Source organism: Streptomyces buecherae (assembly GCF_014295035.1).
GTDB lineage: Bacteria > Actinomycetota > Actinomycetes > Streptomycetales > Streptomycetaceae > Streptomyces > Streptomyces youssoufiensis.
The window spans coordinates 171510-229180 of record NZ_CP060404.1; the positions used below are offsets into that span (position 1 = coordinate 171510).

Sequence of the window (57671 nt, forward strand, 5' to 3'; positions counted from 1 at the left end):
CGCGGTTCGCGGCTGCGGCACTGGCTGTCGGCGTTGGACCTGCCGCCGGTCGAGGAGGACGTCGTGGACGCGGGCATCGCCTACTCCACCCGGATCTACCAGGCGCCGCCCGGGGCGACCGAGGGCTTTCCCGCCATCAACGTGGCCGCCGACCACCGGGTGCGCGAGCCGGGCCGCTTCGGGGTGGTCTACCCGCAGGAGGACGGCACGTGGATGGTGACGCTGTCCTGCACGCGGGGCGCGGGGCTGCCGACGACCGAGGAGGAGTTCCTGCCGTACGCCAGGACCCTGCGGCACCCGCTGGTCGCGGACCTGATCAGCGGGGCCGAGCCGTTGACGCCGGTGGCCGTGTCCCGGGTGGGCGCCAACCGCAGGCTCTACCCGGAGCGGCTTGAGCGGTGGCCGGAGGGGCTGGTCGTGGTCGGCGACGCGCTGGCCGCGTTCAACCCGATCTACGGGCACGGCATGAGCGCCGCGGCCCGCGCCGCGACCGCGCTGGACGAGCAGTTGGCGCTGGGCGTGGAGGAGGCCGGGTCGGCGCGCCGCGTCCAGCGGGCGATCAGCGCGTCCGTCGACGATCCGTGGATCATGGCGGCGTCCAAGGACGTGGAGTACGTGGGGTGCCGGATGAACGCCAAGGACCCGCGCCTGACGGGCGGGGCCACGGCGCGCCAGCGTTTCTCCGATCTGATCGCCGACCGGGCGATCAGGTCATCGGCGGTGTGTGACGTGGTGACCGACGTCATCAGCCTGACGGCGCCGCAGTCGGAGCTGGCCTCCAACCGCTTCCTGTCGCTCATGCACCAGGACCGGATGTTGCCGGAGTTGACGGCGCCCCCCTTGACCCCGGACGAGCTGTCCCTGGTGAAGCTGAGCCCGAGCAGCCTGGCCGGCGTCAAGGGCATCCCCCGCTAGTCGGCGCCGCATCCGGCCCGGCCCACCACGACGGCTCAGGCACGACGGCTCAGGCGAGAAAGGCCCGCTCTTTTCATGACGAACGAAGAAAAGCTCGTCGACTACCTCAAGTGGACTACGGCCGAGCTTCACCAGACGCGGCAGCAGTTGCAGGACCTCAAGGAGCAGCGGCCCGAGCCCATCGCCATCGTGGGGATGGGGTGCCGCTTCCCCGGGGGCGTGCGGACGCCGGAGCAGTTGTGGGACGTGGTCGCCGACGAGCGCGACGTCATCTCGGGCTTCCCCACCGACCGCGGCTGGGACCTGGAGAGCCTGTACCACCCCGATCCGGACCACCACGGCACCTCGTACGTGCGCTCGGGTGGGTTCGTCCACGACGCGGCGGACTTCGACGCGGCGTTCTTCGACATCAGCGACCGCGAGGCGCCGGCGATGGAGCCGCAGCAGCGGCTGCTGCTCGAAGTGGCCTGGGAGGCGGTGGAGAGCGCGGGCATCGCGCCGCACACCCTGCGCGGTTCGGACACCAGCGTGTACGCGGGTGTGATGTACCACGACTACGCCTCGCGGCTGGACCGGATTCCCGAGGGCCTGCTGGGTTACGTCGGCAACGGCAACGCGGCCAGCCTCGCCCCGGGCCGGGTGGCCTACACCCTGGGCCTGCAGGGCGCGGCCGTCGCCCTGGACACCGCGTGCTCCTCGTCGCTGGTGGCCATGCACCTGGCCGCCCGCGCGCTGCGCCAGGGTGAGTGCTCGCTCGCGCTGGCCGGCGGCGCGGCCATCAACTACACAGCCAGCGCCTTCCAGGTCGCCTCCAGCCAGCGGCAGTTGGCGCCCGACGCGCGTTGCAAGTCGTTCGCCGACGCGGCCGACGGCATGGTGTACGCCGAGGGCGTGGGCCTGGTCCTGTTGGAGCGGCTCTCGGACGCGCGACGGGCCGGGCACCAGGTGCTCGCGGTCATCCGTGGCTCGGCGATCAACCAGGACGGCGCGAGCACCGGAATGGCCGCGCCGAACGGCCCGGCCCAGCAGCAGTTGATCCGCGAAGCGCTGGCGCAGGCCCGCCTCTCGCCGTCCGACGTGGACGCGGTGGAGGCGCACGGTACGGGCACCGCGTTCGGTGACTCCATCGAGTTGCAGGCGCTGCTGTCCACGTACGGCAAGGAGCGGCCGGCGGACGATCCGCTGCTGCTCGGTTGCGTCAAGTCCAACATCGGGCACACCCAGGCGGCGGCCGGGGTCGCCAGTGTCATCAAGATGGTGGCGGCGATGCGCCACCGCAGTCTGCCGCCGTCGCTGCACGTGGACCGGCCAACTCGGCTGGTGAGTTGGCGGTCGGGCGCGGTGCGGCTGGTCACCGAGCGCACCGCGTGGCCGACCCGGGAGCGCCCGCTGCGGGCCGCGGTCTCCTCGTTCAGCGCGAGCGGCACCAACGCGCACCTGATCGTGGAGCAGCCACCGGCGACCACGCGGCCGGCCGGGCCTGAGCGGTCGACGCGGTCGGTGCCGGACGCCGGTTCGTGCACGGCGGGCCCGGTGGTGCCGTGGTTGGTCTCGGCGCGCGGTGAGCGGGCGTTGGCGGGTCAGGCCCGTGCGCTGCTCGACCACCTGGACGGGGCCGGCGAGGGTTCGCCCACCGACGTGGGGTGGTCCCTGGTGACGACCCGGTCGCCCTTCGAGCACCAGGCGGTGGTGGTCGGCGCGGACCACGCGGAGTTGGCGGACGGCCTGGCGGCGCTGGCCACCGGCCGGGCGCATCCGGCCGTGGTGGGGCCGGCCGTGCTGCGGCCCGGGGCCGCCACGGTCGCCGCGCGCACCACGGTGTTCGCGTTCGGCGGCGGCGAGCGGCCTCCGGGCTTCGGCGCGGAGCTGTACGCGCGCTTCCCGGCCTTCACCACGGCCTTCGACGCGGTGGCGGAGGCGTTCGACGGGCGGCTCGACCGTCCGCTGCGGGAGTTGGCGTTCGACGTCGGGGCCGCCTCGCTGGCGGCGCCGGAGGCCGCCGCGGTGCGGTTCGCGGGGCAGGTGGCGCTGGCCGCGCTCGTGCGAGCCCTCGGCGTCAGGGCCGGTGCGGTCATCGGCGCGGGCGGCGGGGAGATCGCCGCCGCGCACGTGGCCGGTGCGTTGCCGCTGCCCGACGCGTGCGCGCTGGTCCTCGCCGACGCCGCCGGCCCGGAGCGGGTACGACAGGTGGCGGGCGGACTCGACCTACGACAGCCCGACCTGCCGGTGCTGAGCGCGCGCACGGGTGAACCCGTGGGCGAGTCGCTGGCCACCGTCGCGTACTGGGCCGAGAGCGGCCGGGGCGGGGCGTCCGGTGGTGTGGCCGGCGCCGCGGCCGGCGCGAGCGCCTGGGTGGAACTCGGGCCCGACGCGCTGCTCGCCGCGCCGTCGGAGCCGGCCGGTCGGGCGCCGCTGGCGGTGTCGGCCGTGGCCCCCGGGGAGCCCGAGGTGCGCGCGCTGACGCACGCCGTGGCGCGGCTGCACCTGGCTGGTGGCCCGGGCGTGGACTGGCCGGCCTTCTTCGCCGGCGGCCCGACGCCGAGCACCGTACGCCTGCCGACGTACGCCTTCCAGCGGCGTCGCTACTGGTTGGAGAACGAGCCGGCGCCCGGCGCGCCGGCCGTCGAGTCGCGGGCCGACACCGAGTTCTGGGCGGCCGTGGAACGCGCGGACCCGGACGCGGTGGCCCGCGCCATCGGGGTCAGCGGTGAGCGCGGCGCGCTGCTCCGCGAGGTGCTGCCGGCCCTGGCGACATGGCGGCGGCAGCGCCGGTGGCGGTACCGGGTGAGTTGGCGGCCCGTCGCTGAGGCGGGCGAGCCCCGGCTGTCCGGGCGCTGGCTGGTGGTGACCGGACCCCCACCGGCTTCCCCGGTGGCGGCGGACGCGAAGCCGGCGGAGGACGGGGCCACGGGCAGCGCGACGGCGGTGGTCGCGGCGCTGCGCGCGCGGGGCGCCGAGATCGTGCCGGTGGACGTGGACGTGGAGCCGGCCGCCGCGTCGGACGTACCGCTGTCCGAGCGGCTGGCGCGGGCGGGCGCGGGTCAGCCGGTGGCCGGCGTGCTGTCGCTGCTGGCACTGCCCGGGCCGCGTCGAGCCAGTGGTGACGACGGCGCGCCGAGCGAGGACGGCGGTTCGGCGCTGGCGCCGACGGTCGCGCTGGCCGACGCCTTGGAGCGGGCCCGGATCGAGGCGCCGTTGTGGGTGGTCACCCAGGGCGCCGTCAGTATCGGCGTCGGCGACTCCGCCCCCCGTCCCGAACAGGCCCAGCTCTGGGGTCTGAGCGGCGCGTTGGCCGCCGAGCGGCAGGAACGCTGGGGTGGCCTGGTCGACCTGCCGGCCCGGTGCGGCGCCCGGACGTGGCGCCGGCTGGCGGCGGCGCTGCTCGCCGATGAGGGCGAGAGCGAGCTGGCCGTAGGCCCCGACGGCGCGTTCGCACGGCGCCTGGTGCGGGAGACGGCGGCCGGCACCGCCGACGGTGGCACCCTGCGTGGCACGGCACTGATCAGCGGCGCGAACACCGGCGCCGGCGCGCACGCGGCGCGCTGGGCGGCCGAGGCCGGCGCCGAGCAGGTGCTGCTGGTGGACGCGGCGGCGCCGGACGAGGCGCTGGTGGCGGAGTTGTCCGCGACCGGCGTGCGCGTGGCGACCGCCGTCGCCGACGTGGCCGAACCGGGCGAGCTGGACCGGGTCGTCGCAAGCGTCGCGCCCGAGCTTCCGCTGACCGCGGTGGTCCATCTCGCCTGCGAACTCGGTTACGAGGCGGGCCCGTTGGACGCCGAGCGGCTGCGCGGCGAGGGGGCGGGCGCGATGGCCGCGGCGCGCCGGGTGTGCGCGCTGGCCCGGCGGCACGACCTGACGGCCCTGGTCTTGTGCTCGTCGGTCGCCGGCGTCTGCCGCGGCCCGGGGCTCGGCAACCAGGCTCCGACGCACGCCTACGTCAGCGCCCTCGCCCAGGAGTGCCGGGCACACGGTGTGCCCGCCGTGTCGGTGGCCCTGGGCCCCGTCGGCGAGCCGGACGCGGTCGTCGGCGCCGCCAAGCAGTTGCGGGGCAACGGGATGGCGGCGCTGCCCGGGCAGGCGGTGGTCCAGGCCCTGCGCGACGCGGTCGCGGCCCAGGCACCGGCCGCGGTGGTCGCGGACATCGACTGGGCCTGGGTGGCCGACCACGCGACGGAGCTGGGCGTACGGCGCCTCTTCGCCGACCTCCCGGAGTTCCGGCCCACCGACCGGGCGGCGCCGCCCGCCGTGCCCGCCGCGCTCGCGACGGGACCGTCGTGACCACGTGCGCCATGCCGGCCCGGGCCCGGTCCGCGCGAGGGGACGCGGACCGCCGCTGCCCGGGTGCGCGCGGCCCACGGCGGCCCGCCGCCGGCCACGAGTTCTCCGGGACGCTCACCGCCGTCGGCGCCGCCGACGGCTGCGTCCCGAAGCCCCAACGAGACGGGAGAAAGTGATGGACACCGAAAACAGCGAGGCCAACCTCGACGGCGCCAAGCTCCGCGAGGACCTCGCCGCCGCGACCCCCGAGGAGCGCGAGGCGCTGTTGCGCGAGACGGTGCGCGCTCAGCTCGCGAGCATCCTGCCCGAGGCCACCATCGAGGACGACAGCAACTTCCTGGAGAGCGGGCTCACCTCGCTCACCGCGCTGGAGCTGACCCGCAACCTGATGACGCTCACCGACGTGGAGATCCCCCTCGTCGCCGTCCTGGAGTACCCGACCCCGGCCACCCTGGGCCACTACCTGGCCGAGGCGTTCGCCGCGGTGGCCGAGGACGACGCGGCTCCCGCCGGCACCGCGGCGGAGTAGCCGGGTGGGCACGCACGCTGCACGGCCCGCGCGCACCGCGACGGGCAGGCGCCGCACAGCCGGCTGACGGTCGCGTCCACGCCGCACCGGGGCCTCGCAACGCCCCGGTGCGGCGCCGTGCCGCGAGCCGGCTGGCTGAGACGCGGTTCGCCCGCTCGGTGGCGAGCGGAGCCGCGGCGAGGGCGAGGCGTGCTGGCGCCCCACCGTCATCGGGACCCACGCCAACTCTTCCGGCCGGCGCTCGGTGCGGACGAGGCGGCCCGTCCGGCGCGCGGTCCGGTCCGCTGCCGCGCGACGGCCGCCAGATGTCGGGCCAGGGCCGCCGCCGCGCACAGCGCCAACAGCGCGCACACCCCCGGCCAACCCGCCGCGCCGAAGGCCCGCGCGCCCAGCCAGGACCCGGCGCTGCCACCCAGGTAGGCGCAGGTCATGTAGGCGGTGGTGAGGCGGCTGCGGGCGTCGGCGCGCAGCGCGTAGACCCGGGTCGTGTTGGCGACCATCCCGCACTGCATCGCCACGTCGAGCAGCAGCGTGCCGACGACGAGCGCCGCCATGCCGGCCGCCCCACCCAGCGCCCCGGCCGCCAGCACCACGGCGGAGGCGAGCGTGCCCAACAGGCAGACCAGGTTGACCAGGTCGGGGCCGCGCCGGTCGGTGAGCCGGCCGGCCAGCGGCGTACACACCATGGTGGCCGCCCCCACCAGGGCGAGCAGGCCCGCGGCCGGGGCACCAAGGCCGTAGGCCGGGCCGGTCAGCAGCAGGACGACGCCCGTCCACACCGCCGAGAACCCGGCGAACACCGTCGCCTGGTAGAAGCTCGAGCGCCGCAGCTCCGGTTCGGTGCGCAGCAGCCGCAGCGGTTCGGCGAGCAGGGCGCGGTACGGTCGGCCGGCCGCCGGGGCGGGCCGCACGGGCAGCGCCGCCCCGAGCACCCAGGCCAGCAGCAGCATCACGGCCGCGGCGACCAGGTAGGGGGTCCGCCAGCCCCACGCCTCGGCGAGCGAGCCGCCGAACGCGCGCGACAGCAGCATCCCGCCGATGGCGCCGCTGGCCAGCATCCCGGACACCTCGCCGCGCCGGCCGGGCGCGACCAACCCGGCCGCGAGCGGGCCCACCACGGACGCGGCGACGCTGGTCAGGCCCACGGCGGCGGAGGCGGTGACGAGCACCGGCAGGCCGGGGGCCAGGCCCGCCGCGAGCAGTCCGAGGCCGGTCAGGCAGAGCAGGACCGTCAGCAGGCGTCGGTGGGGAAACCGGTCGCCCAGCGGTACGAGGAGGTAGTTGCCGGCCGCGTACCCCACCTGGGTTGCGGTGACCGCGAGCGTCGCGGCGCCCGTGGAGACGCCGAGCCCCTCGGCCGCCAGCGGGGTCAGTGCCTGCGCGAAGTAGAGGTTGCCCACCGCCGCCGCGCAGGTGAGCGCGAGCAGGAGAAGAAACCGCCGGCTCAGGACGGGGTCGGGCGGGGGCGTCGACGCTGCTGTCATGTCGGGCATTCCACGGCCCTGTGGGGCCGGGCGGAAACGACGTAGCGTATGCCTTAATGATCAGCTTCGTGATGGGGGTCGAGGACCTCGCCGACACCCGGTTCGCGCTGTCGCCGCTGGCCGAGACGGTGTGCAGCCTGCGCGTGCTGCGCGAGCCCGGGTTGTCCGCGCTGCACCTGCCCTGGCGCCGGGCGGTCATTAGCGGGTTGGGCGCGCTGGACACGGAGTTGCTGCTGTCGCTGGTCGCGCGGCGGCACACCCTGCCGGACTTCCTCACCCCACGACCGGCCACCCACTTCGCGTCCTTCGCCGACGAACTGGCCGTCGTACGGCGCACTCCCCCCGCCCTCGTACGCCGCGACCTGCGCGACACGCACGCTCCCGATCCGCTGCCCGCGCCGCTGCGGGCCGCGGCGACCGGCACCGACGCCGAGGTGATCGCCCTCCGCGAGGCCGTCTGCGACCTGCTCGACGGCTACTGGAGCGCGGCCGTCGAGCCGTGGTGGCCGCGGATCCGCCTCGTGCTGGAGGCCGACATGACCTACCGGGCGCGCCAACTGGCCACCGGTGGGGCGCGGCTGTTGTTCGCCGACCTCCACCCCGACGTGCGCTGGCGGGACGGCGTGCTGGAGATGCGCGGCATGATCGGCGACGGCTTCCGCACCCGGGCCGCCGGGCGGGGGCTGTTGCTGGTCCCCCTGGTGTTCGCGCACAAGCCAGCGCCACCCGTGACGGAGCACGTCGCGCCGGTGCTGGCCTACCCGAGCCGCGGGGTGGCGACGCTGTGGGCCGAGGCCCCGCCCGCCGCGCCGCCGGGGGCCCTCGCGGAGCTGGTCGGGGCGGTGCGGGCGCGGTTGCTCGCGCAGTTGGCCGAGCCGCTGGCCACGGTGGAGCTCGCGCGCCGCTTCCGGGTCACGCCGAGCGCGGTCTCCCAACACCTGCGCGTCCTCTTCGCGACGGGGCTCGTCACCCGGGCCCGCCACGGGCGTCAGGTGTTGTACCGGCGCACGCCGCTCGCGGACCAGTTGCTGGGCGGCGAGGCCGCGCCGGACGCTTAGAGAAGCCGTGCGCCACAGTCCACGGCCATGGGGCAGGATGAACCCATGCTCGTGATCATCTGTGGCCTGCCCGCAACGGGGAAGACGACCCTGTCGCGGACTCTGGCCCGCCAGATCGGTGCCGTTCACGTGCGCGTGGACACCATCGAGCAGGCGATCGTACGTTCCGGGCTGGCCACCCACCCCGTGGGCCCGGCCGGGTATGTCGTCGCCTACGCCCTGGCCGAAGAGCACCTGCGACAGGGGCTCACCGTGGTCGCCGAGTCCGTGAGCCCACTGGCTGTCACTCGCGACGCCTGGCGGAGTGTCGCCGTGCGCACCGCCGCCCCCGCGATCGAGGCCGAGATCGTCTGTTCCGACCCGGCCGAGCATCGTCGTCGAGCCGAACACCGCGCGGTCGACATCCCCGACCTGGCTCTCCCGAGCTGGGACGCCATCGTGCACCGCCCGTACGAACCCTGGCACCGCGAGCGCCTTGTGATCGACACCGCGGGTCGCGACGTCGCCGCCTGCGTCGCCGATCTCCGCCGGGCGCTCACCGAGGCCAGGGTCCCGCCTGCCCCCTGTTGACCGTCACGCACCCGGCGCCGCCGCATGGCGCCGGGCCTGCGCGGTGGCGCCGCCTAGAACACGCACTGCACGTGCTTGATGGCCTCCACGAAGCTGGCGACCAGCCGCCTGGGCTCGCCTTCGCTGCGGATGTGCGGGAGCCGGCCGAAGAGTTCGCGGAAGAAGACGGTGACCTCCATGCGGGCCAGGTGGGCGCCGAGGCAGAAGTGCGGCCCGACGGAGCCGAAGGTCAGGTGGGGGTTGGGGTCCCGGGTGATGTCGAACGTGTACGGGTCCTCGAACACCTTCTCGTCCCTGTTGGCCGAGCAGTAGAAGAGCAGGACCTTGTCGCCCTTGGCGAAGGTGTGCCCGTTCACCTCGCAGTCGCGGGCCGCCGTCCGGCGCATCCAGTTGATGGGGGTCGCCATGCGCAGGATCTCCTCGACGGCACGCGGCGCGTACGCGTCAAAGTCGGAGAGCAGCAACTCCCGCTGCTCCGGGTGTTCGGTCAGCAGCACCAAGCCACGCGAGAGCGCGTTGCGGGTGGTCTCCATGCCCGCGATGACCAGGAGGATGAAGAAGGAGGACAGTTCCTCGGGCGTCAGCCGCTCGCCGTCGATCTCGGCGTGCACCAGGCGGGTGATGAGGTCGCCGGTGGGGTTCTTCACCCGGTCGGCGGCGAGCCGGGCGATGTAGCTGCCGAGCTCCCGCGAGGTGCGCAGCAGGGCCGGCGTCGCCTGGTCGAGGCGGGGCACGTACTCCGGGTCGAAGGTGCCGACGATGATGTTCGAACGGTCGTAGATGAACTCGTAGTCACTGGGCGGAATGCCCATCATGCCGCTCAGTACGGCGATGGGCATGATGGCGGCGGCCTGGCGTACGAAGTCACACGGGCCGGTGGCTACGAGGTCGTCGACGATCTGCCGGGCCGCCTTCCGCGAGGCCGCCTCGAACTCCGCCGCCATGCCGCGTCCGAAGGCCCGGGAGACGATTCGGCGCAGTCGGGCGTGCTGCGGATTGTCCATGTTGATCATCGAGCCGAAGAAGTTGTTGAACTCCTGCGGCAGGTCCACGATGCTGATCCCGGTCGGCGCCGAGCAGAAGTCCTGCGGCCGTCGACTCACCTCGGCGATGTCGGCGTGGTGCACCAGCGCGTAATAGCCGGCCCCGTGCGGATATCCGGGCATCGCGGGCTCACGGAAGTGCATCGGACGCGGCGCCCTGCGGAGCGCAGCGAAGGCCGCGTCGCGATCACCGAACGGCTGCGACCAGAAGGCGAGGTCCGTGAGGTTGATCTTGGCGACGTCGTCGAACCTGGAGACGGGTGGATACATGGCGCCTCGTTTCGCGCGAATGAAAGGTCGGGGGAAGGACGACCAGATCGCGCGGGAGAAGGGGCGCGTTTTCCCTGCCTCCGGCGCGCACGCACCGCTCGCGAAGAAAGTCGCCGGAAACCACGAAATCGCCGCAGGCGGGGAAGCGCACTGCGACGTCATCGCTCCGACCGGAAAGCCCTGCCTTGCTTTCCGAGCACTCGGGAAGGGAAATGCCGACACTATGTCTGCGGTTGGGAATTCCGAGAGACTGCGGGTGGAGCTACTTACACCGTCGTCACGGAACCTGCTGCGTTCGGTGGTCCAGCATGGAACAGCATCGCCCCCCTCGCTTAAGCGCGGCTAATGTGCCGGCAATTTAGGGAACCGTAATGCCAACGGGGCTCGAATGGCGGCCTATTCACACGCTAGGCTTTCTGCCATGGATCTCTCCGTCCCCGTAACCGATGACGTGAAATTGCATTTCCGGCACCGGCCGGGAACCGCGGCCACGGCGTTCCTCCTGGTGCACGGCATGGCCTCCAACGCACAGCTCTGGGACGAGGTCGCCGACCACCTGGCCGCCGCGGGCCATCCGGTGTACGCGGTGGACCTGCGCGGCCACGGCGAATCCGACACACCCGAAACCGGCTACGACACCCGCACGGCCGTGGCCGACCTGGTCGCGTCCTGCGCGTTCCTGGGGTTGGAGCGGGTCGTGGTCGCGGGACACTCGTGGGGCGGCAACGTCTCGGTGCGCTTCGCCGCCGAGAACCCGCACCTGGTCTCCGCCCTCGCCCTGGTGGACGGCGGCTGGCTCGAACCGTCGGCGGCGTTCGCCTCCTGGGAGGCGTTCGTGGCCGCCCTGCGCCCCGGCGCGCTCGACGGGGCCACCGTGGACAGCATCAGCGCGTACTTCCGCACCATTCACCCCGACTGGTCACCGGCGGCGATCGACGCGGCCGTCGCCACCATGCGCGTCCACCCGGACGGCACGCTCACCCAGCGCATGACGCACGACCAGCACATGTCGATCCTGCGCAGCATCTGGGACGAGCCCCCGGTCCCCTGGTACGCCGACGTCGACGTGCCCACGCTGCTGATGGTCGCCATCCCCAAGGGCGCGCTGCCCCCGCTGGCGAACCGCATCCGCACCCGCGTGCAGAACACCACGGCCCCCCTACGCCACGCCACACTGCGCGAGTACCCCGACTCCGAGCACGACCTGCACGTGCAGCGCCCCGGACAAGTAGCCGCGGATCTCCTGGAGTTGGCACGCGGCGCGGGGTGAGCCAGCGGCAGACGACACCGCGGTCGCTTCCTGGCGACAGAGCCACCCTCCTCCGGGCCGACGACCGCGAGCATCCGGCCCAGCGCCCGCCACCGTGGTCGCGGCCGGCCGCTCCGGGCCGTCACCCCAGCCCGGCCATCACGGCGGTGACGTAGTCAGCCAACCGCTCCTCCACCACGCGCGGTGTCAGGTCGGTCCTGCCCGCCTCCCGCCACGGCCGCGACACCTGCCGCACTTCCTCCGAGACCACCAGCCCGTCCCGCACCCGCCAGTACAGCCGCTCGCCCGCGTCCGCGGCCAGCAACCCACCGGCCTCCTCGTACGCCTCGGCGAACCGCGTACCCACGCTGGCCCGTGCAGAAGCGCGAGGTTGGTCGAGCAGTGCGCCACGTCGAGGTCCGCCGGGCCCCAGGAGGCCGTTGCCCAGTCGACCACCCCCGTGATCCGGGCGGCTGCCGGCCGTGCGGGGGACATGTCGAACAGCACGTTGCCGGGCTGGAAGTCCCCGTGTAGGAAGCGCCCCTCGTACGGCGGTGGGGGCCCGCGGATCACGTCGATCGCCGCTGCCCACGCCGCCGGGTCGGCGCCCCGTGGCACCACGACACTGTCGGCGGTCGTCAACGCCACGTACGCCGGGGGCCGCTCGGCGGGTCGCACGGCGTGGATCGCCACGAGTCGGCGGGCCAGCAGCCGCACGCGCGTCTCCACCCCGGCGTCGGCCAGGACGGTCCGGCCGGCCAGGTGTGTCATCAGGAGCGACGGATACGCACAGTGCGCGGCGGTCGGATCAACCGCGACCAACTCGGGAGCCACCACGCCGGTCCCCGCGAACTGGGTCAGGGCGCCGGCCTCCCTCCCGAGCCAGTCATCGGCGCGCTCCACGGCGTACGGGGAGACGAAGCTCCGCAGCACCAGGGTGCGGGTACCGCCAGCACGCCTGCCCACGGTCAGCCTCCGCATCTCGGCCGTGATACCGCCGCGCAGTGCCTCGACCCTGGTGATCCGCTCCCCCGCCTCCAGGTGCCCGCTCACCCAGGCCCGTGTCAACGGCTGGACGGTCGCCGCCTCGTCGTGCTTGGTCATCGGGCCAACCCAACATCCGGACGGAGACGTACGCAAAGGCTTTGCCAGCCACGAGCGCGGACGGCGGGCGCGGGGCACGGGCAGGCCCCCGCGCGGGACGAAAGCCGCGACCCTCACGCGGCCTTGCTCGGGACGCGTCCGCGCCTGGTGTCCGCTCGCTGTCGCTGAGCCCACCGTCCCACTGCGGTGACCAGGGACAATGGAGCGCATGAACGCATGGCCCACGCTCTCCGCCCCGGAGATCTCCACCGCCCGCCTTCGGCTGCGCGCAGCGCACAGCGCGGATATCGATGGCCTGATCGAGCTCCAGACCGATCCGCGGGTCCGCGCGCACCTCGGCGGTGCGCGGCCCCGCGACGCCGTCGAGCGGTACTTCGCCGAGAACGGCGTCAGCTCCATCGCGGGCAAGGCCGGCATGTACGTCATCGCCGACCGGGAATCCGACGCGTGCGTCGGGACACTGGTGCTCGACCGGCGCTCCGCCGACCTCCCCGGCCACGTCACCGAGGAAGGCGGGGAGTTGGAGCTCACCTACCTGCTCCGGCGCAGCGGTTGGGGGTCGGGGCTGGCGTTCGAGGCTGCCACGGGCCTGCTGCGGGCCGCCGCCGACGAGCTGCCCGACCAGCCGGTCCTGGTGGTCACCCAGACGGCCAACGAGCGTTCCCGCAGGCTCGCCACCCGCCTCGGCTTCCAACCCGTCGGCACGTTCGAGGCCCATGGCGCGGAGCAAACCCTCGCGGTGGCCGGTCTGCACGCGTTCGCCTAGCCAGCGCTTCGCGCCCGTCGAACCCTCGCCGGGAACAAGGCTCCCCCGACTCCGGCCCCTGCCGCCGGATCACCCGGGCGCCGGACAGCGATGCCTGGGCACGGCACCGGCGGCAGGGGGCGGCGAGGGTTACTACGCGCCCAACTCGTCGATAAGGGCGAACACCTCGTCGGCCGTGGCGCCGGCGAGGTCCTCGTCGGCCGGGTCCTGGGGTGTCGCGGCGGTCGCCGTGGTCGAGTACTTCCACAGCAGCGCCTGGAGCCGGTTCACCAGCCCCGTACGGCGTGGGTCGGACGCGGGCAGTTCGGCGAGCGCGGCCTCCACCTCGTCGATGCGGTCGAGCGCCGGGTGTGCCTGGTCCGCGTCGGTGGGCAGGAGTTGGGTGAGCAGGTACTCGGTCAGCGTGCTGGGGGTCGGGTAGTCGAAGACCAGCGTCGTGGACAGGGTGAGTCCCGTCGCGCCGCGCAGCCGGTTGCGTAGTTCCACGGCCGCGATGGAATCGAACCCCAGCTCCTTGAAGGGTCGGTCGGGGTCCACCGCGTCCGGCGACGGGTAGTGCAGTACGGACGCCACCTGGGCGCGTACGACCGTCAGCAGCCGCTCGGTGCGGTCCGGCGCGGGCAGGGCGGTCAACTCCTCACGTAGGGCAGTCGCGCCGTCGCCCGGCGCGCCGGCATCCGGTTCGCGGGCGGCGTCGAGCGCGCGCCTCGCCTGTGGCACGCAGTCGAGCAGCGCGCTCGGCCGAGCCATCGTGAACAGCGGCGCGAACCGGTCCCACGCCACGTCGGCCACGGCCAGGTGCGGGTCGTCGTGGTCGAGCAGCCGGCCGAGGGCGGCGGTGGCCAGCCCGGGGTCGAGCGGGGTCAGGCCCTGTCGGCGCAGCCGCTCCGTGTGCTGGCCGAGTTCAGGGTTCGACCCGGCAACCGCACCGGGCGCGGCCAGGTCCCAGAGCCCCCAGGTCACCGACGTGACCCGGTGGCCCGCCGCACGGCGTTGCCGCGCGAGCGAGTCCAGGTGGGCGGTGGCCGCGGCGTAGGCGCCGTGGTCCTTGCTGCCCCAGGAGGCGGCCACCGTGGAGAAGAACACCACCGTGTCGTCCGGGACCAGGCCGCACAGCTCGTCCAGATGTGGCCCGCCGTCCACCAGGTTGGCGGCGACGACCTCGGCGAGGTCGGCGGGCGAGAGGTCGGTCAGCGGCGCCAGGTCCCCGGTGGCCGAGGTGTGGATGACCGTGCCGATCCTTGCCCCCTCGTCCGCAAGGCGGGCCGCGAGGCGCGCGACGGCCGTCCGGTCGATCGGCGCGCAGTCAGCCACCTCCAGGACGGCCCCGCGTTCCTCCAGTTCGGCCGACAGCTCCGCCACGCCGGCGGCGTCGGCCCCGCCGCGTCCCAACAGCAACACCCGTTCGGCGCCGCGCTCGGCGGCCCAACGGGCGGTGTACGCGGCGGGCCCGTCGGCGTCGCCGGTGATCAGCACGGTGCCACGGGGCTGCCAGGGATGCTCCGGCTCCCGTTCGCCGAGCCCTGCCGGTACGAGTCGGCGGCCCCACACCCCGCCGTCGCGCAGCGCCACCTGGTCCTCGCCGGACGCTCCGCCGAGAACGGCGCGCAGCGGGCCAGGGTCGACGTCGTCCGGCACGGGCGGCAGGTCCACGAGCCCACCCCACAGCGTGGGGTGTTCCAGCGCCGCTACCCGGCCAAGCCCCCAGATCTGGGCCTGCGTGGGCGAGGCCACGCTCTCGCCGGCTGAGACGGCCACCGCGCCCCGGGTGACACACCACAGGGGGCTCGGTACCTCGGCGTCTACCAGCGCCTGCACCAGCGCGAGGGTCCCGGCAACGCCGCTGGTCAGACCCTCGTGATCTGCGTGCGGGCGCTCATCGAGCCCGAGGAGCGAGAGGATACGGGTCGGCGCGGTGGCCTCGTCCGCGTACACGTCCCGCAGCGCGGCGGCCAGCTCGGCGCGCCCGAAAGACTCCCCGACCGCCCACCGGCGCACCTGGTCACCGGCCGCCCCCAACGTACGGGTGCACAGCTCAACCCACTCGTCGGCGGCCCCCGGCGGGCACACCACGAGCCACGATTCCGCCGGCCCCGACAGCGTCCCGAGGTCCGTACGCCGATGCCACTCCACCCGGTACCGCCAGCCGTCCACGACCGACCGCGCACGCCCCGCCTGCCGCCACGCCGACAACAGCGGCAGCACGGCACCGAGCGACGCACGCGCACCCTCACCGTCCGCGCCACCGCCATCGCCATCGCCATCGCCAACCCGCAACGTTTCCGCGAGGGCTCCCAGATCCTGCTGCTCAACGGCGGCCCAGAACGCGGCCTCGCCGTCCTGCCCACCGGGAGCGGCGAGATCGGGCAGCATGTCGGGGAGCCAGTAACGCTGGCGTTGGAAGGCGTAGGTGGGTAGGCCCACGGTGTGGGGTGGGGGGTCGTTGGGGTACCAGCGGGTCCAGTCGACGCTCACGCCGGCGGTGAACGCCTGAGCTACGGACCGCGCCAACTGTTCCAACCCGCCATGCTCGCGGCGGAGAGTTGGCACCGCCGCAGCTTCGATTCCGGCTTCGTCGAAGGATTCCTGGAGTCCGACGGTCAGGACGGGGTGGGTGCTGGCTTCGATGAACACGCGGTGGCCATCAGCCAGGAGCTGGCGTACGGCCTCGGCAAAGCGGACCTGCTCGCGCAGGTTGGTCACCCAGTACGCGGTGTCCAGGGTGCTGGTGTCGATGCGTCCGGCGGTGACGGTGGAGTAGAACGCCACCTCACCCTGAGTCGCATTGATACCGGCCAACACCTCGTGCAACTCGTCGGCGATCTCGTCAACCTGTGCGCTGTGGGAGGCGTAGTCCACGTCGATCAACCGCGCCCTGCCGCCACTTTCCTCCAGTGCGGAGACGGCATGCTGGACCTGCTCAGGCGGCCCGGAAACCACCGCCGATCCCGGCCCGTTGACGGCCGCGATGCCCACGCCTGCCGCGCTGTCGCCAAGACCGGCCAGGAACTCCTCGGCCTTGTCCTGACTCAACGCCAACGAAGCCATCGCCCCGCCACCAGCCAACCGGCGCAGCGCCTTGCTTCGCAACGCCACCACCTTCGCACCATCCTCCAAGGACAGCGCGCCGGCGACGACAGCGGCGGCGATCTCACCCTGACTGTGACCCACCACAGCAGCCGGCGTCACACCCTGATCAGCCCATACGGCGGCAAGCGAGACCATCACGGCCCACAACACCGGCTGCACCACATCAACCCGACCCAGGTCGGCGGCGTCCACCCCACCGCGCAACACCTCGGCAAGCGACCAGTCCACGTACGGAGACAGCGCCTGCTCGCACTCGGCCACCCGCGTGGCGAACACCGGCGAGGTTTCCAGCAATCCCGCGCCCATCCCCACCCACTGCGAGCCCTGGCCTGGGAAGACCAGTACTGGGCCGAGGTCGCCGGTCAGGGTCGGGGTGCTGGGGTTGGTGAGGGTGGGGTGGGTCGTGTCGGTGGCCAGTGCTTGGAGGCCGGCGAGGAGCGTGTCGTGGTCTTGGCCTGTGAGGACTGCTCGGTGGTCGAAGGTGGTGCGGGTGGTGGTCAGCGACCAGCCGATGTCGGTGATCGAGGCGGCCGGGGCTGTTGCCAGGTGTTCGAGCAGCGCCTGGGCCTGACCGCGCAGCGCGGCGTGGCTGCGGGCCGACAGCACCCACGGGACGTAGCCACCGGTGACCATCACCGGCCCGGGAGCGACAGGCGCCGACTCCTCGACGGGAACCTCCGGCGCCTGCTCCAGGATGACGTGCGCGTTCGTACCCGAGATGCCGAAGGACGAGATTCCCGCCCTGCGGGGGCGCTCGCCGTTCGGCCAGGTGACGGGCTCCGTGAGCAGGCGTACGCCGCCGGCCTCCCAGTCCACGTGCGGGGTCGGGTGGTCGACGTGCAGGGTCGCGGGGAGCGTCTCCCGTTGCAGCGCCATGATCATCTTGATGACGCCGCCCACGCCGGCGGCGGCCTGGGTGTGACCGATGTTGGACTTGACGGAACCCAGCCACAGCGGTCGGCCGTCGGGCCGGTCCTGACCGTACGTGGCGAGCAACGCCTGTGCCTCGATCGGGTCACCCAACGACGTACCGGTGCCGTGCGCCTCGACGGCGTCCACCTGGTCGGGGGCCAGGCGCGCGTTCTCCAGCGCCTGCCTGATCACCCGCTCCTGGGCCGCGTCGTTCGGGGCGGTGAGGCCGTTGCTCGCGCCGTCCTGGTTGATGGCCGAGCCGCGGAGGACGGCGAGCACGCGATGGCCGTTGCGCCTGGCGTCCGAGAGGCGTTCCAGGAGGACCAGGCCGACGCCCTCGGAGAAGCCGGTGCCGTCGGCGGAGGCCGCGAAGGACTTGCACCGCCCGTCGGGGGCCAGGCCGCGCTGCCGGGAGAACTCCGCGTAGGCGGTCGGGGTGGTAAGCGAGGTGACGCCGCCGGCCAGCGCCATCGCGCACTCGCCCTGGCGCAGGGCCTGGGCCGCCAGGTGCATGGCCACCAACGACGACGAGCAGGCCGTGTCCACGGTCACCGCGGGCCCCTCGAACCCGAAGGAGTACGCGACGCGCCCCGAGACGACGCTGGTGAGGCTGCCGGTGGTCGCGTACCCCTCGAAGCCCTCGGGAATGTGCGGGGTGCGCGAGAGGTAGTCCTGGCTGGACACGCCCGCGTACACGCCGGTGGCCGAGCCCCTGAGCTGGGCGGGGTCGAGGCCGGCCCGTTCGAGGAGTTCCCAGGCGACTTCGAGGAGCAGGCGCTGTTGCGGGTCCATGGCCAGCGCCTCGCGCGGGCTGATCCCGAAGAACTCCGCGTCGAACCGGTCGGCCCCGTCGAGGAAGCCACCGTCGCGCACGTAACTGGTCCCGGGGTGGTCCGGGTCCGGGTGGTACAGGCTCTCCAGGTCCCAGCCGCGGTCGGTGGGGAACGGCGTGATGGCGTCGGTGCCGGAGGCGACGAGGTTCCACAGGTCCTCGGGGCCTCGTACGCCGCCCGGGTAGCGGCAGGCCATGCCGACGACGGCCACCGGCTCCTGGGACCGCTCCGTCACCTCGCGCAGCCGCTGGCGCGCCTGGCCGAGGTCCACCGTGACCCGCTTCAGATACTGGCGGAGCTTCTCTTCGGTGTCCGACATCAGTTCTCGCTCCTGATCAGGAAGGCAGTTCGCGGTCGATGAGGGCGAACAGCTCGTCGTCCGACGCCGCGTCCACCGCTGTGCTGTCCGCGGTCTCCGCGCCGGGCGTGTCGTGGTCCGGCCCGCTGTCGTTGAGGCGCCACAGCAGCGTCTCCAGCCGCTTGGTGAGCTTGCCGCGCGCGTCGTCGCCGGCGTCGACCCGAGCCATCGCCGCCTCCAACCTCTCCAACTCCTCGAAGAGGGGCGCCGCTGGGTCGGCCGCCGCCGGGCAGAGCTGTTCGCGCAGTTCCTCGGCGATGGCCGCCGGGGTGGGGTAGGTGAAGATGAAGGTGGCGGGTAGCCGCAGCCCCGTGGCGGCCGAGAGCCGGTTACGGAGTTCGACGGCGGTCAGCGAGTCGAACCCGAGGTCCTTGAACGGGGCGTCGCTGTGCACCGCGTTGGGGTCGGCGTGGCCGAGGACGGCCGCCGCGTTGCCGCGTACGAGGTTGAGCAGCGTGCGCTGCTGCTCCTCGGGGGGCAGGGTGGCGAGTTGGCTGGCCCAGTTGGTGGCCGCCGCCTGGTCGGTGGCCGCGCCGCGGCGCGCGGTGGCGGTGCTGACCAGCGCCCGGAGCTGCGCGGGCAGGGTGTCGGCGGGTTGCGCGCCCAGGGCGCGCAGGTCCAGGTGGGCGGCGGCGAGTTGGGCGTGGCCGTGCCGGCAGGCGGCGTCCAGCAGGCGCAGGGCGTGTTCGTTCGGCATGGCCTTGATGCCCGAGCGGCTCATCCGGGCCAGGTCCGCCGCGTCGAGGTGGCCGGTCATACCACTCGCGTCGGCCCACAGGCCCCAGGCGATGGACACGCCGGGCAGGCCGAGCGCGCGGCGGTGGGCGGCCAGCGCGTCGCAGAAGGCGTTGGCCGCCGCGTAGTTGGCCTGTCCGGGGCTGCCGAGGGTGGCGGCCGCGGAGGAGAAGAGGACGAACATCCCGAGCCGCAGGTCCTTCGTCGCGGCGTGCAGGTGGGCCGCGGCGCTGGCCTTGGCGGCCCACACGGGCGCCAGTCGCTCCGCGGACTGGGAGGTGACCATGGCGTCGTCGAGCACACCCGCGGCGTGGACAACGCCGGTGAGCGGGTGCGCGGGGTCGATGCCCGCGACCAGGGCGGCGACCGCGGCCCCGTCGGTGACATCGGCCGCGACGACGCGCGCGTCGGCCCCCGCGTCGGTCAGTCGTGCCAGCAGTGCCTCCACGCCGGGCGCCTCCGCGCCACGCCGGCTGACCAGCACCAGGTGACGGATGCCCCAGGCCCGCGCGAGGTGTTCGGCGACGTGACCGCCCAGGGTTCCGGTGCCGCCGGTGATCAGGACCGTGCCGTCGGCGTCCACCGTGCCGGGCACGTCGAGGACGAGCTTGCCGGTGTGCTTGGCCTGGCTGAGGTGGCGCAGCGCCTGCCGGGCCCGGGCCAGCGGCCAGCTCCTGACGGGGGGAGGTTGCAGCGTGCCGGCGCGGAACATCGCCCGCAGGGTGTCGAGCATGTCGCCGATCCGGTCGGCCCCGGCATGGGTGATCAGGTCGTACGCCTGGTAGCTGACGCCCGGGTAGGCGGTGGCCAGGTGGTCGGCGTCCCGGATGTCGGTCTTGCCCATCTCCAGGAACCGGCCGCCCTCGCCGAGCAGGCGCATCGAGGCGTCCACGAACGGGCCGGAGAGGCTGTTGAGTACGATGTCCACGCCGCGCCCCCCGGTCGCTGCCCGGATGGTCGCCTCGAAGTCCAGGTCCCGGGAGTTGGCCCGGTGTGCCTGGTCGATGCCCAACGCGCCGAGGACCGGGTGCTTGCCCGGGCTGGCCGTGGCGTACACCTCGGCGCCCAGGTGGCGGGCGATCTGGACGGCGGCCGTGCCGACGCCACCGGTGGCCGCGTGGATGAGCACCCGCTCACCCTGCTGTACGCGGCCGAGCTCGACGAGCCCGTACCAGGCGGTGAGGTAGGCGATCGGTACGGCGGCGGCCTGCTGGTCGGTCCAACCCTCGGGGATGGGTGTGACGAGCCGGGCGTCGGTCTGGGTGATCGGCCCGAAGGCGCGGTCGAAGACGCCCATCACCCGGTCGCCGACGGACACGCCGCTCACCCCGGGCCCCACCGCCACGACGGTGCCCGCGCCCTCGCCGCCGAGTCCGCTCTGTCCGGGCACCATGCCCAGGCTGACGACCACGTCCCGGAAGTTGACGCCCGCCGCGTGCACCTGGACCCGAATCCGCCCCTCGGCGAGCGGCTCCATGACCTCCGGGCACGGCACGGGGGCGACGCCTTCGAGGGTGCCGCTGCCGTCGGTGTCCAGGCGCCAGGCGGAGCGCCCGTCCGGGCCGACCACGCCGCCGACCGCGGTCCCGCCGCGCACCAGCCGGGGGACGAGGAGTTGGCCGCCGCGCACCGCGACCTGTGTCTCAGCCGCGCCGATCGCCTGCCGTACACCGGCCACGAGGCCCGGGTGAGCGGCGTCGGCCGCACCATCTGGGTCGAGGTCGAGCAGGAGGAAGCGGTCGGGGTTCTCGGACTCCGCGCTCCGCAGCAACCCCCATACGCCGGCTCCGGCCAGCTCCACCGTGCCGTCCTCGCCCTCACCGGCCGCGACCGCGCCCCGGGTGACGACCACCAGCCGGCTCGCGGCCAACCGCGGTTCGGCCAGCCAGCTCCGCACCAGGTCGAGCACGTGCTCGACGGCGCGCCGGCCGGCGTCCGCCAACCCTTCACCCGCCGTGATTCCTTCGCCGGCGACCGTGGGTGACACGCCGACGCACGCCACGGCCGGCGGCGCGGTTCCGGCGTCCAACGCCTCGGCCAGCGCGGAGACGCCGGCGTACGACTCGGGGCTCGCGCCGCCCGGCAGCTCCAACCCGGCGAGTCGGAACGGGTCCTGACCGAGCACGGCCCAGCCACCCGCGCCGTCCGCCGACTCGTCCGCGTCGCCGACGACAGGCTGGGGCAACGGGGTCCAGTCGAGCGCGAACAGCCCGTCCACCCCACGGCCGCCGGCCGCGCGCAACTGGTCGGGCGCGGCGGCACGCATCGCCACCGCGTCGACCGTCAGCACGGGCGCGCCCACGGCGTCGGCCACGGTGAGCCGCAGCGCCCGCTCGTCGTCTCCACCCCGTGGCCCGGGAGAGATGCGAACCCGCACGCTGCCGGCCTGGGTGGCCCACAGCGACACGCCGTTCCACGCGAAGGGCAGCCATACCCGGTCCGCCCGGGAAGCCGTCAACCGCGCCCCGGACCCCGCAGCGCCCTCGCCGGCGCGCCCCTCGCCGCTGACGTCGCTGTCGGTGTCGGTGTCGGTGTCGCTGTTCGGGGCAGCGGCCTCGGCATCGGTCTGGTCGATCAGGAGCGCCGGGTGCAGCGCCGCGTCGAGGAGGGCGGGGTGGATGCCGTACCCGTCCCGCTCCCCCGCCGCCTGCGGCAACTCCACCTCGGCGTACACGTCCTCACCCTGTCGCCACACGGCCCGCAGCCCCTGGAACGCCGGGCCGTAGCCGTACCCCTCGGCGGCAGCCCGCGTGTAGAACCCGTCGACGTCCACGGACTCGGCCCCCGCCGGCGGCCACGCGCCCAGCAGACCCGTGGGCTGGTCGACCGCATCGGACGGCGGGCTCAACACACCCTCCGCGTGGCACACCCAGGTGGCGTCCGCGCCGGGCTCGTCCTCGGGGCGCGAGTGGATCCGTACGTCCCGCGACCCGTCAGCCACGGGCGCTCCGACGACCACCTGTACGCGCAGCGCCCCGGAGGCCGGAAGCTCCAGCGGCACCTGAAGCGCCAACTCCTCCACGCCCGCACACCCGGCCTCGTCGGCGGCCCGCAACGCCCACTCGGCCAGCGCCGCGCCCGGCAACAACGCTGAGCCCGCCACCACATGCTCGGCCAACCAACCCCGGCCACTCCCCGCCGAAAGCCGACCGGTCAGCAACAGCCCACCATCCGCCAACTCCACGGCGGCCGGCAACAGCGCATGCGAAACCTGCTGCAGCCCCGCGGCGCCCACGTCACCGACACTGCTCTGCGAAACGAGCCAGTACGGCTCACGCTGGAAGGCGTAGGTGGGTAGGTCCACGGTGTGGGGTGTGGGGTCGTTGGGGTACCAGCGGGTCCAGTTCACGCTTACGCCGGCGGTGAACGCCTGGGCTACGGACTGGGCCAACTGTTCCAACCCGCCGTGTTCGCGGCGGAGGGTTGGTACCGCGGCAGCTTCGATTCCGGCTTCGTCGAAGGATTCTTGGAGTCCGACGGTCAGGACGGGGTGGGTGCTGGCTTCGATGAACACGCGGTGGCCATCGGCCAGGAGTTGGCGTACGGCGTCGGCGAAGCGGACTTGTTCGCGCAGGTTGGTGACCCAGTACGCGGTGTCCAGGGTGCTGGTGTCGATGCGTTCGGCGGTGACGGTGGAGTAGAACGCCACCTCACCCTGGGTCGGACTGATACCGGCCAACACCTCGTGCAACTCGTCGGCGATCTCGTCAACCTGTGCGCTGTGGGAGGCGTAGTCCACGTCGATCAGGCGAGCCCTGCCACCTGATTCCTCCAGTGCGGAGACGGCGTGCTGGACCTGCTCAGACGGCCCGGAGACCACCGCCGACCCGGGCCCGTTGACGGCCGCGATGCCCACTCCTGCCGCGCTGTCACCAAGACCGGCCAGGAACTCCTCGGCCTTGTCCTGACTCAACGCGAGCGAAGCCATCGCGCCGCCGCCGGCAAGTCGGCGCAACGCCTTACTCCGCAACGCCACTACCTTCGCACCGTCCTCCAGGGACAGCGCGCCGGCGACGACAGCGGCGGCGATCTCACCCTGACTGTGACCCACCACGGCAGCCGGCTCAACACCCTGATCAGCCCACACCGCAGCGAGGGAGACCATCACGGCCCACAGCACCGGCTGGACCACATCTACTCGACCCAGGTCGGCGGCGTCCACCCCGCCCCGCAACACCTCGGCAAGCGACCAGTCCACATACGGAGCCAACGCCCGCTCACACTCGGCCACCCGCGCCGCGAACACCGGCGAGGCTTCCAACAACCCCGCGCCCATCCCCACCCACTGCGAACCCTGACCCGGAAACACCAACACCGGACCATCGCCATCGAGACCCGGGGCCACGTCCGACGTCACCACACCCGGATGCGCCTCGCCCGCCCCCAACGCCAACAACCCCGCGTGGAGTGACTCCCGATCGCGTCCCACCACCACCGCGCGCCGCTCGAACAACGAGCGCGACCTCACCAACGACCAACCGACCTCGCCCGACGACAATCCGGGCCGGCTCTCCACCCAGTCGGCCAACGCCACCGCCTGGCCCCGCAGCGCCTCCTCGCCCCGCCCCGACAACACCCACGGCACCACGTCGCCCGCCTCAGACCCCGCGGAAGACTCGGAGGTCTCGGAAACGTCGGCAACCTCCGGAGCCTGCTCCAGGATCACGTGGGCGTTGGTGCCCGAGGCACCGAAGGACGAGATGCCCGCTCGCCTGGGGCGGTCCTTCCGTGGCCATTCCACGGGCTCCGACAGCAGTCGCACCGCTCCCGCGTCCCAGTCCACATGGGGCGTCGGCTCGTCGATGTGCAGGGACTGGGGCAGCACGCCGTGGTGCATGGCCTGCACCATCTTGATGACGCCCGCCACTCCCGCGGCGGCCTGCGTATGGCCGATGTTCGACTTCACCGAGCCCAGCCACAGCGGGTCGTTCTCCTCCCGCTCCTGCCCGTACGTGGCGATCAGCGCCTGTGCCTCGATCGGGTCACCCAGTCGCGTTCCCGTGCCGTGGCCCTCCACCGCGTCCACCTCGGAGGCGCTGAGCCCCGCATTGGCCAATGCCTGCCGGATCACGCGCTGCTGCGACGGCCCGTTGGGGGCCGTCATCCCGTTCGACGCGCCGTCCTGGTTCACGGCGGAGCCGCGTACCAGCGCCAGCACCCGGTGTCCCTGGCGCCTGGCGTCCGAGAGCCGCTCAAGGAGCAGCACTCCCACGCCTTCGCCCCACCCGGTGCCGTCGGCCGCCGCCGCGAAGGGCTTGCACCGCCCGTCCGGTGCCAGGCCGCGCTGGCGCGAGAAGCCCGTGAACACGTCCGGGGTGGCCATCACCGTCACACCGCCGGCGAGCGCCAACGCGCATTCGCCCGAGCGCAGCGCCTGCGCCGCCAGGTGCATGGCCACCAGCGACGACGAGCACGCCGTGTCGACCGTCACCGCCGGGCCCTCCAGGCCCAGCGTGTACGCCACGCGGCCGGAGACGACGCTGCCCGAGCCGGCCAGCATCGCGTAACCCTCCAGTTTCGGGTCGCCGCCGCGCGACAGTCCCGCCGCGTAGTCGTGGTACATCACGCCCGCGTACACACCCGTCGCCGAACCCCGCAGCGAGACCGGATCGATCCCGGCCCGTTCCAGCGCCTCCCACGACGCCTCCAGCAACAACCGCTGCTGCGGGTCCGTTGCCAGCGCCTCTCGTGGGTTCACGCCGAAGAAGCCCGCGTCGAACTGGTCCGCGTCGTACAGGAAGGCCCCCTCGCGCGCGTAGCTCGTCCCCGAGTGGTCCGGGTCCGCGTGGAAGAGGCCGTCCACGTCCCAGCCTCGCGTGGTCGGGAACTCCCCCAGCACCGCGCGCCCGCTCGCCACCAGGTCCCACAGGCCCTCCGGCGACTCCGCTCCCCCGGGGAACCGGCAGGCCATGCCGACGATCGCCACCGGCTCGTCCGCGCCCACGCCCACCGACGCCCGCGCCGAGGTCCGCGCGGCGTCCGTGCCCGCGTCGCCGCTCCACCGCGACAGTACGTAGGCCGCCAACAGGCGCGGCGTCGGGTAGTCGAAGACCAGGGTCGCCGGCAGTCGTAGACCGCTCACCGCCGACAGCCGGTTCCGCAGCTCCACCGCCGTCAGCGAGTCGAAGCCCAACTCCTTGAACGCGGAGTCGGGTCGCACGTCGGCGGCCGAGGGGAAGCCGAGCACGGCGGCCACGCTGCCGCGCACGACGTCGAGGATCTCGGCCCGCTGCCCGTCCGCGTCCAGGCCCGTCAACCGTGCCGTCAGGCCCGCCGCGCCCGAGGCGTCGGCGTCGGTCGCCCTGCGCCGCGTGCGGCCGGCGAGGCCGCGCAGTACGGACGGCAGGTCGGTGGCGCCGGCGAGGCCGTGCACGTCCAGGTCGACGGCCACGAGCAGCGGTCGCGTCGACCGGCGGGCGGCGTCGAAGAGGCTCAGGCCGCGCTCGGCCGTGAGCGGGCGCATGCCACGCAGCCGGACCAGCTCGGCCTGGCCCATGTGGCCGGTCATCTCGCTGGCCTGTTCCCACAGGCCCCAGGCCACCGACTGTCCCGGCAGTCCGAGGCCGCGCCGGTGGGCGACCAAGGCGTCGACGAACGCGTTGGCCGCCGCGTAACCGGCCTGGCCCGCGTTGCCCACGACGCCGGCGGCCGAGGAGAACATGAGGAACATACGCAGGTCCAGGCCGACCGTGGCGGTGTGCAGGTGTGCCGCGACGGCGGCCTTGGCCGCCCATACCCGCGCCACCTGTTCCGCCGTCTGCGAGGTCACCACGCCGTCGGCCAGCACGCCCGCCGCGTGCACCACGCCCGTCAGCGGGTGCTCCGGGTCGATGCCCGCGACGAGTTCGCTGACCTCATCGGCGTCCGTGACGTCCGCCGCCACGACGCGCACCTGAGCTCCGAACTCGCCGAGCCGCTCGGCGAGTTCGGCGGCCCCCGGCGCCTCCGGGCCGCGCCTGCTGGCCAGTACCAGGTGCCTGACCCGCCACGTCCGCACGAGGTGCGTCGCCACCAGGGCGCCGAGCATGCCGGTGCCGCCCACGATCAGCACCGTGCCGTCCGGGTCGAGCGCGCCCGCCTCGCCCTCCTGGCCTGGCGCGTCCGACGCGCCGTCGGGTGCCGTGGCCGGGGCCCGTACGAGCCGGGGCACCAGCGCGCGCTCCCCCCGGAGCGCCACCTGCGACTCGTCGGCCGCCAGCGCCGCCAACACCCCAGCCGTCACCCCGCCCGCTGGCGTCTCCGCCGCCGCGTCGAGGTCCAGCAGGAGGAAGCGCCCCGGGTTCTCCGACTCGGCGCTGCGTACCAGGCCCCACACGCCGGCGCCCGGCGTCGCCACGTCCACGTCTTCGGTGGCCACCGCGCCGCGCGTCACGATCACCAGCCGCGACGACGCCAGCCGTTCCTGTGCCAACCAGTCCCGCACCACGTCCAACACGCCCACGGTCGCGCTCAAGCCGGCCTCCGCCAGCCCCGCGCCCTCGCCGTCAGGCGTCGCGACGCCGAGCAGCACCACCGACGGCACCTCGCCGTCCTCGCCCACCGCGTCCAACAACGCGCCCACGTCACCGAAGACCCGTCCCGATCCCGGCAACTCTTCGGCCAGGCCCCACGCATCGGCGCCCAGCACCGCCCAGTCGGCCGCTTCCGCGACCGCGTCGCTGCCCGGCGTGGCGCCGGGCAGCGGTGTCCACTCCACCGCGAACAGCCCGGCCGCCCCGTGTCCGGCGGCCTTGAGCCGCTCGGTGGAGGCGGGGCGCATGGTGACGGCCTCGGCCGTGAGGACCGGGGCGCCGACGGCGTCGGCCACCGTGACCTGGAGCGAACGTTCTGTGCTGGTGACGGCCTGGTCGGAGGAGACGCGGACGCGGACGGAGCCGGCCTCGGCTGCCCACAGCGCGACGCCGCTCCAGGCGAAGGGCAGCCACACCTGTTCCACGTCGGACGCCGCTGCGGGCTCCTCGGTCAGCAGCGCCGGGTGCAGGGCGGCGTCGAGCAGCGCGGGGTGGATACCGAACCCTTCACGGTCGCCGGCAGCCTCGGGGAGTTCGAGTTCGGCGTAGACGTGTGAGCCGTGCCGCCAGGCGGCCTTGAGTCCCTGGAAGGCCGGACCGTATCCGTACCCCGCCGCGGTGGCCCGCTCGTAGAACCCGGTGAGGTCCACGGCCTGGGCCCCGGCGGGCGGCCAGGTGCCGTCGAGTGGCCCGGGTGTGTCGGGGTGGGGGGCGGGCGGGCTCAGGGTGCCTTCGGCGTGGCAGACCCAGCCCGCGTCGGCGCCGAGGTCGGTGTCGTGGTCGGGCCGCGAGTAGACGCGCAGCGTACGCCGGCCGTCCTCGGCGGCGGCGCCGACGACCACCTGGGCGCGGACGCCACCGGTCGCGGGCAGCGCGAGCGGCACCTGGAGCGTCAGCTCCTCGACGCCGCCGCAGCCCACCTCGTCGGCCGCGCGCAGCGCCCACTCCACGAGGGCAGCGCCGGGCGCGATGACCGTGCCGCCCACCACGTGCTCCGCGAGCCAGGGCTGCGCCTGCGCCGCGACGCGGCCGGTCAGCACCATGCCGCCGTCGGCGAGCCCGACGGCCGCGGGGAGCAGCGCGTGCTCCACCCGCTGGAGGCCGGCCGCGCCGACGTCGCCCACGGCGGTGCTCGGCGCGGGCCAGTAGCGCTGGCGCTGGAAGGCGTACGTGGGCAGGTCCACCACGCCGGGCGCGGGGTCGCTCGGGAACCAGCGGGCCCAGTCCACGTCGGCGCCGGCGGTGAACGCCAGCGCCACGGACTGCGCCAACTGCTCCAACCCGCCGTGCTCTCGGCGAAGGGTCGGCACCGCGGTTGCCTGGATGCCGGCCTCGTCGAAGGACTCCTGCATGCCCACGGTGAGCACGGGGTGGGTGCTGGCCTCGATGAACACGCGGTGCCCGTCGGCCAGGAGGCGGCCCATGGTGTCGGCGAAACGTACGCGTTCGCGCAGGTTGGTCACCCAGTACGGGGTGTCGAGGGTGGCCGTGTCGATGCGCTCGGCCGTCACCGTGGAGTAGAAGGCCACCGGGGCGCGGGTGGGCTCGATCCCGGCGAGTGCCTGGTGCAACTCGTCGGCGATCTCGTCAACCTGTGGGCTGTGCGATGCGTAGTCCACGTCGATCAGCCGGGCCCGCCCGCCGGCCTCCTCGCGCGCGGCCACGGCGTGTCGCACCTGCTCCGGCGGGCCGGACACCACCACGGAGCCGGGCCCGTTGACCGCCGCGATGCTCACGCCCGCCGCGGCCTCACCCAGGCCGGCCAGGAACGCGGCGACCTCTTCCTCGCGCATCGCCAACGAGGCCATCGCCCCGCCGCCGGCAAGGCGGCGCAGCGCCCTGCTCCGCAACGCCACCACCTTCGCGCCGTCCTCCAGGGACAACGCACCCGCGACGACGGCAGCCGCGATCTCACCCTGGCTGTGACCCACCACGGCGGCGGGCGTCACACCCTGATCAGCCCACACCGCGGCCAGGGAGACCATCACCGCCCACAACACCGGCTGCACCACATCGACGCGGCCCAGGTCGGCGGCGTCCACCCCGCCCCGCAGCACCTCGGCAAGCGACCAGTCCACGTACGGCGCGAGTGCCCGCTCACACTCGGCCACGCGGGCAGCGAACACGGGGGAGGACTCCAGCAGTCCCGCGCCCATGCCCACCCACTGCGAACCCTGGCCCGGGAAGACCAACACCGGGCCCACGCCGCCGGGGCCGGTGGTCGTGGCGGCGGGGGTGCCCGGGGCGATGACGTGCGGGTGGTCCGCGCCGTCCGCCAACGCCCGGAGGCCGCCGAGCAGTTCGTCCTCGCTCTGGCCGACGACGACGGCGCGGTGTTCGAAGGTGGAGCGGGTGGTCACCAGGGACCAGCCGATCTTGTCCGGTGAGTGTCGGGGGGCGTCGGTGAGGCGGGCGAGCAGGGCCGCCGCCTGGCCGCGCAGCGCGTCCGCGCTGCGGCCGGAGACCGCCCAGGGCAGCACATGGGTGGCGGCGGGGACTGGTGGGGTCGTGGGGTGATGCGGCGGCTGGGTCGAGGGCTGTTGCTCGTCCACGGGCGCCGGCGCCTCTTCGAGTATGACGTGTGCGTTGGTTCCCGAGATCCCGAACGACGAGACGCCCGCGCGCCGGGTGCGGGCACCGGCCGGCCAGGGCACGGGGTCGGTCAGGAGTCGGACGCCGCCGCTGCTCCAGTCCACGTGCGGGGTGGGCTCGGCCAGGTGCAGGGAGGCCGGCAGGTGTTGGCGTTGGAGCGCCATCACCATCTTGATGACGCCGGCGACGCCGGCGGCGCCCTGGGTGTGGCCGATGTTGGACTTGACCGAGCCGAGCCACAGCGGTTGGTCCTCGGCTCGGTCCTGACCGTAGGTGGCAAGGAGCGCGTCGGCCTCGATGGGGTCGCCGAGCCGGGTGCCGGTACCGTGCGCCTCGACCGCGTCCACCTCGGACGGCGACAGCCGGGCGCTGGCCAGGGCCTGCCGGATCACGCGCTGCTGGGACGGCCCGTTGGGGGCGGCGAAGCCGTTGCTGGCACCGTCCTGGTTGATGGCCGAGCCGCGGATGACCGCGAGCACCCGGTGTCCGTTGCGCCGCGCGTCCGACAGACGCTCCAACAGGACGAGCCCGACGCCCTCGCCCCAGCCGGTGCCGTCGGCGTCGGCCGCGAACGCCTTGCAGCGGCCGTCGGGCGAGAGGCCGCGCTGTCGGGAGAAGCCGGTGAAGACCTCGGGGGTGGCCATGACGGTGACGCCGCCGGCCAGGGCCAGTGAGCATTCGCCCTGGCGCAGTGCCTGGGCCGCGAGGTGCATGGCGACCAGCGACGAGGAGCAGGCGGTCTCCACGGTGACGGCCGGGCCTTCGAGGCCGAGGGTGTAGGAGACCCGGCCGGACAGCAGGCTGGGGGCGTTGCCCGCGTAACCCTCCGAGCCCTGTTGCCGGGCCTCGCCCTGTGAGGTGCCCCCGGTGGTGGCGGTGCCGGCGTACACCCCGGTCTGGCTGCCCTTGAGGGAGACCGGGTCGATGCCGGCGCGTTCGATGGCCTCCCACGCGGTCTCCAGGAGGAGGCGCTGTTGGGGACCGGTGGCGAGTGCCTCGCGCGGGCTTATCCCGAAGAAGGCGGGGTCGAACTGGTCGGCGTCGTAGAGGAACCCGCCCTGGGTGACGTAGCTGGTGCCCGGGTGGTCCGGGTCCGGGTGGTACAGGCCGTCCAGGTCCCAGCCCCGGTCGGTGGGGAAGTCCCCGATGGCGTCGGTGCGCGAGGTGACCAGTTCCCACAACTGCTCGGGCGAGGCGACGCCGCCCGGGAACCGGCAGGCCATGCTGACCACGGCCACCGGCTCCTGGGAGCGCTCCTCCACCTCGCGCAGGCGCAGCCGCGTTTCGTGCAGGTCCTTGGAGACGCGCTTGAGATACTCGACCAGCTTCTCTTCGTTCACCATGAGGTATCCCCCGGCCTGAGCGATGGTGTGGTCCCGTGCATTCAGGACACGCCAAGTTCGTTGTCGATAAAGTCGAGGACCTGGTCCGCTGACGCGGAGTCCAGTCGCTCCACGGCGCTGCCCTCGTGCGCGGGCTTGCGTGCCGCCTTCCACTTCGCCAGCAGGCTCTCCAGCCGAGCCGTCACCGCACCGGAATCGCCGTCCTCCAGATCAAGCTGTATCAAGGTGCTCTCAAGCCGGGCCAAATCGTTGAGCACCGGATCGACGGCGTCCGGTCCGCTGGCCGGTGCCCCCGCGGGCGCGATCCGCTGGAGCAGGAACTCCGCCAGCGCGGTGGGCTCGGGGTGGTCGAAGACGAGGGCGGCGGGCAGCCGCAGGCCGGTGGCGGCTGCCAGGCGGTTGCGCAGTTCCACCGCCGTCAGCGAGTCGAAGCCGAGGTCCTTGAAGTTGGCCTCGGCGTGGACCGCGTCCGCGTCGGCGTGCCCGAGCACGGTGGCCGCGTTGCCGCGCACCAGGGTGACCAGGGTGCGTAGCTGCTCGTCGGGGGAGAGTCCGGCCAGTCGGCTCGCCCAGTTCTCGGGTTGGCCGCCGCCGGTCGTCGCGGTGCGCCGGGCGCGGGCGCTGCCGCCGCTGGTGGCCACGAGGGTGCGCAGCGAGGCGGGCAGGGTGTCGGCGGGTTGCGCGGCCAGGGCCCGGGGGTTGATGTCGGCGGCTACCAGGTGGTGGCCGCCGTGTTGGATGGCCGCGTCCAGCAGGCTCAGGGCGTGCTCGCTGGTCATGGCGCCGATGCCGGAGCGGGCCATGCGGGCCAGGTCCGCGTCGGCCAGGTTGCCGGTCATGCCGCTGGCGTTGGCCCACAGGCCCCAGGCGATGGAGACGCCGGGCAGGCCGAGCGCCTGTCGGTGGGCGGCCAGCGCGTCGCAGAACGCGTTGGCGGCGGCGTAGTTGGCCTGCCCCGGGCTGCCGAGGGTGGCGGCCGACGAGGAGAAGAGGACGAACATGCCGAGCCGCAGGTCCCTGGTCGCGGCGTGCAGGTGGGCGGCGGCCGTGGCCTTGGCCGCCCACACCCGGGCCAGTCCGTCCGGGGTCTGCGAGGTGAGGACCGCGTCGTCGAGGACGCCCGCGGTGTGGATGACGCCGGTGAGGGGGTGGGCCGGGTCGACGCCGGCGACGAGGTCCTGGACGGTTGCCCAGTCCGTCACGTCGGCCGCCACCACCCGGGCCGAGGCGCCGGCGGCGGCCAACCGCTCGACCAGTTCGCCGGCGCCCGGCGCCTCCGGGCCACTACGGCTGACCAGCAACAGGTGCCGAGCCCGACCCGTACGCGCCAGATGCTCCGCGACGAGGGCGCCGAGGGTGCCGGTGCCACCGGTGATCAGGACCGTGCCCTCGGGGTCAACGGTGGCCGGCACGTCCAACACCAGCTTGCCCGTGTGCTTGGCCTGGCTCAAATGCCGCAACGCCTGCCGCGCCCGCGCCAACGGCCACACCCGCGACGGCAACGGGGACAGCACACCGCGGCTGAACAGGTCGCTGAGGGTGGCCAGCATCTGCCCGATGAGCTCCGGGCCCGCGTCGGTGACCAGGTCGTAGACCTGGTAACGGGTTCCGGGGTACGCGGCCGATACGGCCTCCGGGTCGCGGATGTCGGTCTTGCCCATCTCCAGCAGACGCCCGCCGTCGGCAAGCAGCCGCAGCGAGGCATCCACGAACTCGCCGGCCAGACTGTTCAGGACGACATCGACACCCCGACCACCCGTCGCGTCCCGGATCGTGGACTCGAAGTCCAACGACCGCGAGTTAGCACGATGCGCCGCGTCAATACCCATCCCCGCCAACACCTCGTGCTTGCCAGGACTGGCCGTCGCGTACACCTCCGCCCCCACATGCCGCGCCACCTGCACCGCCGCCATCCCCACCCCACCAGCCGCCGCGTGCACCAACACCGACTCACCCGCGGCCAACCCACCCAACTCCACCAACCCGTACCAGGCCGTGAGGAAGACCGTGGGGACGGCAGCCGCCTCGTGGAAGGTCCAACCCTCGGGCATCGGCGCCACCATGCGGGCGTCGGTCAGGGCGATCGGCCCGAAGGCGCGGTCGAAGATGCCCAGCACCCGGTCGCCGACAGCGACGTGGGTGACACCGGCACCGACGGCCGTCACGATGCCCGCGCCCTCACCGCCGAGCCCCACCTGCCCCGGGACCATGCCCAGGCTCAGCAGGGCGTCCCGGAAGTTGACGCCGGCGGCGCGCACTTCGACGAGCACCTGACCCGGGGCCAACGGCTCAAGGATCTCCGGGCAGGGCACCGGAACGACGTTGTCGACGGTGGCCGCGCCCTGGAGCTCCAGGCGCCAGGCCCGCTCCCCGACCGGTCCGACGATCCCGCCCCCGTCCGCGCCCGAGCGCACCAGACGGGGCACCAGGACCCGCCCGGTACGCAGCGCCACCTGCGGTTCGTCGACCGTGACGGCCAGCGCCACGGCCTGCGCGACATCGGCGCCGTCGAGTGCCGGCGCGTCCGCGCTCTCGGCCACGGGGTCGAGGTCGAGCAGCAGGAAGCGCCCGGGGTTCTCCGCCTGCGCGCTGCGCATCAGGCCCCACGCGCCGGCGGCCGGCAGCCGCACCCAGGCGTCGGTGACGGCGCCGTCGTCGGGCAGCTCCGCCGCCGGAACGGCTCCACGGGTGACGACGACGAGCCTGGCGTCGGCCAGCCGCGGTTCGGCCAGCCACTCCTGCGCTTGGCGCAGCAACCACTCCGCCACGACCCGCCCCGCGTCGGCCGCGTCCTCCTCCGCGTCGCCGCCCACCACCGGGAGCAGCGCGACGGAGGGCACCGGCGCGCCGTCGTCCAGGGCGGTGACCAGCGAGGCCACGTCGGCGAAGGGCTGCGGAGCGCCGTCGGACAGGCGCGCGTCGCGCAGCCCGTACGGATCGTCGTGGCCCAACACGGCCCAGGCGCCACCGGGCACGTCGGACGCGGGCGCAGCGAGGTGGGTCCACTCCAGCGCGAACAGGCCGTCCGCGCCCTGGCCACCCACGGCCCGCAACTGGTCGGCGGTGGCGGCCCGCATCGCCAGCGACTCCACCGTCAGCACCGGCGCGCCGACCGCGTCGACCACGGTCACCCGCAGTCCCCGCTCGTCCGTCGCCACCTGCGGGTTCGGGGAGATGCGCACGCGTACAGTGGCGGCCTGCGCGGCCCACAGGGTCACGCCGTGCCAGGCGTACGGCAGCCAGACGCGCTCGGCCGCGGCCTCGGACCGCGCGTCCGGTGCGAGCAACAGTGCCGCGTGCAGCGAGGCATCGAGGAGGGCCGGGTGGATGCCGAACCCGTCCCGCTCCCCCGCCGCCTCGGGCAACTCCACCTCCGCGTACACGTCCTCGCCGTCGCGCCAGGCGGCCCGCAGCCCCTGGAACGCCGGGCCGTAGGCGTAACCCTCCGCGCCCACCCGGTCGTAGAACCCTTCGACGTCCATCGGCTCCGCGCCGGCCGGCGGCCAGGCACCGCCCAGCCCGGCGGGCTGCTCGGCGTCCTGCGGGGGCGGGCTCAGCACGCCCTCCGCATGGCACACCCAGTCCGTGTCAGCGCCGAGGTCGGCGTCGCGATCGGGCCGGGAGTAGATCCGTACGTCGCGGCGCCCGTCGTCGAGGGCCGCGCTGACGGTGAGCTGGATGCGGAGGCCGCCGCTGGCCGGCAGCACCAGCGGCACCTGGAGCGACAACTCCTCCACACCCGCGCAGCCCGCCTCGTCGGCGGCGCGCAGCGCCCACTCGGCCAACGCCGCGCCCGGCAGCAACGTCGACCCGGCCACCACGTGCTGCGCCAACCAGTCTCGATCGGCGCTCCCCGGCGCGACTCGCCCGGTCAGCAGCAACCCGCCGTCGGCCAGCGCCACGGCGGCGAGCAGCAGCGCGTGCTCGACGCGCTGCAAGCCGGCGGCCCCCACATCCCCGACCCTGTCGCCCAGGATCAGCCAGTAGCGCTCGCCCTGGAAGGCGTACGTCGGCAGGTCGACGGTACGCGGCGGCGGGTCGGCCGGGAACCAGTGCGCCCAGTCCACCTCGGCCCCCGCGACGTGCAACCTGCCCAGCGCCTGGGCGAACGCCTGCGCCTCCGGTTGCTTGCGGGACAGCGCCGCGACGGTCAACGGTTGCGCGCCACCCGCCGCGTCCGCCTCGCCGTCCCCCTGGTCCAGGGTGTGTTGGGTGGCGGTGGTGAGGGTGGGGTCGGGTCCGAGTTCGAGGTAGGTGTGGGTGGTGGGGGCGGTGTGGGTGATGGCTTGGTGGAAGTGGACGGGTTGGCGGATGTGTTGGGCCCAGTAGGTGGGGGTGGTGATGAAGTCCGGGTCGGCGGGTTGGCCGGTGAGGTTGCTGATCAGGGGGATGGTGGGCGCGTGGAAGGTGAGGGTGCTGAGGGCTTGGGTGAAGGCGTCGAGGATGGGGTCCATCTGGGCTGAGTGGAAGGCATGGCTGACGGCCAGCGAACGCGCCTTACGCCCTTGCTCGGCCCAGTGGGTGCGGATGGTTTCGACGGCTTCGGTGGGCCCGGAGATGACGGTGTTTCCCGGGGTGTTGAGGGCCGCGATGCTGACCTGATTCTCGTACGCGGTGAGGTGGGGTTGGAGTTCTTCGGGGGTGGCGTTGAGGGTGGCCATGGCGCCACCGGTGGGCAGGGTGCCCATGAGGGTGGCGCGTTGGGCGACCAGGTGACAGGCGTCGGGGAGGTCGAGGATGCCGGCGATGTGGGCTGCGGCGACTTCGCCGATGGAGTGTCCGATCACCGCGTCTGGTCGTACGCCCAGCGTCTCCAGCAGTCGTGCCATCGCGACCTGGAGCGCGAACAACCCGGCCTGTGCGTAGGTGGTGTGATCCAGAAGGCCGTCAGGCCCGCCGGTGAAGACCACCTCCCGCAGGGGGTGGTCCAGGTAAGGGTCGAGGAGGTCGCAGACCTGGTCGAAGGTCTCGGCGTAGGCGAGGAAGCGGTCGTAGAGTTCGCGTCCCATGCCCGGGCGCTGACTGCCCTGGCCACTGAACAGGAACACCGTGTCGCCGGTGGTGGGCCGGGGGGTGGGCGTGATGAGCGCGGGGTGGGTGTCGCCCTCGGCGAGCGCGCGCAGGCTGGCCAGGAGCGCATCGCGGTCCTCACCCACGACAACGGCCCGGTGCTCGAAGAGCGTGCGGGTGGTCAGCAGGGACCAACCCACTTCGGTGGGGGTGAGGTCGGGTGTGGTCGTCAAGTGGTCGGCGAGGGCCGCCGCCTGGCCACGCAACGCCTCGGGGTCGCGGGCTGACAACAGCCAGGGCAGCGGGCCCTCGGCTTCCGGCCCGGCGTCGGGTTCCGGCAGGTCGGGGGCCTGTTCCAGGATGACGTGGGCGTTGGTGCCCGAGGCGCCGAAGGACGATACGCCCACCCGTCGCGGGTGGGCATGTTGCGGCCACCGCACCGGTTCCGTGAGCAGCCGCACGGCGCCGGCTTCCCAGTCCACGTGGGGGGTGGGCTCGTCGATGTGCAAGGAGGGCGGGAGTACGCCGTGTTGCATGGCCTTGACCATCTTGATGACGCCGGCCACACCGGCTGCCGCCTGGGTGTGTCCGATGTTGGACTTGATGGAGCCCAGCCACAGCGGTTCGGTTCCCTGGCGCTCCTGGCCGTACGTCGCGAGGAGAGCCTGTGCCTCGATCGGGTCGCCGAGGGTGGTTCCCGTGCCGTGTGCCTCCACGGCGTCCACCTCGGCCGGGGAGACGCCCGCGTTGGCCAACGCCTGTCGAATGACACGCTGTTGGGACGGGCCGTTGGGAGCGGTCAGGCCGTTGGACGCGCCGTCCTGGTTCACCGCGGAGCCCCGTACCACCGCCAGGACGCGGTGCCCGTTGCGGCGCGCGTCCGACAGTCGCTCCAGCAGCAGCACTCCCACGCCCTCGCCCCAGCCGGTGCCGTCGGCCGCCGCGGCGAACGGCTTGCACCGCCCGTCGGGGGCCAGGCCGCGCTGCCGCGAGAAGCCCGTGAACACCTCCGGGGTCGCCATTACCGTCACGCCACCCGCCAACGCCAGGGTGCACTCACCCTGGCGCAGTGCCTGGGCGGCCAGGTGCATCGCCACCAGCGACGACGAGCACGCGGTGTCGACGGTCACGGCCGGTCCCTCAAGGCCCAGCGCGTAGGCGACGCGTCCCGAGACGACGCTGCCCGAGCCGGCCAGCATCGCGTAACCTTCCAGCTTCGCGTCCCCCGCCCTCGACAGGCCCGCGGCGTAGTCGTGGTACATGACGCCCGCGTACACACCCGTCGCGGAGCCCTTGAGCGACGCCGGGTCGATGCCGGCCCGCTCCAACACCTCCCAGGACGCCTCCAACAGCAACCGCTGTTGCGGGTCGGTGGCCAGCGCTTCTCGCGGGTTCACCCCGAAGAACCCCGCGTCGAAGCGGTCCGCGTCGTACAGGAACGCGCCCTGCCGCGCGTAGCTCGTCCCCGGGTGGTCAGGGTCCGAGTGGAACAGCCCGGCCAGGTCCCAGCCCCGGGTCTCCGGGAACTCTCCCAGCACCGCGCGCCCGCCGGCCACCACGTCCCACAGGCCCTCCGGCGAGTTCGCGCCTCCCGGGAAGCGGCACGCCATCCCGACGATGGCCACCGGTTCGTCCGAGCCCGCCACGTCCAACACCCGCGCTGGCCCGGCCGTCTCGCCGCCGAGTCGTGCGAGGACGAAATCCGCCAGCGCGCGCGGCGTCGGGTAGTCGAAGACCATCGTCGCCGGCAGCCGCAAGCCGCTGGCCGCCGACAGGCGATTGCGCAGTTCCACCGCCGTCAGCGAGTCGAAGCCCAACTCCTTGAACGTCGCCCCGGCCCGCACGTCGGACGCGGACGCGAAGCCCAGGACCACCGCGACGGCCTCGCGGACCACACCCACCACCGCGTCGAGCCGCTCGGCCGCGTCCAAGCCAGCCAGCCGCGACGCCAGGGCCGGCCCCTGGGCGTCGGCGTCGGCGGCCCTGCGGCGGGTGCGGGCGACCAGCCCGCGCAGCACGGAGGGCACGTCGTCGGCCCGGGAGAGCGCGCCGAGGTCCAGGTCCACGGCGACCGGCTGCGGGTCGGCGAGACCACAGGCCGCGTCGAAGAGTCGCAGCGCGTGCTCGCTGGGCATCGCGCGGATGCCGGAGCGCGTCATGCGCGCCAGGTCGGCTTCGGTCAGATGGCCGGTCATGCCGCTGGCGTCGGCCCACAGGCCCCAGGCGATGGAGGCGCCGGGCAGCCCACGGCCGCGGCGGTGCGCGGCCAGCGCGTCGCAGAAGGCGTTGGCCGCCGCGTAGTTCCCCTGCCCGGCGCTGCCGAAAGCGGCCGCGGCCGAGGAGAAGGTGACGAAGAGGCCCAGGTCCAGCCCCTCGGTGGCGGCGTGCAGATGCGCCGCCACCGCGGCCTTCGCCGCCCACACCGGCGCCAACCGTTCCGGAGTCAGCGAGGTCAGCACCGCATCGTCCAGGACGCCCGCCGCGTGCACCACACCGGTCAACGGGTGCTCGGGGTCCACTCCGGCGATCAGTTCGGCCACGTCGTCGGCGCGGGTCACGTCGGATGCGACGATACGTACGGTGGCGCCCAACTCCGCTAGCCGGGGCGTGAGTTCGTCGGCGCCGGGGGCCTCGGTGCCGCGCCGGCTGGCGAGTACGAGATGCCTCACCCGCCAGTTCCGTACCAGGTGCTCGGCCACCAGGCCACCCAGCATCCCGGTGCCGCCGACGATCACGACCGTGCCCTCGGGGTCGAGCGGAGGGTGAGCCGCTGTGCGCGCCTCGCCCCGCGCCCGTGCCAGCCGCGGCACCAGCACCCGGCCGCCCCGCAGGGCGACCTGTGCCTCATCGACGGCCAGCGCCGCCCACAGCCCGTCCGCCACGCTCCCGACACCCGGCTCGGTGTCCGGCTCGGTGTCCGTCGGCTCCAGGTCGAGCAGGAGGAAGCGCCCCGGGTTCTCCGACTCGGCGCTGCGCACCAGACCCCACACGCCCGCGCCGGACGCCGCCACGTCCACGCCCGGCCCGTCCGTCGCGCCGGCTTCGCCGGCCGCCACCGCGCCGCGCGTCACCACCACCAGCCGCGCGTCCGCCCACCGTGGCTCCGCCAACCAACCCTGCACCAACCCCAACACACCCTCGACCGCCCGCAGCCCAGCAGCCGCCGGCCCCACGCCATCCTCCGGGCGCACGCCCACCAACACCACCGACGGCACCGAGCCGCCCTCCCCCACCGACGCCGCCAGCGCCTCGAGGTCGCTCCACACCCGACCCGAGCCCGGCAGCGCGTCGGCCAGCCCCCACACGTCGGGGCCCACGACCGCCCAGTCAGCCGGCCCGGCAGTCGCACCGGTGTACCGTACGCCTTCGAGCGCCGGGACCCACTCCATGGTGAACAACCCGTCGGCCGCGCGCTCGGCGGCTCCCAACTGGTCGGCCGCGGCCGGCCGGGTGACCACCGAGTCCACCGTGAGTACGGGGGCTCCGACGGCATCGGCCACGGTCACCCGCACGGCGCGTTCGTCGGCTGCGTCCTGCTGGTACGCGGTGAGCCTGACCCGGACCGTGCCGGCCTCGGCGGCCCACAGCGCCACCCCGTTCCACGCGAACGGCAGCCACACCTGGCCCTCCCCGGCAGCCGCGGGGTCGGGCTCGGTCAACAACAGCGCGGGCTGTAGGGCGGCGTCGAGCAGGGCGGGATGGATGCCGTAACCGGCCCGCTCCCCCGCCGCGTCGGGCAACTCCACCTCGGCGTACACGTCGGACTCGTGCCGCCAGGCCGCCCGCAACCCTTGGAAGGCCGGCCCGTACCCGTAGCCGGCGGCGGTGGTCCGGTCGTAGAACTCCGAGAGGTCCACCGGGTCAGCCCCGGCCGGCGGCCAGGTGCCGGAGAGTTCCCCGGCCCGCTCGGCGTCCGTCGCGGGCGGGCTCAGCACGCCTTCGGCATGGCACACCCAGTCCTCGTCGGCCGCGTCCCGCTCCGGGTGCGAGTAGACCCGCACATCGCGCCGCCCGTCATCGCTGGCGGCCCCGACAACCACCTGTACGCGTACCGCCCCGGTCGCCGGCAACGCCAGCGGCACCTGGAGCGCCAGCTCTTCGACGCCACCACAGCCCACCTCGTCGGCCGCCCGCAACGCCCACTCCACCAGCGCCGCACCCGGCACCAGGATCGTGCCACCCACCACGTGCTCCGCGAGCCAGGAGTGTGTCTGGGCCGACAGTCGCCCGGTGAGCAGGTGCACGCTCCCGTCGGCGATCTCGACCGCGGCCCCGAGCAGCGGATGCCCCGGCGCGGTCAACCCCAGGTGTGTGGGGTCGCCACCGTGCCCACCGGTTCCGTGCATCCAGTAGCGCTGACGTTGGAAGGCGTAGGTGGGCAGGTCCACGACGCGGGGCGTGGGGTCGCTGGGGAACCAGCGCGTCCAGTCCACCGGGGCCCCGGCGGCGAAAGCCGCCGCCACGGACTGCGCCAACTGTTCCAATCCGCCGTGTTCGCGGCGGAGGGTTGGTACCGCGACAGCCTCCACCCCCGCCTCGTCGAAGGCTTCCTGGAGTCCGACGGTCAGGACGGGGTGGGTGCTGGCTTCGATGAACACGCGGTGGCCATCAGCCAGGAGGCGGCGTACGGCGTCGGCGAAACGGACCTGCTCGCGCAGGTTGGTCACCCAGTACGCGGTGTCCAGGGCGCTGGTGTCGATACGCTCAGCCGTGACGGTGGAGTAGAACGCCACCTCACCCTGGATCGGGCTGATACCGGCCAACACCTCGTGCAACTCATCGGCGATCTCATCAACCTGTGCGCTGTGGGAGGCGTAATCCACGTCGATCAACCGGGCCCTGCCGCCTGATTCTTCCAGTGCGGAGACGGCATGTTGGACCTGCTCGGGCGGGCCGGAAACGACCGCCGACCCTGGCCCGTTGACGGCCGCGATGCCCACGCCTGCCGCGCTGTCGCCAAGCCCGGCCAGGAACTCCTCGGCCTTGTCCTGACTCAACGCCAACGAAGCCATCGCGCCGCCACCAGCAAGTCGGCGCAACGCCTTGCTCCGCAACGCCACCACCTTCGCGCCGTCCTCCAAGGACAGCGCACCCGCGACGACAGCAGCCGCGATCTCACCCTGACTGTGACCCACCACAGCGGCAGGCGTCACACCCTGATCAGCCCATACGGCAGCAAGCGAGACCATGACCGCCCACAGCACCGGCTGGACCACATCCACCCGACCCAGGTCAGCGGCGTCCACCCCGCCCCGCAACGCCTCGGCGAGCGACCACTCCACGTACGGCGCGAGCGCCCGCTCACACTCACCCACCCGCGCCGCGAACACCGGAGACGACTCCAACAACCCCGCCCCCATCCCCACCCACTGCGAACCCTGACCCGGAAACACCAACACCGGACCCACACCGGTCGGTGTGGTGGGGCGGCCGGGATCCACGACGTGGGCGTGGGGCTCGCCGGCGGCCAGGGAGGTGAGGCCGGCGAGGAGGTCGTCGCGGGTTTGGCCGGTCACGACGGCGCGGCGGTCGAGTGTGGTGCGGGTGGTGGTCAGGGACCAGCCCACGTCGGTGGGGGTCAGTTCGGGCTGCGCCGTCAGGCGGGCGATCAGGGCCTGGGCCTGTGCGCGCAGGGCGTCGTCGCTGTGGGCCGAGATCACCCAGGGCACCACGGCGCCCGTGGCCGGCGTCGGATCGGCCGGGGTGGTCGCGGGGTCGTCGTGGGTGGGCTCGGGGGCCTGTTCCAGGATCAGGTGGGCGTTGGTACCGGAGATGCCGAAGGCGGAGACGCCGGCCCGACGGGGGCGCCCGGGGTGCCAGTCGACGGGCTCGGTCAGCAGGCGTACGCCGCCGCCGCTCCAGTCGACGTGCGGGGTGGGCTCGTCGATGTGCAGGGAGGCCGGCAGGACGCCGTGCTGCATGGCCAGCACCATCTTGATGACGCTGGCGACGCCGGACGCGCCCTGGGTGTGTCCGATGTTGGACTTGGCCGAGCCGAGCCACAGTGGCTGGTCGTCCGGGCGGTCCTGGCCGTAGGTGGCGAGGAGGGCGTCGGCCTCGATGGGGTCGCCGAGCGTGGTGCCGGTGCCGTGTGCTTCGACGGCGTCCACCTCGGAGGTGGAGAGTTCGGCGTTGGCCAGCGCCTGGCGGATGACGCGCTGCTGGGACGGCCCGTTGGGGGCGGTGAGCCCGTTGCTGGCGCCGTCCTGGTTGACCGCCGAGCCACGGAGCACGGCCAGCACGCGGTGGCCGTTGCGGCGGGCGTCGGACAGCCGTTCCAGGAGCACCATGCCGGCGCCCTCGGAGAAACCGGTGCCGTCGGCCGCGGCGGCGAACGGCTTGCACCGGCCGTCGGGGGCCAGGCCGCGCTGGCGCGAGAACTCGGTGAACAGGTTGGCGTTGGGCATGACCGTGACGCCGCCGGCCAGCGCGAGCGTGCACTCCCCCTGGCGCAGCGACTGGGCCGCCAGGTGCATGGCCACCAGGGACGAGGAGCAGGCCGTGTCCACGGTGACCGCGGGGCCCTCCAGGCCCAGGGTGAAGGCGACGCGGCCCGATACGACGCTGAGCGTGTTGCCGGTGAGCAGGTAACCCTCGGCGCTGCGCTCGATGTGCGGGGTGCCGAAGCCGAGGATGCCGGCGCCGGCGTACACGCCGGTGGGTGTGCCCTTGAGCGTGGCGGCGTCGATGCCGGCGCGTTCCAGGGTCTCCCAGGCGACTTCGAGCAGCAGTCGCTGCTGGGGGTCCATGGCCAGCGCCTCGCGCGGGCTGATGCCGAAGAAGGGGGCGTCGAACTGGTCGGCGCCGTCCAGGAATCCGCCGCGGCGGACGTAGCTGGTGCCGGGGTGGTCGGGGTCGGGGTGGTACAGGCTTTCCAGGTCCCAGCCTCGGTTGGTGGGGAACTCGCCGATGGCGTCGCCGCCCGTGGCGACCAGTTCCCAGAAGTCCTCCGGCGAGTCGATGCCGCCCGGGAAACGGCAGGCCATGCTGACCACGGCGATCGGCTCGTTGAGGCGCTCCTCCACGTCGCGCAGCCGCTGCCGGGTCTCGCCCAGGTCGACCGTGACCCGCTTCAGGTACTGGCGGAGCTTGTCTTCCGTGTCCGACATCAGTTCTTGCTCCTCCATCAGGGCAGTTCGCGGTCGATCAGGGCGAACATCTCGTCGTCCGACGCGGTGTCGAGGTCGCTGAAGTCGCGTCCGCCGGTGCGCTCGCTGGTCCGTTCGTTGACCTTGCTGAGCAGCCCGGTCAGGCGCTTGGTGACGCGTTGGCGGCCCTCGTCGTCCAGGGTCAGAGCGCCGAGGGTGTGTTCCAGTCGGGCCAGTTCGCCCAGTACGGGGTCTGCCGCGTCCGGCCCGGGGGCCTCGGCCTCGCCGGGGGCGACGCGTTGCAGCAGGTGATCGGCGAGTACGGTCGCCTCGGGGTAGTCGAAGACGAGGGCGGCGGGCAGCCGCAGGCCGGTGGCGGCCGACAGGCGGTTGCGTAGTTCCACCGCGGTCAGCGAGTCGAACCCGAGTTCCTTGAAGCTGGCGTCGGCGGGTACCGCGTCCACGTCGGGGTGGCCGAGCACGGTCGCGGCGTGCGTGCGGACCAGGGTGAGCAGCGTGCGGTGTTGTTCGGCCGCGGTCAGCCCGGCGAGGCGGGCGGCCCAGTCGACGGTGTGTGACGCGCTCGTGGCGCTGGCCGTGCGGCGCTGTCGGCGGCTCGTCGTGGCCGGGCTGGTCAGGCCGCGCAGGGGGGCGGCCAGGGTGTCGCTCGGCTGGGCCGACAGGGTGCGCGGGTCGAGGTCCGCGGCGATCAGGTGGGGTGCGCCGTGTTGGGTGGCGGCGTCGAGGAGGGTGAGGCCGTGGGTGGTGGTGAGGGCGCCCACGCCCGAGCGTGCCATGCGGGCCAGGTCCGCGGCGTCGAGGTGGCCGGTCATGCCGCTGGCGTCGGCCCACAGGCCCCAGGCGATGGACACGCCGGGCAGACCGAGGTCGCGGCGGTGGGCGACGAGCGCGTCGCAGAAGGCGTTGGCGGCCGAGTAGTTGGCCTGGCCGGGGCCGCCCAGGGTGCCCGCGGCCGAGGAGAAGACGACGAACATGCCGAGTCGCAGGTCCTTCGTCGCGGCGTGCAGGTGGGCCGCGCCCGTCGCCTTGGCCTGCCACACCCTGGCCAGCCGCTGCGGTGTCTGGGCGGCGAGTACGGCGTCGTCCAGGACTCCGGTGGCGTGGATGACGCCGGTGAGTGGGTGGGCCGGGTCGATGTCGGCGATGAGGTCGCGGACGGCTGCCGCGTCGGTGACGTCGGCACCGGCGACGCGCACGTCGGCACCGAGGCCGGCGAGGTGGTCGGCGAGTTCGTCGGCGCCGGGTGCCTCGGCCCCGCGGCGGCTCACCAGGAGCAGGTGGCGCAGGCCCCAGGTGCGTACCAGGTGTTCGGCGACCAGGGCGCCGAGGGTGCCGGTGCCGCCGGTGATCAGGACCGTGCCGTCGGGGTTCACCGCGGCGGGTACGTCGAGGACGAGCTTGCCGGTGTGCTTGGCCTGGCTGAGGTGGCGCAGCGCCTGCCGGGCCCGGGCCAGGGGCCACCGGCGGACCGGGGCGGGCCGCAGGTCGTGGGAGACCAGCAGGTCACGTACGGTGCGCAGGATCTGTCCGACGCGGTCGGGGCCCGCGTCGGGTACCAGGTCGAAGGCCCGGTAGCGCACGCCGGGGTGGGCGGCGGCGATGGCGCCTTGGTCGCGGATGTCGGTCTTGCCCATCTCGACGAACCGTCCGCCGTCGCCGAGCAGGCGCAGCGAGGCGTCCACGAACTCGCCGGCCAGGCTGTTGAGTACGACGTCGACGCCCCGCCCGCCGGTGGCCTCCCGGATCGTCGCCTCGAAGTCCAGGTCACGGGAGTTGGCCCGGTGGGCGGCGTCGACGCCCATCTCCTCCAGCACGCCGTGCTTGCCGGGGCTGGCCGTCGCGTACACCTCGGCGCCCAGGTGCCGCGCGATCTGCACGGCGGCCATGCCCACGCCGCCGGTGGCGGCGTGGATGAGTACCGATTCGCCCGGGGCCAGGCCGCCCAGGTCCACCAGGCCGTACCAGGCGGTGAGGAAGACGGTGGGCACGGCCGCGAGTTCGCGCGGGTCGAGCCCGTCCGGCAGCGGGGTGACGAGGCGGGCGTCGGCGATGGCGAGCGGCCCGAAGGCCCCTTCGAAGAGACCGAACACGGTGTCACCCACCGCCAGTTCGGTCACCCCGGGCCCGACCTCCCGTACGATGCCGGCGCCCTCGCTGCCCCGGAAGACGCCGTTGCCCGGGTACATGCCGAGGGCGATCAGCACGTCGCGGAAGTTGATGCCCGCGGTGTGCACCTCGATACGAACCTGGCCCTCGGCGAGCGGCTCCAGGGCCTCCGGGCAGGGGCGGGGGACGACGCTGTCGAGGGTGGCGGTGCCCTCGGACGCCAGCCGCCAGGCGGGGGCGGCGACCGGGGCGACGAGTTCGCCGCCGAGCGCGCCGGCCCGTCGCATGCGGGGCACCAGGACGCGGCCGGCGCGCACCGCGAGCTGCGGCTCGTCCAGGTCCACGGCGCGCAGCACGGCCTCCACCGGCGCCTTGGCGGGCCGCTCCGGCGCGGGGTCGAGGTCGAGGAGGACGAAGCGGCCCGGGTTCTCGGCCTCGGCGCTACGGATCAGGCCCCAGACGCCGGCCGCGGCCACGTCGGTGTCGCGGGTGGCCGGTGCGGCTCCCACGCGGCCGGGGTCGGCGTCGTCGGTGGTCACGGCGCCCCGGGTGACGACGATGAGCCGGGCGTCGTTGGTGCGGGGCTCGGCCAGCCAGTCGCGCGCCACGGCCAGCACGTGCTGGGCCAGGGCGAGGCCGACGCCGGCCGGGTCGTCGTGGGCCGTCTCGGTCGCGGGTGTGGTGCGTACGACGCTGAGCAGGGCGGTGGCCGGGGCGGGCGCGCCCGCGTCCAGGGCGACCGACAGCGCGGCGACATCCGGGTAGCTGGCGACGGTGGTGCCGTCCGGCACCGGGAGCCCGGCGAGTTGGAAGGCGTCGTCGCCGAGTACGGCCCAGCCGCCGGCGGCCGACCGCCGGGTGGGGGCGTCGGCGTTGGCCGACGCGGAGACGGGCGTCCACTCCAGCGTGTAGAGGCCGTCGACGCCGGGGGCGTCGGCGGCGCGGAGTTGGTCCGCGCGGGCGGGGCGCAGCACGAGGGCGTCGGCGCTGAGCACGGCTTGGCCCGCCGCGTCGGCCACCGCGACCCGCAGCGCGCGCTCGCCCGCGCTGTTCGACGGCAGCGGGGTGAGCCGGACGCGGAGCGTGCGGGCGTCGGCGGCCCACAGGGCGAGGCCCTGCCAGGAGAAGGGCAGCCACAACTGGTCGGCCGGGTCCGCCTCGGCGTCCGGGGTTTCGGCGGGCCAGTCGACGAGTCGGGCGGGGTGCAGGGCGGCGTCGAGGAGGGCCGGGTGGAGTCCGAAGCCGTCGGGGGCGCCGGCGGCGTCGGGCAGGGTGACCTCGGCGAGCACGTCGGGCCCGTGCCGCCAGGCGGCCCGCAGGCCCTGGAACGCCGGCCCGTAGGCGTAGCCGGCCGCGTTGACCTGCTCGTAGAAGGCGTCGACGGGCACGGGCTCGGCGCCGGCCGGGGGCCAGGTGGTGCCGAGGTCCGGGCCGGCGGGGGCCGCCGGGCCGAGGACGCCTTCGGCGTGGCGGGTCCAGGTGCCGGCGTCGTGGTCGGGGCGTGCGTAGACCCGTACCTCGCGCCGGCCGTCGTCCGCCGCGGCGTCGATGACGACCTGGACGCGGACGCCGCCGTCCGTGGGGAGCACCAGCGGCGCCTGGAGCGCCAGTTCCTCGACGCCGGCGCAGCCGGCCTCGTCGGCGGCGCGCAGCGCCCACTCGGCCAGCGCGGCGCCCGGCACCAGGACGGCTCCGGCCACCACGTGTTCGGCCAGCCAGGGGTGCGCGTGGGCGGTGACGCGGCCGGTGAGCACGTGGGTGCTGCCGTCGGCGAGTTCCATGGCCGCGCCGAGCAGGGGGTGGTCCGCGGTGGTCAGGCCCAGGTCGGCGGGGTCGGTGCCGCGGCCGGTGTCGCCGTCGAGCCAGTACCGCTCACGCTGGAAGGCGTACGTGGGCAGGCTGACGACGCGGGGTGTGGGGTCGGTGGCGAACCAGCGGGTCCAGTCCACCGCGACACCGGTCGTGAACGCCTGCGCGACCGCGCGCACGAGTTGGGCGGGGCCGCCCTGGTCGCGGCGGAGTGTGGGGACCGTGACGCCCGTGAGGCCGGCCTCTTCGAAGGCTTCCTGGAGCCCGACGGTGAGAACGGGGTGGGTGCTGGCCTCGATGAACACCCGGTGGCCCGCCGCGAGGAGCCGCCGCGCGGCGTCGGCGAAGCGGACCCGTTCGCGGAGGTTGGTCACCCAGTACGCGGCGGTCAGCTCGGTCGTGTCCAGGCGTTCGGCGGTGACGGTCGAGTAGAACGGCACGCTGGCCGGGCCGGGCTCGACGCCGGCGAGCAGGTCGCGGAGTTCGTCGGCGATCTCGTCGACCTGTGGGCTGTGCGAGGCGTAGTCCACGTCGATCAGCCGCGCCCGGCCGCCGCTCTCCTCGCAGTGGGTGACCGCGTGCCGTACCTGTTCGGCGGGGCCGGAGATGACGACGGAGCCGGGGCCGTTGACGGCGGCGATGCCCACGCCCGCCGTCGCCTCGCCCAGGTCGGCCAGGAGTTCGACGACCGCGTCCTCGCGCAGCGCGAGCGAGGCCATGGCGCCGCCGCCGGCGAGGCGGCGCAGCGCCTTGCTCCGCAACGCCACCACCTTCGCGCCGTCCTCCAAGGACAACGCACCGGCGACGACGGCAGCCGCGATCTCACCCTGGCTGTGACCCACCACGGCGGCGGGCGTCACACCCTGATCAACCCACACCGCAGCGAGGGAAACCATCACCGCCCACAACACCGGCTGCACCACATCAACCCGACCCAGCTCAGCGGCGTCCACACCACCGCGCAACACATCGGTCAGCGACCAGTCCACGTACGGCGCGAGCGCCCGCTCACACTCGGCCACCCGCGCCGCGAACACCGGCGAGGACTCCAACAACCCGGCTCCCATGCCCGCCCACTGCGAGCCCTGGCCCGGGAAGACGAGTACGGGGCCGCCGGCGGTGGCGCCGGTCGGGGGTGTGTCGGGGCCGATGACGCCGGGGTAGGTCTCGCCGGCGGCCAATGCCTGGAGGCCGACCAGGAGTTCGTCGCGGTCCTGGCCGACGATGACGGCGCGGTGCTCGAAGAGCGCGCGGGTGGTGGCCAGCGACCAGCCGATGTCGGCCAGGCCGAGTTCGGGGTCGGCGATCACCCGGCGGGCGAGTGCGGCGGCCTGGTCGCGCAGTGCCTGGGGGCCGCGTGCCGAGACGACCCAGGGCACGATGGCCTCGGCGGGGGCCTGGGCCTGGCCGGCTCCGCCGGCGGGGACGGGCTCGGTGGGCTGTCGCCGCGCCTCCAGCGGTGCCTGCTCCAGGATGATGTGGGCGTTGGTGCCGCTGATACCGAAGGACGACACGCCCGCGCGGCGCGGGCGCTCCCGGCCGGGCCACTCGACCTGCTCGGTCAGCACGCGGACACTGCCGGACTCCCAGTCGACGTGCGGCGACGGGGTGTCGACGTGCAGCGAGGCGGGCAGCACCCCGTGCCGCATGGCCTGCACCATCTTGATCACGCCGGCGACGCCGGCGGCGGCCTGGGTGTGGCCGATGTTGGACTTGACGGACCCCAGCCACAGGGGTTGGTCGTCGGGGCGGTCCTGGCCGTACGTGGCGAGAAGGGCCTGGGCCTCGATCGGGTCGCCCAGGGTGGTGCCGGTGCCGTGTGCCTCGACCGCGTCCACGTCGGCGGTGGTCAGGCCGGCGCTGGCCAGTGCCTGGGCGATGACGCGCTGTTGGGCGGGCCCGTTGGGGGCGGTGAGGCCGTTGCTGGCGCCGTCCTGGTTGATGGCCGAGCCGCGCACGACGGCCAGCGGGCGGTGCCCGTTGCGTCGGGCGTCCGAGAGCCGCTCCAGCAGGAGCAGGCCCACGCCCTCGCCCCAGCCGGTGCCGTCGGCGGCTGCCGAGAAGGGCTTGCAGCGGCCGTCGGCGGCCAAGCCGCGCTGCCGGGAGAACTCCACGAAGGTGTTGGGGGTGGCCATGACGGTGACGCCGCCGGCCAGGGCCAGGGTGCACTCGCCCTGGCGCAGCGCCTGGGCGGCCAGGTGCATGGCCACCAGCGAGGACGAGCAGGCGGTGTCCACGGTCAGCGCCGGGCCTTCGAGGCCGAAGGTGAAGGCGACACGACCGGAGGCGATGCTCGGGGTGCTGCCGGTCATCAGGCGGCCCTCGACGCCCTCGGGGGTGCGGCCGAGGAAGCGGCTGCCGTAGTCGTCGTACATCACGCCGGTGATGACCGCGCACCGGCTGCCGCGCACGCTGGCGGGGTCGATGCCGGCGGACTCGAAGGTCTGCCAGGCGGTCTCCAGGAGCAGCCGTTGCTGGGGGTCGGTGGCGACGGCCTCGCGCGGGCTGATGCCGAAGAACGCGGCGTCGAAGCGGTCGGCGTCGTGCAGGAAGCCGCCCTCGCTGGCGTAGCTGGTGCCGACGTGGTCGGGGTCCGGGTCGAAGAGTTCGCCCAGCGGCCAGCCCCGGCCGGTGGGGAAGGCGCCGATGGCGTCGGTGCCGGAGGAGACCAGGTCCCACAGGTCGTCGGGCGAGCCGACGCCGCCCGGGTACTGGCAGGCCATGCCGACGATGACGATCGGGTCGTCGTCGGTGACCGTCGGGGCCGGGGTGGGGGCCGGGCGCCTCGGGGCCGCGCCGACGAGTGCGTCGCGCAGGTGGCGGACGAGGGCGTCGGGGGTCGGGTAGTCGAAGATGACGGTGGCCGGGACCCGGATTCCGGTGCTGGCGCTGAGCCGGTTGCGCAGGTCGAGCGCGGTGAGCGAGTCGAAGCCCAGGTCCTGGAAGGCCCGGCCGAGGTCGATGGTCTCCGGCGCGGGGTGTGCGATGACCGTGCCGACCTGCTCCCGTACCAGGTCGGCGACCGCGGCCTCCTGTTCGGCTGGCGGCAGTCCGGCCAGTCGGGTGCTCCACGCGGCGGCGTCGGCCGGTGCCTGCCCGGCGCGGGGCGCGGCCGGCACCAGGCGGCGCAGCGCGGGTGGCAGCGGTCCGGTGTGGGCCTGGGCGCGCAGGACGGCCAGGTCGAAGCGGGCGGGGAGCACGGTGGCGTACGGGGTGGCGAGTGCCGCGTCGAACAGGGCGAGCGCCTGGTCCGGGGGGACGGGGGCGACGCCGGAGCGGGTCATGCGGGCCAGGTCGGCGTCGCTGAGGTGGTCGGTCATGCCGCCGGAGTGGCCCCACAGGCCCCAGGCGAGGGAGGTGGCGGCCTGGCCCTGGGCGCGGCGGTGTTCGGCGAGCGCGTTGAGGAAGGCGTTGGCCGCCGCGTAGTTGGCCTGGCCGGCGCTGCGGACCAGGGAGGCGGCGGAGGAGAAGACGGCGAAGACGGCGAGGTCCAGCTCGCGGGTGAGCTGGTGCAGGTGCCAGGCGGCGTCCAGCTTGGGGGCGAGTACGGCGTCGAGCCTGGCGGGGGTCAGCGCGCTGACCACGCCGTCGTCGAGGACGCCGGCGGTGTGGATGACGCCGGTCAGCGGGTGGGCCGGCGGGATGGTGTCGAGCAGGGCGCTCAGGGCTCGCGGGTCGCTGGTGTCGCAGGCGGCGATGGTGATCTGGGCCGGGTGTCCGGTCTGCTCGGCGAGGTCGGTCAGCTCGGCGGCGATTTCGGCGGCGCCGGGGGCTTCCTGACCGGTGCGGCTGACCAGCAGGAGGTGCCGGGCGTCGTGGGTGGTGAGCAGGTGGCGGGCGATCTGGCGGCCGAGCGCGCCGGTGCCGCCGGTGATGAGCACGGTGCCCCGCGGGTCGAGCGCCGGCGCGGCGGCCTGCGGGTCGGGGCGGAACCTGGCCAGTCGCGGCACGCGCAAGGTGCCGGCGCGTAGGGCGAGTTCCTCCTCGTCGCCCGCCAGGGCGGTGGCCACGGCGGCGGGCAGGGCCCGCTGGGACGCGGGGGTGTCGTCGGTGTCGAGCAGCAGGACGCGGCCGGGGTGCTCGGCCTGCGCGGAGCGGGCCAGGCCCCACAGGGACGCGCCGGCCAGGTCGGCGGGCGGTTCGCTGGCGTCGGTGCTGACCGCGCCGCGGGTGACGATGGCGAGCCGGGCGGCGGCCAACGTGTCGTCGGCGAGCCAGCCTTGGAGGTCGGCGAGGAGGCGGTGGGCGCTGCCGCGCACCTGGGCGGGTACGTCGTCACCGTCGGCCCGGTCGAGTGCGGCGAGCACGATCGTGTCCGGGGCGGCGGTGCCGGCGGCGACGGCCGCGCGCAGCTCGGCCAGGTCGCGGTGGGCGCTGACGCTGGCCGCGCCGCCGGTCGCGGCGGGCAGGCCGAGGTCGGATGCGCCGACGACGGCCCAGTGGCCGGTCGCCTCGGCTTGGTCGACGCCCTCCGCGTGGGCCTGCCAGTCGAGGCGGTAGAGCGTGTCGTCGACGGCGGCGCGGTGGGCCCGCCACTGCTCGGCGGGGATCTCCCGCACACCGAGGTGGCGCACGGTGGCGACGGGGGCGCCGCCGGTGTCGGTCAGCTCCAGGCTGACCTGGTCGGCAGCGGTCTGGGTGATGCGTACCCGCAGCCGGGTGGCGCCGGCGGCGTGCAGTCGTACGTCGCCGAAGGTGAAGGGCAGGCGCACGGTGCGCGGCGGCTGCTCCCCGGTGGGGTCGGTGGCCTGGTCGCGGCTGGTGCCCCACAACTCCTCGAGCGGGTGCAGGACGCTGTCCAGGAGGGCGGGGTGCAGTCCGTAGCCGGTGGCGTCGGCGCGCTGCTCGGTGCTCAGGCGCACGTCGGCGACGATGTCGTCCCCGTCCCGCCAGGCCGCGTGCAGGCCGCGGAACGCGGGCCCGTAGGCGTAACCCTGGTCGGTCAGGCGGGCGTACAGGTCGGCCACGTCGATGGGCTCGGCGCCGGTGGGTGGCCACGGCTTCGCCGGGTTGGTGCTGGTCGGCGCGGGGTGGGGCGGGGTGGCGTTGGCCGCCTCGGCGATGAGGCCGGCGGCGTGCTGGTGCCAGGAGTCGGGGCCGCTGCCTCCGGTGGCGTCGTCGTCGGCCGGCCGGGAGTGGATGGTGACCGTGCGGCGGCCGGTGGCGTCCGGGGCGCCGATGGCGAGTTGGACCTGCACCGCGCCGGTGGCGGGCAGGATGAGCGGCGCCTCCAGGGTGAGGTCCTCGACCAGGTCGCAGCCCGCCTGCGCGGCGCCCAGCAGGGCCAGTTCGAGGAAGGCGGTGCCGGGCAGTGGGACCGTTTCCTGGATGGCGTGGTCGGCCAGCCAGGGGTGGGTGTGCAGGGAGAGCCGCCCGGTGAGCAGGAGGCCGCCGTCGGCGGGCTCGACCAGGGCGCCGAGCAGGGGGTGCGCGGTGCTGCCGAGGCCGGCGGCGCGCACGTCGCCGGTGGTGGCGGGGATCGGCCGCCAGTAGCGCTGCCGCTGGAAGCGGTAGGTGGGCAGGGGCACCGTGCGGCCACCGCTGGGCACGGTGGCGCCGAAGTCGACGGTGGCGCCGTCGATGTGGGTGTGGGCGAGCGCGGTGAGCAGGGTGCGCGGCTCGTCGCGGTCCTTGCGCAGCACGGCGGCGAACACGGGCTCGTCCTGGCCCGTCTCGCCGTCGATGGCGGCCCGGGCCATGGTGCCGAGGACGGCGTCGGGGCCCAGTTCGAGGTAGCGGACGACGCCCTCGCCCTGGAGGGTGCGCAGGCCGTCGTGGAACCGTACGGGTTCGCGCACGTGGCGCACCCAGTACTCGGGGTCGGTCAGGTGCTCGGCGCCGACGAGTTCCCCGGTCAGGTTGGAGATCACCGGGATCTGCGGGGCGTGGTACGTCAGGCCGCTGGCGACCGCGCGGAAGTCGGCGAGCATCGGGTCCAGGCGGGGCGAGTGGAAGGCGTGGCTGACGCGCAACCGCTTGGTCTTGTGGCCCCGCTCGCGCAGGGTCGCGGCGATCTCGTGGACGACCTCCAGGTCGCCGGAGACGACGACGGCGGTGGGGCCGTTGATCGCGGCCAGCGCGGCCCGGTCGGTGTGTCCGGCGAGCAGTTCGCTCACCTGCTCCTCGGTGGCCTCGACGGCGATCATCGCGCCGCCGGCCGGCAGCGCCTGCATCAGCCGTCCCCTGGCGGCGACCAGCGTGCAGGCGTCGGCAAGCGACAGGACACCCGCGACGTGCGCGGCGACCAGTTCGCCCACGGAGTGCCCGGTGAGGTAGTCGGGGGTGACGCCGAAGGAGGTGACGAGCCGGTACAGCGCGGATTCCAGGGTGAACAGCGCCGCCTGGGTGATGCCCGTCTGGTGCAGGGGGTGGTCCTGGGCGCCGTCACCCTCGGGTCCGGCGGGTGTCTCGTCGGCGAAGAGGACCGGGCGCAGCGGGCGGTCGAGCAGCGGGTCGAAGTGGGCGCAGGCCGCGTCGACGGCGGCGGCGAACACCGGGTAGTGGTCGTAGAGTTCGCGTCCCATGCCCGGGTACTGACTGCCCTGCCCGGTGAACAGGAAGGCGGTCCCGCCGGGCCGCGCGGGCGACTCCGCTCGGAGCAGGCCGGGGTGTGAGCGGCCGTCGGCGAGCGCGCGCAGCGCATCGGTGAGCTGCTCGCGGTGTACGTCGATGAGCACGGCCCGGTGCTCGAAGGCGGAGCGGGTGGTGGCCAGCGACCAGCCGACGTCGGGCGCGGACAGGTCGGGGTGGGCGGTCAGGTGGGCGGCCAGCGCCTGGGCCTGGTCGCGCAGGGCTTGTTCGGTGCGGCCGGAGAGCGCCCAGGCCAGCGGGGCGCCGTCGAGCCGGGGCGCGGTGGGGGCGCTCTGGGGCTCGGCGGGCTCGGGGGCGGGCGGCTGTTCCAGGATCAGGTGGGCGTTGGTGCCCGAGATGCCGAAGGAGGAGACGGCCGCCCGGCGCGGGCGTTCGCCGCGTGGCCACGACACGGGCTCGGTGAGCAGGCGTACGGTGTCGCCGGACCAGTCCACGTGGGGCGTGGGCGCGTCGATGTGCAGGGTGCGCGGAAGCTCCTCGTGCCGCAACGCCATGATCATCTTGATGACGCCGGCGGCGCCGGCCGCGCCCTGGGTGTGTCCGATGTTGGACTTGACCGAGCCCAGCCACAGGGGCCGGTCCGCGGGGCGGTCGGGCCCGTAGGTGGTGAGCAGGGCGTGGGCCTCAATGGGGTCGCCGAGCCGGGTGCCGGTGCCGTGCGCCTCCACCGCGTCGATGTCGCCCGGCGCGAGCCTGGCGTTGGTCAGCGCCTGGCTGATGACCCGCTGCTGGGACGGCCCGTTGGGGGCGGTGAGACCGTTGCTCGCGCCGTCCTGGTTGACGGCGGAGCCACGGATCACGGCGAGCACCTCGTGCCCGTTGCGCCGGGCGTCGGAGAGCCGTTCGAGCAGCACTAGGCCCACGCCCTCGGAGAACGCGGTGCCGTCGGCCGCCGCGGCGAACGCCTTGCAGCGGCTGTCGGCGGCCAGGCCGCGCTGCCGGGCGAACTCGGTGAACACGTTGGGGATGCTCATCACCGTGACGCCGCCGGCCAGCGCGAGGGTGCACTCGCCCTGCCGCAGCGCCTGCGCGGCGAGGTGCATGGCCACCAACGACGAGGAGCACGCGGTGTCCACCGTCACCGCCGGACCTTCGAGGCCCAGGGTGTAGGCGACCCGCCCGGACAGCACGCTCGGCGCGTTGCCGGTGACGAGGTAGCCCTCGACGTCCTTCTCGATGTGCGGGGTGCCGAAGCCGGGCAGGGCGACGCCCGCGTACACGCCGGTGGGTGAGCCCTTGAGCGTCTGCGGGTCGATGCCGGCCCGCTCGAACAGCTCCCACGACGTTTCCAGGAGCAGCCGCTGCTGCGGGTCGATCGCCAACGCCTCGCGCGGGCTGATGCCGAAGAACTCCGGGTCGAATTCGGCCGCGTCGTAGAGGAATCCGCCCTGCCTGGCATAGCTCGTACCGGCGTGGTCCGGGTCCGGGTGGAAAAGGCCGTCCAGGTCCCAGCCGCGGTCGGTGGGGAATTCCCCGATCGCGTTCTCCGCGGCCCGCACCAGGCGCCACAGGTCCTCCGGTGACGCGACCCCGCCCGGATAGCGGCAGGCCATGCTGACCACGGCCACCGGCTCCTGGGACCGCTCCTCCACCTCGCGCAGGCGAGTGCGCGTGCTGTGCAGGTCACTGGTCACCCGGCGCAGATAGTCGACCAGCTTCTCTTCATTCACCACGGAGGGTCACCCGGCTTTCAGCGATATGCGCGCCCAAGTAATTCATGACAGGCCAAGTTCGTTGTCGATGAAGTTCACCAACTCGTCCGCCGACGCGGTGTGCAGCATGTCCGCCGCGGCCTCCTCCTCGACGGGAGCGCTCCTGGCCTTCCACTTCGCCAGCAGCGTCTCCAGGCGGGCCGTGACCGCGCCCGCGTCCAGGCCCGCGACGGCCGCGCCGGTCAACGCGCCCTCCAGCCGGGCGAGTTCGGCGAACAGCGGGCCTCCCACGTCGCCCGCGTCGCCCGAGGTGGGTGGCGCGCCGCCCAGGTCGAGCTGGTCGAGCAGGTGGCGGGCCAGCGCGGCGGGCTCGGGGTGGTCGAAGACGAGGGCGGCGGGCAGCCGCAGGCCGGTGGCGGCCGCGAGGCGGTTACGCAGTTCCACGGCGGTCAGCGAGTCGAAGCCCAGTTCCTTGAAGGAGGTGTCCGGCCGCACCGTTCCGGAGTCGGCGTGCCCGAGGACCGTGGCGGCGTGCGTACGGACCAGGCCGAGCAGTGTGCGGTGCTGTTCGCTGGCGGGCAGTCCACGGAGCTGGCCGGCCAGGTCGGCGGAGGCGTGGGCAGCGGCGGCTGCCCGGCGTGGGGTGCCGGCGCCGGCCGCGGCCAGCGCCCGCAGCGGGGTCGGCAACCCCTCGATCGGCTGGCCGGCCAGGGCCCGCCGGTCCAGGCGGAGCGCGAGGAGCTGCGGCTGCCCGTGCGCACAGGCGGCGTCCAGCATGGTCAGGCCCTGCTCGGTGCTGTTGGCCTTGATGCCGAGGCGGCCGATCCTGGCGTGGTCGGCGGCGTCGAGCCGGGCGGTCAGCCCACTGGCATCGGCCCACAGGCCCCAGGCGACCGAGAGGCCGGGCAGCCCGATGGCCCTGCGATGGGCGGCCAGCGCGTCGCAGAAGGCGTTGGCGGCGGCGTAGTTGGCCTGCCCGGGTGTGCCCAGGGCGGAGGCGAAGGAGGAGAAGAGGACGAACATGCCCAGCCGCAGATCCCGGGTCGCGGCGTGCAGGTGGGCCGCGGCGGTGGCCTTGGCCGCCCAGACGCGGGCCAGTCGCTGCGCGTCCTGGGAGGGGAACATCGCGTCGTCGAGGACGCCTGCCGCGTGGATGACGCCGGTGAGGGGGTGGGCCGGGTCGACGCCGGCGACCAGGCTCTCGACCGCTTCCCGGTCCGTGACGTCGGCCGCCACCACCCGGGCCGAGGCACCGACGGCGGCCAACCGTTCGACCAACTCGCCGGCGCCCGGCGCCTCCGGGCCACTGCGGCTGACCAGCAACAGGTGCCGCACCCGACCCGTACGCGCCAGATGCTCCGCGACGTGCGCGCCGAGGGTGCCGGTGCCACCGGTGATCAGGACCGTGCCCTCGGGGTCCAGGGTGGCCGGCACGTCCAACACCAGCTTGCCCGTGTGCTTGGCCTGGCTCAGATGCCGCAACGCCTGCCGCGCCCGCGCCAACGGCCACACCCGCGACGGCAACGGGGACAACGCGCCGTCGGCGAACAGCTTGCGCAGGGTGCCCAGCATCGCGGCGATGCGGTCCGGGCCCGCGTCGGCAAGCAGGTCAAAGGGGGTGTAGCGCACGCCTGGGTGGTCCGCGGCGAGTTGCTCGGGGTTACGGAGGTCGGTCTTGCCCATCTCCACGAACCGCCCGCCGTCGGCGAGCAGCCGCAGCGAGGCGTCCACGAACTCGCCGGCCAGACTGTTCAGGACGACATCGACACCCCGACCACCCGTCGCGTCCCGGATCGTGGACTCGAACTCCAACGACCGCGAGTTGGCACGATGCGCCGCGTCGATACCCATCCCCGACAACACCTCGTGCTTGCCAGGACTGGCCGTCGCGTACACCTCCGCCCCCACATGCCGCGCCACCTGCACTGCCGCCATCCCTACGCCACCAGCCGCGGCGTGCACCAACACCGACTCACCCGCGGCCAACCCACCCAACTCCACCAACCCGTACCAGGCCGTGAGGAACGCGACCGGCACCGAGGCCGCCTGCGGGAAGCTCCACTCGTCGGGCATGGCCGCCACCGTGCGGGCGTCGGCCACGGCCAGCGAGCCGAACGCGCCCTCGAACAGGCCGAGCACCCGGTCGCCCACGGCCAACCCTGTGACGCCGTCGCCGACCTCGACCACGACGCCCGCGCCCTCGCTGCCCGCGAAGGTCGCGCCGCCGGGGTACATGCCCAGCGCGATCAGCGCGTCACGGAAGTTGACGCCGGCGGCGCGTACGTCGACGCGCACCTGTCCCGACGCGAGCGGCGCCAGCGCCTCGGGGCAGACCGCCGTCGTCACGTCTTCCACCGTGCCGGTGGAGTGGGCGGCCAGCCGCCAGGCCCGCTCGCCGGCCGGCGGCACCAGTTCGCTGGCCGCGTCGGCCCGTACGAGGCGGGGCACGAGCACGCGCCCGTCGCGCAGCGCCACCTGCCACTCGCCACCGGCCACCGCGTCCCGCACGGCGCCCGCCACGGCGTCCGGGGCCACCGCGGCGTCCGGAGCCAGGTCGAGCAGGAGCAGTCGGCCGGGGTTCTCGGCCTGCGCGCTGCGCACCAGGCCCCACACGGCGGCGCCGGCCGCGTCCACCCACCGCTCGTCCACGGCCCCGCTGCCGCCGCCCGGCTCACCCTCGGCGACCGCGCCCCGCGTCACCACGACCAGGTGCGCGTCGGCGAGTCGCGGCGCGGCCAGCCACTCCTGCGCGAC

13 protein-coding genes and 2 pseudogenes (2 of these 15 cut by a window edge) are annotated in these 57671 nt (G+C 74.1%); 7 read left to right on the forward strand and 8 right to left on the reverse strand.

Features of this window, described 5'->3' with window-relative positions; genetic code table 11:
* The 3 genes and pseudogenes from H7H31_RS00640 to H7H31_RS00650 form a co-directional block, all read left to right on the forward strand.
* Positions 1 to 915 carry the 3' portion of an NAD(P)/FAD-dependent oxidoreductase gene (locus tag H7H31_RS00640; RefSeq protein WP_187064009.1) on the forward strand. It extends 522 nt beyond the left edge of the window, so the window shows 915 of its 1437 coding nt (coding positions 523-1437); the start codon falls outside the window, past its left edge; its stop codon occupies positions 913 to 915.
* Positions 916 to 996: 81 nt separating this feature from the next.
* Positions 997 to 5193, forward strand: a pseudogene (locus H7H31_RS00645) (type I polyketide synthase); the annotation flags it as partial.
* Between the two features lie 175 nt (positions 5194 to 5368).
* On the forward strand, positions 5369 to 5722 hold the full coding sequence (locus H7H31_RS00650) for an acyl carrier protein (RefSeq protein ID WP_187064011.1): 354 nt from the start codon (positions 5369 to 5371) through the stop codon (positions 5720 to 5722).
* 206 nt (positions 5723 to 5928) lie between these two features.
* Here the strand turns inward: H7H31_RS00650 and H7H31_RS00655 are convergent, their stop codons facing one another.
* Positions 5929 to 7206: an MFS transporter gene (locus H7H31_RS00655; RefSeq protein WP_187064012.1), complete on the reverse strand. Its 1278-nt coding sequence runs from the start codon at positions 7204 to 7206 to the stop codon at positions 5929 to 5931.
* A 56-nt stretch (positions 7207 to 7262) separates the two neighbouring features.
* Here H7H31_RS00655 and H7H31_RS00660 point away from each other — a divergent pair, with 56 nt between their 5' ends.
* Both H7H31_RS00660 and H7H31_RS00665 read left to right on the forward strand, forming a co-directional pair.
* Positions 7263 to 8264 (forward strand): ArsR/SmtB family transcription factor, encoded by a 1002-nt coding sequence (locus tag H7H31_RS00660; protein ID WP_187064013.1) that lies wholly within the window; start codon positions 7263 to 7265, stop codon positions 8262 to 8264.
* 45 nt (positions 8265 to 8309) lie between these two features.
* Positions 8310 to 8834, forward strand: a complete 525-nt coding sequence (locus tag H7H31_RS00665; RefSeq protein WP_232110220.1) for an AAA family ATPase — start codon at positions 8310 to 8312, stop codon at positions 8832 to 8834.
* Between the two features lie 53 nt (positions 8835 to 8887).
* Here H7H31_RS00665 and H7H31_RS00670 read toward each other — a convergent pair whose 3' ends face one another.
* Positions 8888 to 10147 (reverse strand): cytochrome P450, encoded by a 1260-nt coding sequence (locus tag H7H31_RS00670; RefSeq protein WP_187064015.1) that lies wholly within the window; start codon positions 10145 to 10147, stop codon positions 8888 to 8890.
* Between the two features lie 421 nt (positions 10148 to 10568).
* Between H7H31_RS00670 and H7H31_RS00675 the strand changes: the two genes are divergently transcribed.
* Complete coding sequence (locus tag H7H31_RS00675) at positions 10569 to 11417, forward strand: alpha/beta fold hydrolase (RefSeq protein ID WP_187064016.1); 849 nt, start codon at positions 10569 to 10571, stop codon at positions 11415 to 11417.
* A 121-nt stretch (positions 11418 to 11538) separates the two neighbouring features.
* Here H7H31_RS00675 and H7H31_RS00680 read toward each other — a convergent pair.
* A pseudogene (locus H7H31_RS00680) lies at positions 11539 to 12500 on the reverse strand (phosphotransferase family protein).
* A 208-nt stretch (positions 12501 to 12708) separates the two neighbouring features.
* Here H7H31_RS00680 and H7H31_RS00685 point away from each other — a divergent pair.
* Positions 12709 to 13266, forward strand: a complete 558-nt coding sequence (locus H7H31_RS00685; RefSeq protein ID WP_187064017.1) for a GNAT family N-acetyltransferase — start codon at positions 12709 to 12711, stop codon at positions 13264 to 13266.
* Between the two features lie 132 nt (positions 13267 to 13398).
* Here H7H31_RS00685 and H7H31_RS00690 read toward each other — a convergent pair whose 3' ends face one another.
* The 5 genes in view from H7H31_RS00690 to H7H31_RS33565 are tightly spaced (at most 42 nt apart) and all read right to left on the reverse strand, a layout consistent with a single transcriptional unit that may run on beyond the window.
* A complete protein-coding gene (locus H7H31_RS00690) occupies positions 13399 to 18420 on the reverse strand; it encodes a type I polyketide synthase (RefSeq protein WP_187064018.1) in 5022 nt (1673 codons plus the stop codon).
* 16 nt (positions 18421 to 18436) lie between these two features.
* Positions 18437 to 30640, reverse strand: a complete 12204-nt coding sequence (locus H7H31_RS00695) for a type I polyketide synthase (RefSeq protein ID WP_187117707.1) — start codon at positions 30638 to 30640, stop codon at positions 18437 to 18439.
* Positions 30641 to 30681: 41 nt separating this feature from the next.
* Complete coding sequence (locus H7H31_RS00700; RefSeq protein WP_408647999.1) at positions 30682 to 42762, reverse strand: SDR family NAD(P)-dependent oxidoreductase; 12081 nt, start codon at positions 42760 to 42762, stop codon at positions 30682 to 30684.
* Between the two features lie 14 nt (positions 42763 to 42776).
* On the reverse strand, positions 42777 to 54938 hold the full coding sequence (locus H7H31_RS33560; RefSeq protein WP_187117709.1) for a type I polyketide synthase: 12162 nt from the start codon (positions 54936 to 54938) through the stop codon (positions 42777 to 42779).
* A gap of 42 nt (positions 54939 to 54980) precedes the next feature.
* Positions 54981 to 57671, reverse strand: the 3' portion of a protein-coding gene (locus H7H31_RS33565) for a type I polyketide synthase (protein ID WP_187117710.1). Its footprint extends 4029 nt past the window's final position; 2691 of the gene's 6720 nt are visible here — the last part of the coding sequence; the start codon falls outside the window, past its right edge; its stop codon occupies positions 54981 to 54983.

What these genes read in the sequence shown, in the direction of transcription:
- H7H31_RS00650 (WP_187064011.1), top strand. Translation starts at nt 5,369, where the DNA reads ATGGACACCGAAAACAGCGAGGCCAACCTCGACGGCGCCAAGCTCCGC.
- H7H31_RS00655 (WP_187064012.1), bottom strand. Translation starts at nt 7,206, where the DNA reads ATGACAGCAGCGTCGACGCCCCCGCCCGACCCCGTCCTGAGCCGGCGG.
- H7H31_RS00660 (WP_187064013.1), top strand. Translation starts at nt 7,263, where the DNA reads ATGATCAGCTTCGTGATGGGGGTCGAGGACCTCGCCGACACCCGGTTC.
- H7H31_RS00665 (WP_232110220.1), top strand. Translation starts at nt 8,310, where the DNA reads ATGCTCGTGATCATCTGTGGCCTGCCCGCAACGGGGAAGACGACCCTG.
- H7H31_RS00670 (WP_187064015.1), bottom strand. Translation starts at nt 10,147, where the DNA reads ATGTATCCACCCGTCTCCAGGTTCGACGACGTCGCCAAGATCAACCTC.
- H7H31_RS00675 (WP_187064016.1), top strand. Translation starts at nt 10,569, where the DNA reads ATGGATCTCTCCGTCCCCGTAACCGATGACGTGAAATTGCATTTCCGG.
- H7H31_RS00685 (WP_187064017.1), top strand. Translation starts at nt 12,709, where the DNA reads ATGAACGCATGGCCCACGCTCTCCGCCCCGGAGATCTCCACCGCCCGC.
- H7H31_RS00690 (WP_187064018.1), bottom strand. Translation starts at nt 18,420, where the DNA reads ATGTCGGACACCGAAGAGAAGCTCCGCCAGTATCTGAAGCGGGTCACG.
- H7H31_RS00695 (WP_187117707.1), bottom strand. Translation starts at nt 30,640, where the DNA reads ATGGTGAACGAAGAGAAGCTGGTCGAGTATCTCAAGCGCGTCTCCAAG.